This is a genomic window from Halobellus sp. GM3 (genome assembly GCF_052545375.1).
In genome coordinates, this window is sequence record NZ_JBQWLT010000010.1 from 57,672 (window position 1) to 112,532 (window position 54,861).

At 66.8% G+C, this 54,861-nt stretch carries 58 protein-coding genes (1 of these 58 cut by a window edge); 35 read left to right on the plus strand and 23 right to left on the minus strand.

The window, feature by feature from the left end:
* Window positions 1-102 precede the first annotated feature (102 nt).
* Together ACT3HL_RS14625 and ACT3HL_RS14630 are read left to right on the plus strand one after the other, a co-directional pair.
* The gene (locus ACT3HL_RS14625; protein WP_445087514.1) at window positions 103-684 is read left to right on the plus strand and encodes an IMP cyclohydrolase; all 582 of its coding nucleotides are present in this window, start codon (window positions 103-105) and stop codon (window positions 682-684) included.
* A 58-nt stretch (window positions 685-742) separates the two neighbouring features.
* A complete protein-coding gene (locus tag ACT3HL_RS14630; RefSeq protein WP_445087515.1) occupies window positions 743-1,402 on the plus strand; it encodes a metallophosphoesterase family protein in 660 nt (219 codons plus the stop codon).
* A 52-nt stretch (window positions 1,403-1,454) separates the two neighbouring features.
* Here the strand turns inward: ACT3HL_RS14630 and ACT3HL_RS14635 are convergent, their stop codons facing one another.
* Both ACT3HL_RS14635 and ACT3HL_RS14640 read right to left on the minus strand, forming a co-directional pair.
* Window positions 1,455-1,697 (minus strand): hypothetical protein, encoded by a 243-nt coding sequence (locus ACT3HL_RS14635; RefSeq protein ID WP_445087516.1) that lies wholly within the window; start codon window positions 1,695-1,697, stop codon window positions 1,455-1,457.
* Between the two features lie 200 nt (window positions 1,698-1,897).
* Window positions 1,898-3,076 carry an aspartate kinase gene (locus ACT3HL_RS14640; RefSeq protein ID WP_445087517.1) on the minus strand — a complete coding sequence of 393 codons (1,179 nt, stop codon included), beginning with the start codon at window positions 3,074-3,076 and terminating at the stop codon, window positions 1,898-1,900.
* Window positions 3,077-3,237: 161 nt separating this feature from the next.
* On the opposite strand from ACT3HL_RS14640, the gene ACT3HL_RS14645 reads away from it, so the two are divergent.
* Window positions 3,238-3,813 carry a hypothetical protein gene (locus ACT3HL_RS14645; RefSeq protein ID WP_445087518.1) on the plus strand — a complete coding sequence of 192 codons (576 nt, stop codon included), beginning with the start codon at window positions 3,238-3,240 and terminating at the stop codon, window positions 3,811-3,813.
* Between the two features lie 19 nt (window positions 3,814-3,832).
* Here the strand turns inward: ACT3HL_RS14645 and ACT3HL_RS14650 are convergent, their stop codons facing one another.
* Window positions 3,833-5,578 (minus strand): DNA-directed DNA polymerase II small subunit, encoded by a 1,746-nt coding sequence (locus ACT3HL_RS14650; RefSeq protein WP_445087519.1) that lies wholly within the window; start codon window positions 5,576-5,578, stop codon window positions 3,833-3,835.
* A 122-nt stretch (window positions 5,579-5,700) separates the two neighbouring features.
* On the opposite strand from ACT3HL_RS14650, the gene ACT3HL_RS14655 reads away from it, so the two are divergent.
* Both ACT3HL_RS14655 and ACT3HL_RS14660 read left to right on the plus strand, forming a co-directional pair.
* The gene (locus ACT3HL_RS14655) at window positions 5,701-6,600 is read left to right on the plus strand and encodes a S26 family signal peptidase (RefSeq protein WP_445087520.1); all 900 of its coding nucleotides are present in this window, start codon (window positions 5,701-5,703) and stop codon (window positions 6,598-6,600) included.
* Window positions 6,601-6,763: 163 nt separating this feature from the next.
* Window positions 6,764-8,044: an RNA-guided endonuclease TnpB family protein gene (locus ACT3HL_RS14660; protein ID WP_445087521.1), complete on the plus strand. Its 1,281-nt coding sequence runs from the start codon at window positions 6,764-6,766 to the stop codon at window positions 8,042-8,044.
* Window positions 8,045-8,110: 66 nt separating this feature from the next.
* Here the strand turns inward: ACT3HL_RS14660 and ACT3HL_RS14665 are convergent, their stop codons facing one another.
* Window positions 8,111-8,785 carry an Sjogren's syndrome/scleroderma autoantigen 1 family protein gene (locus ACT3HL_RS14665; protein ID WP_445087522.1) on the minus strand — a complete coding sequence of 225 codons (675 nt, stop codon included), beginning with the start codon at window positions 8,783-8,785 and terminating at the stop codon, window positions 8,111-8,113.
* 113 nt (window positions 8,786-8,898) lie between these two features.
* Entirely contained in the window at window positions 8,899-9,423 is a 525-nt protein-coding gene (locus tag ACT3HL_RS14670) for a DedA family protein (protein WP_445087523.1), read from the minus strand.
* A gap of 104 nt (window positions 9,424-9,527) precedes the next feature.
* Here ACT3HL_RS14670 and hemB point away from each other — a divergent pair, with 104 nt between their 5' ends.
* The 14 genes from hemB (at window position 9,528) to ACT3HL_RS14740 (ending at window position 24,425) form a co-directional block, all read left to right on the plus strand.
* Entirely contained in the window at window positions 9,528-10,508 is a 981-nt protein-coding gene (gene hemB, locus ACT3HL_RS14675) for a porphobilinogen synthase (RefSeq protein ID WP_445087524.1), read from the plus strand.
* A gap of 387 nt (window positions 10,509-10,895) precedes the next feature.
* Window positions 10,896-12,314 carry an ammonium transporter gene (locus tag ACT3HL_RS14680; protein WP_445087525.1) on the plus strand — a complete coding sequence of 473 codons (1,419 nt, stop codon included), beginning with the start codon at window positions 10,896-10,898 and terminating at the stop codon, window positions 12,312-12,314.
* Window positions 12,307-12,660, plus strand: a complete 354-nt coding sequence (locus ACT3HL_RS14685) for a P-II family nitrogen regulator (RefSeq protein WP_445087526.1) — start codon at window positions 12,307-12,309, stop codon at window positions 12,658-12,660. Before ACT3HL_RS14680 ends, ACT3HL_RS14685 begins: the two co-directional genes overlap by 8 nt.
* A gap of 508 nt (window positions 12,661-13,168) precedes the next feature.
* A complete protein-coding gene (locus ACT3HL_RS14690; protein WP_445087527.1) occupies window positions 13,169-14,599 on the plus strand; it encodes an ammonium transporter in 1,431 nt (476 codons plus the stop codon).
* A complete protein-coding gene (locus ACT3HL_RS14695; RefSeq protein WP_445087528.1) occupies window positions 14,596-14,982 on the plus strand; it encodes a P-II family nitrogen regulator in 387 nt (128 codons plus the stop codon). The genes ACT3HL_RS14690 and ACT3HL_RS14695 overlap by 4 nt, the downstream gene beginning before the upstream one ends.
* A 194-nt stretch (window positions 14,983-15,176) precedes the next feature.
* Window positions 15,177-16,007, plus strand: coding sequence for a CPBP family glutamic-type intramembrane protease (locus ACT3HL_RS14700; protein WP_445087529.1), 831 nt, complete (start codon window positions 15,177-15,179; stop codon window positions 16,005-16,007).
* A 108-nt stretch (window positions 16,008-16,115) separates the two neighbouring features.
* Window positions 16,116-17,468 (plus strand): glutamate-1-semialdehyde 2,1-aminomutase, encoded by a 1,353-nt coding sequence (hemL, locus tag ACT3HL_RS14705; protein ID WP_445087530.1) that lies wholly within the window; start codon window positions 16,116-16,118, stop codon window positions 17,466-17,468.
* Window positions 17,469-17,534: 66 nt separating this feature from the next.
* Entirely contained in the window at window positions 17,535-18,215 is a 681-nt protein-coding gene (locus tag ACT3HL_RS14710) for a hypothetical protein (RefSeq protein WP_445087531.1), read from the plus strand.
* A 91-nt stretch (window positions 18,216-18,306) separates the two neighbouring features.
* Window positions 18,307-19,440, plus strand: a complete 1,134-nt coding sequence (gene hemC, locus ACT3HL_RS14715) for a hydroxymethylbilane synthase (protein WP_445087532.1) — start codon at window positions 18,307-18,309, stop codon at window positions 19,438-19,440.
* A 2-nt stretch (window positions 19,441-19,442) separates the two neighbouring features.
* Complete coding sequence (cobA, locus tag ACT3HL_RS14720; RefSeq protein ID WP_445087533.1) at window positions 19,443-20,291, plus strand: uroporphyrinogen-III C-methyltransferase; 849 nt, start codon at window positions 19,443-19,445, stop codon at window positions 20,289-20,291.
* A complete protein-coding gene (locus ACT3HL_RS14725) occupies window positions 20,288-21,091 on the plus strand; it encodes a uroporphyrinogen-III synthase (protein ID WP_445087534.1) in 804 nt (267 codons plus the stop codon). The genes cobA and ACT3HL_RS14725 overlap by 4 nt, the downstream gene beginning before the upstream one ends.
* A gap of 216 nt (window positions 21,092-21,307) precedes the next feature.
* The gene (locus ACT3HL_RS14730; protein WP_445087535.1) at window positions 21,308-22,636 is read left to right on the plus strand and encodes an AMP-binding protein; all 1,329 of its coding nucleotides are present in this window, start codon (window positions 21,308-21,310) and stop codon (window positions 22,634-22,636) included.
* Complete coding sequence (locus tag ACT3HL_RS14735; protein WP_445087536.1) at window positions 22,629-22,832, plus strand: hypothetical protein; 204 nt, start codon at window positions 22,629-22,631, stop codon at window positions 22,830-22,832. The genes ACT3HL_RS14730 and ACT3HL_RS14735 overlap by 8 nt, the downstream gene beginning before the upstream one ends.
* A gap of 138 nt (window positions 22,833-22,970) precedes the next feature.
* Window positions 22,971-24,425, plus strand: coding sequence for a DHHA1 domain-containing protein (locus ACT3HL_RS14740; RefSeq protein WP_445087537.1), 1,455 nt, complete (start codon window positions 22,971-22,973; stop codon window positions 24,423-24,425).
* Between the two features lie 87 nt (window positions 24,426-24,512).
* Here the strand turns inward: ACT3HL_RS14740 and ACT3HL_RS14745 are convergent, their stop codons facing one another.
* Together ACT3HL_RS14745 and ACT3HL_RS14750 are read right to left on the minus strand one after the other, a co-directional pair.
* The gene (locus tag ACT3HL_RS14745) at window positions 24,513-24,761 is read right to left on the minus strand and encodes a nickel-binding protein (RefSeq protein WP_445087538.1); all 249 of its coding nucleotides are present in this window, start codon (window positions 24,759-24,761) and stop codon (window positions 24,513-24,515) included.
* Between the two features lie 380 nt (window positions 24,762-25,141).
* Entirely contained in the window at window positions 25,142-25,405 is a 264-nt protein-coding gene (locus tag ACT3HL_RS14750) for a hypothetical protein (RefSeq protein WP_445087539.1), read from the minus strand.
* A 79-nt stretch (window positions 25,406-25,484) separates the two neighbouring features.
* Here ACT3HL_RS14750 and ACT3HL_RS14755 point away from each other — a divergent pair, with 79 nt between their 5' ends.
* Window positions 25,485-26,237 (plus strand): GNAT family N-acetyltransferase, encoded by a 753-nt coding sequence (locus tag ACT3HL_RS14755; RefSeq protein ID WP_445087540.1) that lies wholly within the window; start codon window positions 25,485-25,487, stop codon window positions 26,235-26,237.
* Window positions 26,238-26,265: 28 nt separating this feature from the next.
* Here ACT3HL_RS14755 and ACT3HL_RS14760 read toward each other — a convergent pair whose 3' ends face one another.
* The 6 genes from ACT3HL_RS14760 to ACT3HL_RS14785 form a co-directional block, all read right to left on the minus strand.
* A complete protein-coding gene (locus tag ACT3HL_RS14760) occupies window positions 26,266-26,913 on the minus strand; it encodes a hypothetical protein (RefSeq protein ID WP_445087541.1) in 648 nt (215 codons plus the stop codon).
* Window positions 26,910-27,596, minus strand: coding sequence for a hypothetical protein (locus ACT3HL_RS14765; protein ID WP_445087542.1), 687 nt, complete (start codon window positions 27,594-27,596; stop codon window positions 26,910-26,912). Before ACT3HL_RS14765 ends, ACT3HL_RS14760 begins: the two co-directional genes overlap by 4 nt.
* A gap of 141 nt (window positions 27,597-27,737) precedes the next feature.
* On the minus strand, window positions 27,738-28,988 hold the full coding sequence (locus tag ACT3HL_RS14770; protein ID WP_445087543.1) for an AI-2E family transporter: 1,251 nt from the start codon (window positions 28,986-28,988) through the stop codon (window positions 27,738-27,740).
* A 467-nt stretch (window positions 28,989-29,455) separates the two neighbouring features.
* Window positions 29,456-30,253, minus strand: a complete 798-nt coding sequence (locus tag ACT3HL_RS14775) for an endonuclease/exonuclease/phosphatase family protein (RefSeq protein ID WP_445087544.1) — start codon at window positions 30,251-30,253, stop codon at window positions 29,456-29,458.
* Window positions 30,254-30,329: 76 nt separating this feature from the next.
* Window positions 30,330-30,614, minus strand: a complete 285-nt coding sequence (locus ACT3HL_RS14780; protein WP_445087545.1) for a hypothetical protein — start codon at window positions 30,612-30,614, stop codon at window positions 30,330-30,332.
* A 39-nt stretch (window positions 30,615-30,653) separates the two neighbouring features.
* Window positions 30,654-31,397 (minus strand): mechanosensitive ion channel family protein, encoded by a 744-nt coding sequence (locus ACT3HL_RS14785; protein ID WP_445087546.1) that lies wholly within the window; start codon window positions 31,395-31,397, stop codon window positions 30,654-30,656.
* A gap of 234 nt (window positions 31,398-31,631) precedes the next feature.
* Here ACT3HL_RS14785 and ACT3HL_RS14790 point away from each other — a divergent pair, with 234 nt between their 5' ends.
* The 3 genes from ACT3HL_RS14790 (at window position 31,632) to otsB (ending at window position 34,460) form a co-directional block, all read left to right on the plus strand.
* Window positions 31,632-31,865, plus strand: coding sequence for a hypothetical protein (locus ACT3HL_RS14790; protein WP_445087547.1), 234 nt, complete (start codon window positions 31,632-31,634; stop codon window positions 31,863-31,865).
* Between the two features lie 286 nt (window positions 31,866-32,151).
* Window positions 32,152-33,663, plus strand: a complete 1,512-nt coding sequence (locus tag ACT3HL_RS14795; protein WP_445087548.1) for a trehalose-6-phosphate synthase — start codon at window positions 32,152-32,154, stop codon at window positions 33,661-33,663.
* Window positions 33,660-34,460: a trehalose-phosphatase gene (gene otsB / locus ACT3HL_RS14800; protein WP_445087549.1), complete on the plus strand. Its 801-nt coding sequence runs from the start codon at window positions 33,660-33,662 to the stop codon at window positions 34,458-34,460. The genes ACT3HL_RS14795 and otsB overlap by 4 nt, the downstream gene beginning before the upstream one ends.
* Before the next feature lie 38 nt (window positions 34,461-34,498).
* On the opposite strand, the gene ACT3HL_RS14805 is transcribed toward otsB, so the two are convergent.
* Together ACT3HL_RS14805 and ACT3HL_RS14810 are read right to left on the minus strand one after the other, a co-directional pair.
* Window positions 34,499-35,161, minus strand: a complete 663-nt coding sequence (locus ACT3HL_RS14805; protein ID WP_445087550.1) for a glycerophosphodiester phosphodiesterase family protein — start codon at window positions 35,159-35,161, stop codon at window positions 34,499-34,501.
* A gap of 335 nt (window positions 35,162-35,496) precedes the next feature.
* Window positions 35,497-35,856, minus strand: coding sequence for a hypothetical protein (locus tag ACT3HL_RS14810; RefSeq protein WP_445087551.1), 360 nt, complete (start codon window positions 35,854-35,856; stop codon window positions 35,497-35,499).
* Between the two features lie 221 nt (window positions 35,857-36,077).
* Between ACT3HL_RS14810 and ACT3HL_RS14815 the strand changes: the two genes are divergently transcribed.
* Window positions 36,078-36,548: an SPW repeat domain-containing protein gene (locus ACT3HL_RS14815; RefSeq protein WP_445087552.1), complete on the plus strand. Its 471-nt coding sequence runs from the start codon at window positions 36,078-36,080 to the stop codon at window positions 36,546-36,548.
* A gap of 25 nt (window positions 36,549-36,573) precedes the next feature.
* On the opposite strand, the gene ACT3HL_RS14820 is transcribed toward ACT3HL_RS14815, so the two are convergent.
* The gene (locus ACT3HL_RS14820) at window positions 36,574-36,834 is read right to left on the minus strand and encodes a hypothetical protein (protein WP_445087553.1); all 261 of its coding nucleotides are present in this window, start codon (window positions 36,832-36,834) and stop codon (window positions 36,574-36,576) included.
* Between the two features lie 293 nt (window positions 36,835-37,127).
* On the opposite strand from ACT3HL_RS14820, the gene ACT3HL_RS14825 reads away from it, so the two are divergent.
* Window positions 37,128-37,355, plus strand: coding sequence for a DUF1328 family protein (locus ACT3HL_RS14825; RefSeq protein ID WP_445087554.1), 228 nt, complete (start codon window positions 37,128-37,130; stop codon window positions 37,353-37,355).
* Between the two features lie 39 nt (window positions 37,356-37,394).
* Here the strand turns inward: ACT3HL_RS14825 and ACT3HL_RS14830 are convergent, their stop codons facing one another.
* Complete coding sequence (locus tag ACT3HL_RS14830) at window positions 37,395-38,111, minus strand: hypothetical protein (protein ID WP_445087555.1); 717 nt, start codon at window positions 38,109-38,111, stop codon at window positions 37,395-37,397.
* A gap of 267 nt (window positions 38,112-38,378) precedes the next feature.
* Here ACT3HL_RS14830 and ACT3HL_RS14835 point away from each other — a divergent pair, with 267 nt between their 5' ends.
* Window positions 38,379-38,711 (plus strand): HalOD1 output domain-containing protein, encoded by a 333-nt coding sequence (locus ACT3HL_RS14835; protein WP_445087556.1) that lies wholly within the window; start codon window positions 38,379-38,381, stop codon window positions 38,709-38,711.
* Window positions 38,712-38,846: 135 nt separating this feature from the next.
* Entirely contained in the window at window positions 38,847-39,086 is a 240-nt protein-coding gene (locus ACT3HL_RS14840) for a hypothetical protein (RefSeq protein ID WP_445087557.1), read from the plus strand.
* Window positions 39,087-39,217: 131 nt separating this feature from the next.
* On the opposite strand, the gene ACT3HL_RS14845 is transcribed toward ACT3HL_RS14840, so the two are convergent.
* Window positions 39,218-40,228: a Gfo/Idh/MocA family oxidoreductase gene (locus tag ACT3HL_RS14845; RefSeq protein WP_445087558.1), complete on the minus strand. Its 1,011-nt coding sequence runs from the start codon at window positions 40,226-40,228 to the stop codon at window positions 39,218-39,220.
* 152 nt (window positions 40,229-40,380) lie between these two features.
* Here ACT3HL_RS14845 and ACT3HL_RS14850 point away from each other — a divergent pair, with 152 nt between their 5' ends.
* Window positions 40,381-41,349 (plus strand): TIM barrel protein, encoded by a 969-nt coding sequence (locus ACT3HL_RS14850; protein ID WP_445087559.1) that lies wholly within the window; start codon window positions 40,381-40,383, stop codon window positions 41,347-41,349.
* A complete protein-coding gene (locus ACT3HL_RS14855) occupies window positions 41,346-42,524 on the plus strand; it encodes a Gfo/Idh/MocA family protein (RefSeq protein WP_445087560.1) in 1,179 nt (392 codons plus the stop codon). The genes ACT3HL_RS14850 and ACT3HL_RS14855 overlap by 4 nt, the downstream gene beginning before the upstream one ends.
* A 58-nt stretch (window positions 42,525-42,582) precedes the next feature.
* Here ACT3HL_RS14855 and ACT3HL_RS14860 read toward each other — a convergent pair whose 3' ends face one another.
* Window positions 42,583-42,771: a DUF7563 family protein gene (locus tag ACT3HL_RS14860; RefSeq protein ID WP_445087561.1), complete on the minus strand. Its 189-nt coding sequence runs from the start codon at window positions 42,769-42,771 to the stop codon at window positions 42,583-42,585.
* 542 nt (window positions 42,772-43,313) lie between these two features.
* On the opposite strand from ACT3HL_RS14860, the gene ACT3HL_RS14865 reads away from it, so the two are divergent.
* Together ACT3HL_RS14865 and ACT3HL_RS14870 are read left to right on the plus strand one after the other, a co-directional pair.
* Window positions 43,314-46,838, plus strand: a complete 3,525-nt coding sequence (locus ACT3HL_RS14865; protein WP_445087562.1) for a PAS domain-containing protein — start codon at window positions 43,314-43,316, stop codon at window positions 46,836-46,838.
* A 109-nt stretch (window positions 46,839-46,947) separates the two neighbouring features.
* Complete coding sequence (locus tag ACT3HL_RS14870; protein ID WP_445087563.1) at window positions 46,948-48,000, plus strand: pentapeptide repeat-containing protein; 1,053 nt, start codon at window positions 46,948-46,950, stop codon at window positions 47,998-48,000.
* A gap of 86 nt (window positions 48,001-48,086) precedes the next feature.
* Here ACT3HL_RS14870 and ACT3HL_RS14875 read toward each other — a convergent pair whose 3' ends face one another.
* Complete coding sequence (locus tag ACT3HL_RS14875; RefSeq protein ID WP_445087564.1) at window positions 48,087-48,386, minus strand: DUF7344 domain-containing protein; 300 nt, start codon at window positions 48,384-48,386, stop codon at window positions 48,087-48,089.
* Window positions 48,387-48,866: 480 nt separating this feature from the next.
* Between ACT3HL_RS14875 and ACT3HL_RS14880 the strand changes: the two genes are divergently transcribed.
* Window positions 48,867-50,174: a TIGR00341 family protein gene (locus ACT3HL_RS14880; RefSeq protein WP_445087565.1), complete on the plus strand. Its 1,308-nt coding sequence runs from the start codon at window positions 48,867-48,869 to the stop codon at window positions 50,172-50,174.
* Between the two features lie 75 nt (window positions 50,175-50,249).
* Here the strand turns inward: ACT3HL_RS14880 and ACT3HL_RS14885 are convergent, their stop codons facing one another.
* Window positions 50,250-50,918 (minus strand): DUF7343 domain-containing protein, encoded by a 669-nt coding sequence (locus tag ACT3HL_RS14885; protein WP_445087566.1) that lies wholly within the window; start codon window positions 50,916-50,918, stop codon window positions 50,250-50,252.
* A gap of 366 nt (window positions 50,919-51,284) precedes the next feature.
* On the opposite strand from ACT3HL_RS14885, the gene ACT3HL_RS14890 reads away from it, so the two are divergent.
* Window positions 51,285-52,400 carry a CBS domain-containing protein gene (locus tag ACT3HL_RS14890; protein WP_445087567.1) on the plus strand — a complete coding sequence of 372 codons (1,116 nt, stop codon included), beginning with the start codon at window positions 51,285-51,287 and terminating at the stop codon, window positions 52,398-52,400.
* 464 nt (window positions 52,401-52,864) lie between these two features.
* Here the strand turns inward: ACT3HL_RS14890 and ACT3HL_RS14895 are convergent, their stop codons facing one another.
* Complete coding sequence (locus tag ACT3HL_RS14895; protein WP_445087568.1) at window positions 52,865-53,230, minus strand: hypothetical protein; 366 nt, start codon at window positions 53,228-53,230, stop codon at window positions 52,865-52,867.
* Between the two features lie 107 nt (window positions 53,231-53,337).
* On the opposite strand from ACT3HL_RS14895, the gene ACT3HL_RS14900 reads away from it, so the two are divergent.
* Both ACT3HL_RS14900 and ACT3HL_RS14905 read left to right on the plus strand, forming a co-directional pair.
* A complete protein-coding gene (locus tag ACT3HL_RS14900) occupies window positions 53,338-53,586 on the plus strand; it encodes a PRC-barrel domain containing protein (RefSeq protein ID WP_445087569.1) in 249 nt (82 codons plus the stop codon).
* 1 nt (window position 53,587) lies between these two features.
* On the plus strand, window positions 53,588-54,136 hold the full coding sequence (locus ACT3HL_RS14905; RefSeq protein ID WP_445087570.1) for a four-helix bundle copper-binding protein: 549 nt from the start codon (window positions 53,588-53,590) through the stop codon (window positions 54,134-54,136).
* A gap of 602 nt (window positions 54,137-54,738) precedes the next feature.
* On the opposite strand, the gene ACT3HL_RS14910 is transcribed toward ACT3HL_RS14905, so the two are convergent.
* On the minus strand, window positions 54,739-54,861 hold the end of the coding sequence (locus tag ACT3HL_RS14910; RefSeq protein WP_445087571.1) for a hypothetical protein. It continues 354 nt past the right edge of the window; only the last 123 of its 477 coding nucleotides appear in the window; its start codon lies beyond the right edge, outside the window — the gene reads right to left on this strand; its stop codon occupies window positions 54,739-54,741.

A 54,861-nucleotide genomic window follows, 5' to 3' on the forward strand; every position in this document is an offset into this window, starting at 1 on the left:
CGCTATCCAATCGGAGACGACACCCCGCTTGCCGCTCTCTCGGCATCCCGCTATCGTGTACAATCCATCACCTATTTATTCCGTTCTTGGCCACGTTCGTGTATGTACATCGGCCGATTCGTGATCGTCGCGCCCGACTTCGGCGCGTACCGCGTCTCCTCTCGATCGTTTCCGAACCGACAGATCGTCGACCGAGACGGGACGCTGACGGTCGCTCCGACGCCCGACGCGCCCGAGAACGACAATCCCTACGTCTCCTACAACTGCGTCCGCGAGGGCGGCGAGGCCGTCGTCGTCGGGAACGGCTCCCACGTCGACCCGATCGCCGAGAAACTCGACCTCGGCTACCCGGCGCGCGACGCCCTCGCGTCGTCGCTTCTGGCGCTCGATTACGAGAAAGACGATTACGACACCCCGCGCGTCGCGGGCGTCGTCGGCGAGGAGTCGTTCGTCGGTATCGTCCGCCGGGACGCGCTCTTGGTCGAGTCCGTCGAGGCGCCCACGCTCGTCGCCACCTACGAGGAGAACGCGCCCACCGGCATCGACTTCGACGGCGGCGCGGCGGACGACCCCGCGGACATCGCACAGCGCGCCTACGACCTGTCGTACGAGCACGCGGTCTGCGCCGCGGGCGTCACCTACGACGGCGGGGACGTCGCGGTCGGCTGCTACAACGGCGAGTAGCGACACCCCCCGGAGTCCGGAACTGAGCCTTTTGTCTCCGGCGCTCGTACCGTCGGGTATGCGGGTCGCCGTCATCTCCGACGTCCACTCGAACCGGGTCGCACTCGACGCCGTCTTCGCGGACCTGCCCCCCGTCGACGCCATCGTCTGCGCCGGCGACGTGGTCGGCTACAACCCATGGCCGGCCGAGTGCGTCGCGGCCGTCCGCGAGCGGGAGATCCCGACCGTGATGGGCAATCACGACCGCGCGACCGCGTCGGAAACGCCGTTCCGCTTCAACTCGATGGCCGCCGCCGGCGTCGAGCACGCTCGGGCGGCACTCGACGACGACGCCCTCGCGTGGCTGGCGGCGCTCCCCGACAACCGAACCGCCCTCGGCGGCCGCGTGAAACTGGTCCACGGCCACCCCGACGATCCGGACCGCTACACGTACCCCGCGGAGTTCTCCCCGGAGATGCTCGGCGAGGAGGCGGTGCTCGTGATGGGTCACACGCACGTGCAGGGGCACGAGGTCTTCGCGGACGGCATCGTGATGAACCCCGGCAGCGTCGGGCAACCGCGGGACGGCGATCCCCGGGCGGCGTACGCGCTGGTCGACATCGACGACCGAACGGTCGAGGAGCGGCGCGTCGAGTACGACGTCGACGCCGTCGCGGACGCCGTGCGCGAGGCTGGACTTCCCGATCGTATCGGCGAGCGACTGTACGAGGGACGGTGAGAACGCGTCGCTGTCTGCCCGTCGGGACGCTGTGACGTCCCTCGCTATCGGATTACCGCGAGTCGGCGAAGCCGCTCAGCCCGGTCATCGGCGACGCGCCGGCGACGATCGCACCGGTCGCCAGCAGCGCCGCAGACAGTACCACGAAGTCGCCGCTGGGTGAGTAGCCCGCTAGCCCCGCGCCGACCTGCACGATGAACACCGTGACGAAGAAGCTGAGGATGGCGAACACGAGCATCACGAGCGCCGCGATTACACTACTGACTAACGCACCGAATGAATCGAGAAATCCCATTTGTTATCTCCGTTCTACGGACGGGGCGTTGGCCATTAATCACTTGGGGCTCGGCAACCGCTGACCACACGACCTGCAGGAGCGCTCCGAAACTGCGCTTCGAGAGCGGGTATAGTAGCGTTTGCAAGTCATTGCACACTTAATCGCACGCAGTCGTGCGATCGGATGCGCAAACCGTTGCAAACGCTACTATATTCGCCTCAGAACTCGTCTTGAACGATCTCGAGGGTCTCCTCGCGGTCGTCCCACGCGACGAAGATGGCGACCGAGGTCGCGGAGGTGATGACGTCGTGGATGTTGATCCCGGCTTCCGCGATCGGCTGGACGATGTCGAGGATGACGCCGGGGCGGTTCGGTAGCTCGCCGCCGGTGACGCGGACCACCGCGATGTCGTCGTCGACGGTGACAGACGACAGCGTCTGGTCGTTGACGACCTGCTCGTGCAGGAGGTTCTCGGCCTCTTCGGCCCGGTCCTCGCCGACGTAGAACGTCACCGAGTCCATCCCGGAGGCGACGGCGTCGATGTTGATGTCGGCCTCCCGAAGCGCCTGCGAGAGGTCGGCGAGGATCCCCGGGCTGTTCCGGATCGAGCGCCCGGCGACCGTGACGCAGACGAGCGGGTCCTCCTGCATATCGATGAGGTTCTCGAACTCGCCCTCGATGAGCGTCCCGCCGGTCAGCAGGTCGCCGTGCTGATAGTGGACGACGCGGACGTCGAGATCGCCGTCTTTGTACGAGAGCGCGGAGGGGGCGACGACTTCCGCACCGCGGAACGAGAGGTTCCGGAGCTCGTCGACGGTGATCCGGCCGACGTTGCGCGCGCCCTCGACGACGCGGGGGTCCCCGGTCATGACACCCTCGACGTCCGTGACGATGACGACCTCGTCGGCGTCGACGTACCGACCGAGCATCACGGCGGTGGTGTCGGAGCCGCCGCGACCCAGCGTCGTGATCTCGCCGTCGAGGTTCTGTGCGAGGAACCCGGTGATCACCGGCACGACCGCGTCCATCTCCTCGGCCAGCTTGGCCGCGCGGCGCTTGGTCTCCTCGACGTTGACCTCGCCGAGGTCGTTCGCGATCACCGGCCAGTCGTCGCTGCCGGGCTCGACGAACATTGCGTCGACGCCGCGGGCGGCGAGTGCGGCTTTGAGCATCCGGACGCTGGTCCGTTCGCCCATCGAAACGATCTCCGCGCGGTCGCGGTCGTCGGCGTCGAACTCGATCTCCTCGAGGAGCGCGTCCGTCGTGTTCCCCATCGCGCTCGCGACGACGGCGATCTCGTGGCCCTGTTCGACGGCCGCGGCGATCGAGTCGGCGGCGCGGTTGATCCGGTCCCCGCTTCCGAGCGAGGTGCCGCCGAATTTCGCGACTACGCGCATCGGGAGTCCTCCTGTCGACAGACGGGACAGAACTGCGAGTGGTGCTCTGGCATAGCCGATCTTTGCCGGGGGGAGTGTAAAATCTTGTCTCCCGTCTCAACGGTTGCCGAGTTCTTCCCGCCGCGCCCGTCGTTTAAGTCGCTCCGCGAGAATAGGGACATATGAGCGTGACCGTCCGAGACGCCGTCGAGGCGGACGCGGAGACGCTCGGCGCTATCGTCGACCTCCCCGCGGACGCGCTCCGCAACGTCGTTCACGACCGAACGGTCCGTCTCGCGGTCGAACGCTCGACCGATCCCGGGCCGTTCGCCGACGTCGCCGGCCACGACCCGTCCGATCCCGACGAGGGGCCCGAATCCGACGCCCGAACCGAACCCGACGCCCAGACTGGACGTGACGCTCGAACTGAACGCGACGCCGACCCCGGGGACAGTGCGTCCGCCGATTCGTCGGCCGATGACGCCACCGAGTCGGTTCTCGGCTTCGTCGCGTTCGACGTCCGGGGCGGTCGTGTGCACGTCACGCAGCTCGCGGGCGACGCGGCGGTGGCCGAGCGCCTCCTCGCGGAGCCGATACGCTTCGCCGTGAGCGAGGGGCTCGAGGTGGAGTTCGTCGTTCCCGACGTGGACGACAGCGCCGCTTCCGCCGCGGAGGCGGCCGGCTTCGAGACCGTCGGCGCGGGCCCGTCGTTCGAGGGCGAGCCGACGACTCGGTACCGGTTCCGACCGGGAGCGTAGGCGAATATCCGATCGGGACCTAGATGAACTTCCGAACGGTCATATCGAGGGTGTCGAGATCGAGGATGGGAGCGTGGGCGACGTCGGGGTCGATGTTGACGGACTTCTGGAAGTCGGTCTGCGCCTGCCAACACCCGGAGTTGACCGCGAGGACGTTGTGGTACTTCCCCCAGCCGAGTTTGTGGACGTGACCGGTGTGGAACACGTCCGGGACCTCCTCCATCACGAGGTAGTCCTTCTCCTCGGGCGCGAGCCGCGTCTTCCCGCCGAACTGCGGCGCGACGTGTCGCTTCTTCAGGAGCTGATACATCGCCTTGTGCGGGTCCTCGTAGCTCGCCTTCTCCGGCGGTAACTCCGCGATGACCTCGTCGAGGGAGACGCCGTGGTACATCAGTATCTTCACGCCCTCGACGGTCACGAGCGAGGGATTGCCCGTGATCCGCGCGTCGTGTGCCGACATGATCTCTCGAAGCTCCTCGTCGAACCCGGGCTGTGGCTCCGCGAGGCGGACGGCGTCGTGGTTGCCCGGGATCATCAGAATCTCCATATCCCCCGGAACGTCTTTGAGGTGCTCGGAGAACGCCTCGTACTGCTCGTAGATGTCGACGATGTCGAGTTCCTCGTCCTGATTGGGGTAGACTCCGACGCCCTCGACCATGTCGCCCGCGATGAGGAGGTACTCGACGCGCTCGGCGTCCTCGGTGTGGAGCCAGTCGGCGAACCGGTCCCACGCGTCGGCGACGAACTCCCGGCTCCCGACGTGGACGTCGGAGATGAGCGCCGCCTGCACGGGTCTGTCGGCGGTGTTCGGCGAGTACGTGCGCGGCACGTCCGGGAAGTACATCGAGTCGACGAACATGATTCCCGCGTCGTCCGCGAGTGTCCCCTCGACGGCGATGCACTCGTCGAGCAGCAGTTCGTCCACGAGCCCGGCGAACTCGCGGTCTTTCATCACGAGACAGGGGAACGTCCCCGTGGTGTCTTCGAGTTCGACGAGCCAGTGGCCGCTCTTCGTCGAGCGGATGTCGTTGACGAGGCCGATCATCGCCGCGTCGGTCCCGCCGCTCATCGACTGGATGGCGTCCGCCGGCCGGTGGTTCACGCGGCCGCGAAGCTGCTTTGCGAGCTTCTCGTAGCGGTCTCTGAACACCTTCACGAAGTCCCCGTACTCGCCCGTTCCGGTGCTCTGTCCGGTCACGTCGCCCTCGACCTCGAGCGATCGGAGCGTCGGGTCAACGGTTCGAGCGGCCGCGCTGTCGGCGATCCCCGACGCGTCTCCGGCGGTCGCCGTCGTCTCGTCGGCGGGAGTCGCGGTACCGGTCTCGGATGGGTCGGAAGTCGTTCCATCGGCCGCTTCCGCTGTTTCCGCTCCATCTGCTGCTTCCGCCGTTTCCGCTGCATCCGCTCCCTCCACCGCTTCCGCCGTTTCCGCTGTTTCGGACCCGCCCTCTGTTTCGACTGGAGACGACCCACCGGAAGAAGTGGACGCCTGATCGGATGTTATATCGTCATTTCCAGTGGAAACAGGGGGGTCTGGATTGGAATCTCCGGCAGCCGCACCGCGATCCGGCTGCGCTCGTTCGAGGACCGCTCGAACGTCCGCGGTGGTGATCCGGAGCGCGTCCTCCTCGGCGTGCTCGACGACTCGCTCGAGCGCGCTCGCGGGGTCGTCGGCACCCGCGAGGAGCGTCACCGCCTCGCGTTCGGCGTTGTAGCCGCGCTCGGCGAGTTCGGACACGATGCGCACCGGCGTCTCCAGAGGCACACCGGCCGAACGGGACAGTGAAAGAAAAGCGTACTGAACGCGGCACCGCCTCCCCGACCCGACACGGGAGATGCGGGAGAAGCCCAGAAGGTTAAAACGCGGCCACGGAGAACGTCGGGTAGATGACGGACGAAGAGGGTGACGCGGGCGCGCCCGGTCGTCGCGAGGAGGCGACGACCCCGAACGATCGCGACGAGCGCGACGAGCGCGGCTACAACGCCGAACGCGACCACCGCGACGCGGGACGTGCGGACGCTGACGCGGGACACGGCGATACCGACCCGACCGATGGTCCATCCGACGACGACGCCGCGGACCCCGAGATCCCCGCCGGTGTCGCGGCGTCGCGTCGGTCCAAGCGGCGACCGCGGCCCGAACCCCGCTCTCGGGCCGCCGGCTCGAACGCCGGGCTCATCACCCGCTTTCGGACCGCACAGAGCGGTCCGCTTCTGTACATTCGAGAGACGCTCTACAGCGCTCTCGCGGTCGTCGCCGTCGGCCTCCTCCTCTTTGCGATCAGCGGCGTCTGGCCCCCGATGGTCGCCGTCGAGAGCGGCAGTATGGAGCCGGAGATGCAGCGGGGGGATCTCATCTTCGTGACCGAGGAGCACCGATTCACGCCCGACTACGCCTACGGTGACACCGGTATCGTTACCGTCGAAATCGGCACTGAGGAGGGCTACAGGAGCTTCGGCGGCAACGGCTCGGTGGTGATCTACGACCCGCCGACCCGCGTCGGGTCGCCGATCATCCACCGCGCGCACTTCCACGTCGAGGAGGGAGAGAACTGGTACGACCGCGCGAACCCGTCTCACGTCCGCGCGAACAGCTGTGAGCAACTCCCGAACTGCCCCGCGCCGCACGACGGGTTCATCACGAAGGGGGACGCGAACGCGCAGTACGACCAGGCGAGCGATCTGGCCGGCCCCGTCAGACCGGAGTGGATCCGCGGATCCGCACGCGTTCGGGTGCCGTATCTCGGCCACGTCAGGCTTCAGTTAGCCGGCCTGCTGGCGGCCTGAGGCCGACAGAAGCGGTTACGGAGAATCGAGGAGAAAGCCTCGCGCTTTAGCGCGGGGATGAATCCGACACTACCCTTCACGGTCCACCGTTCGATGGCACGGCTGGATATTCCACGCTGCTCCAATACACACATTCAAGTAATATATTCTACATAGGTTACGTATGGCGAAACAGGTCGTCACTCGCACCTACACTGCTTCCATACGGAACCAGTCGCGGGTGCAAGACGACCTTGATTCGCTCGGGTTCGCAGCCTCGAAACTCTGGAACATCGGACGGTGGACGTGTAGTCGGATCTGGGATGAAATCGATCACATCCCGAACCACAACGAACTCACCACGTACCTCAAAACCCACGAACGCTATGATGACCTGCATTCTCAGTCAAGTCAGCGAGTCCTTCAAGAACTCGCTGAGGCGTTCAACAGCTGGTACGGCAATCGACACAACGGAGACACGAAAGCGAACCCGCCCGGCTACCGCAAACACGGCGACAACCACCCGCGTTCCACGGTCACATTCAAGCAGAAAGGCTTCAAACTCGACACGCAGTACGACCGAGTTCGACTCTCAAAAGGATCGAACCTGAAGGAGTACTGGTCGGATTTCATCCTGTGTACGTACCAAACTCGCCCCGAAGTTGACCTCTCCGCCGTGGAGAACGTCCAACAAGTCAAGATTGTCTGGACGGGCGACGAGTGGGAACTACACTTCGTCTGTAAGGTTGAAATCGACGTGGCTGACGGCCCCGGTGAGAAGACTGTGGGTGTTGATCTCGGTATCACCCACTTCGCGGCACTCGCCTATGAAGACGGTCACAGCGAGCTATACCCGCTGAACTGCTTGAAACAGGACGACTACTACTTCAGCAAGCGAATCGCTCGGTGTGATGACTCGAACTCCGAGCAGGCCACCCGACTGAACCAGAAGAAGTCGTCCCGCCGCACTCACTACTTCCATACGCTCTCCAAGCATATCGTCCAACGGTGTGTTGAGGAAGAAATTGGAACTATCGTGGTGGGCGATCTCTCCGGCATCCGTGAGGATGAGGAGAACGGCGAGTCAAAGAACTGGGGTACACACGGGAATCTCGACTTACACTCGTGGGCGTTTGACCGCTTCACCGACCTTCTCGAATACAAGGCCGAGATGGAAGGCATCACGGTTGAGTCCGTATCTGAGCGGGATACCTCGAAGTCGTGTTCGTGCTGTGGTCGGGAACGAAAGGCGAACCGTGTTGAACGCGGGCTGTATGTCTGCGATGAGTGCGGTACAGTGGCGAACGCGGATGTGAACGGCGCTGAGAACATTCGGCAGAAAGGATCTCCGAGTTCGCCGACTCTCTCGGTGAATAGGAGTAACGGCTGGTTGGCACAGCCATCGACGTTTTTGTTTGACAAGGAAACTGGTGCGTTCGCACCTCAAGAACAAGTCACGTCGTAAACCACAATATCCCAACCCAGCGGTACAGTGCCGTGGGAATCCTCGCGCTTCAGCGCGGGGAGGATGTCAATCGAGCGCCTCGAGCGCCTCAGCGGCCTCGCGGGCCGCAGCGAGGTGGTCGCGCGCCCGCCGTGGTTCGTCCGTCTCTTCCGCGAAGCGCGCGTGACGCGTCAGCGCCCGAAGCAGCGATTCGCGAGCGGCCCGCGTGCTCGGAGCCGCTGTCTGCCCCTCCGTGTGCGACGCCGACGCAGCCGTGCCGGTCGGCCGTGCGGCGTCGCGTTCGAAGTTCGCGCCCGCGGTCGGTCGTGCCGCATCGCCCTCGGCGTTCGCGCCCCCGGCGTCGACCGCCCGCCGCTCGTCGCTCGCGCGGTCGCCCCCCGCGTCGACGTCCACCGACTGGTCCTCCGAGCGCCCGTCGGGCGGCGTCGCCGCCCCGCTCGCCTGGCTCGCATCACCGGAAGCCGACGACGGCTGTGAGGCCGCCGAGGACTGCGAGGTCGCCGCCGGCTGGGAGTCCCCCGTTGGCTGGGAGTCCCCGACCGTCCGCTGACAGCTCGGGCAGAACTCCTGGCCCTGATAGCGGAAGATGGGGGAGCCACACTCGTCGCAGTGGCGGTTCGTCATCGTCGCTCCCTTCAGCAGCAGCTCGCTCATCTGCTGGGTCTCCTTGCGCCGCTCCTCGTCTTTCTCGTACTTTTCGCGGAGTCGCTTCCGCTCTGCTTCCTCGTCGAAGTCGCTCACGTCTCGTTCGCACGTGTCGTACGTCGAAAAATCCTCCGGGGACGTTCCTCTCGCGGCCCCGCTCTTCCTCGGCGGCCGCGAGCGCTCCGCTACAGCGGCGTTCTGTCGTGTGGTCACAGCAGCGTTCCGGCGTAAAGATACAGTCCGGCGAGCGCGACCTCGAAGGCGAGCGTGCCGGCCGCAGACAGCGCGACGAACTGCCGGTCGTCCATCTCCGCGAACCCGGCGGGGACGGTGAGCATCCCGCGCGTGAAGAGCAGCGCGTTGCTCACGGGGACGACGACCGGTCCCCACCGCTCGAACCACCCGTCGAAGCGGTCCAGCTTCGACTCGTCGACGCGGAACCACGACTTCCCGAGCAGGTACTCCCGACCGCCGCGCTGTGCGATCTTGAACAGGGCGTACTGGCCGACCGTGGCGCCGAGCACCGCGATACCGAGGATTGGGAGCAGCGAGTCGCTGCCGAGCAGGAGCAACGATCCGGGGACGATGAGCTCGCTCGGCATGAAGTACATCAGCATCGCTCCCTCGAGGACGAAGACGCCGAAGAGCGCGACGTAGGCCCACTCGGATTCCAGGAGCGCCAGCAAGCGCGGTGGCATCGCGTCGACTTGGAGGGCGATCACCGAGGGCTGCATTGGGTGTTCTTTCGGCCGAGCGCCACAAACCCGTTTCGTTCCGACGAGGCGGCCGTCCCGGCCACTCCGATGCGATTTTTTCCGCCGGGCGCGAACGGTCGCGTATGGACCTCACCGACCGCCCGCGACGACTCCGGCGGGACGGCATCAGACCGCTCGTCAGCGAGACGCGACTGGACGCGCGCGACCTCGTCGCACCGATCTTCGTCGACGCCACCACCGACGAGCGCGTGCCGATCGAGTCGATGCCGGGACAAGAGCGCGTCCCGGTCGAGCAGGCGGTCGAACGCGTCGAGGACGTGCTCGCGACGGGCGTCGAGGCGGTGATGGTGTTCGGGATCCCCGAGTCGAAGGACGAACGCGGGACGCGCGCGTGGGCCGAAGACGGCGTCGTCCAGCGGGCCGTCCGCGACATCACCGCGGAGACGGACGCGTACGTGATCACGGACGTCTGCCTCTGTGAGTACACCAGCCACGGGCACTGCGGCGTGCTCGAACCCGACGCGGCCGAGCGCCCGACGCTGACCGTTCGGAACGACGAGACGCTCGACCTGCTCGCGGAGACGGCGGTGTCACACGCCGAGGCGGGCGCCGATATGGTCGCGCCGAGTTCGATGACCGACGGGATGGTCGGCGCGATCCGGGAGGGACTCGACCGCGCGGGTTACTCGTCGGTACCGATCCTGTCCTACGCCGCGAAGTACGAGAGCGCATTCTACGGCCCGTTCCGCGACGCCGCCGACGGCGCACCGGCCTTCGGCGACCGGCGGCACTACCAGATGGACCCCGCGAACGGCCGCGAGGCGCTTCGAGAGGTCCGTCTCGACGTCGAACAGGGCGCGGACGTGCTGATGGTCAAGCCCGCGCTGGCGTATCTCGACGTCGTTTCGGCCGTCCGCCGTGAGTTCGACCGCCCCGTCGCGGCGTACAACGTCTCCGGCGAGTACGCGATGTTGCACGCCGCCGCGGAGAACGGGTGGCTGGACCTCGAGGAGGCCGCTCAGGAGTCGCTGCTCTCGATGAAACGGGCGGGCGCTGACCTCATCGTCACGTACTTCGCCGAGGACGTCGCCGAGCACCTCTGATACGGGGGCCTCCGAACCCGCGCACTTCCTCCCGCGGGGGCGACGGTCGAAGCGGCCCGTGCGTCTATCGGCGCCGGCGGCGCGAGTCGGTACCGAACGCCGTCCCGCCGTGCGCGAGCGCTGAACCGGGCACGCTGGCAGGAATTGCCTGAACGTTCGTCCAGAGATTCATCGGATCCCTCCGTTATTCCGTCCATCCCACCACCTTATACACCTTATATTTTACACCAAATCATACGATTGTCTATTCACACATAGGTATTTTTGGGATATTCAACTCCAAGATTTATATACTGTCTTCTCTTGAGGGTATCTCGTGAGATACACTGTGAATCACGTTGGATTCGGAGCACAGGTGGACAAACGTTCGCTAAAAGAGGTGCACATATGAATTCCATATTACAGGTGGACCCGACGACCGTCGCGAACGGGATCAACAACGTCTGGGTACTGGTGGTCACGTTCCTGATCTTCTTCATGCAGCCGGGCTTCGCGCTCCTCGAATCCGGGCAGGTCCGCGCGAAGAACGTCGGCAACGTGCTGATGAAGAACATGACCGACTGGATCCTCGGGACGCTCGTCTACTTCGTCGTGGGCGCCGCCGTGGCGGTGATGATCGGCGGTCTCACCTCCGGCGGCGACATCGCCGGCGCGTTCGGCCACATCGGCGACTCGAACGCGTGGATCGGCTGGCTCTTCGGCGCGGTCTTCGCGATGACCGCGGCGACGATCGTCTCCGGGGCCGTCGCCGAACGGATGAACTTCGACGCGTACGTGCTGTTCACGATCGTGGTGGTCGCACTGATCTACCCGGTCGTCGTCGGCTTCACGTGGAGCGGCGGGCTCCTCTCGGCCAACGGCTTCATCGGGAGCGCACTCGGCGCGGGCTACCTCGACTTCGCCGGCGCGACGGTCGTCCACATGTGCGGCGGCATCGCCGGTCTGGTCGCGGCCAAGATGGTCGGCGCGCGCAAGGGCCGCTACGATGAGAACGGCAACAGCCAACCCATCCCGGGGCACTCGATGCTGCTCGCCGTCCTCGGCACGTTCATCCTCGCGTTCGGCTGGTACGGCTTCAACGTGGGCACGCAGGCGACGATCCTCGCCGTCGGCGACGACGGGACGCTCACGTTCATGGGTTCGGCGCTCGGTCGCGTCGCGCTCGTGACGACGCTCGGCATGGCCGCCGGCGGCGCGATGGCGATGCTCACTTCCTCGCGCTACCAGGGCAAGCCCGATCCGCTCTGGACCGCGAACGGCATCCTCGCCGGCCTCGTGGCCGTCACGGGCGCGGTCCCGCACGTCACGTGGTGGGGCGGCGCGCTGCTCGGCGGGCTCGGCGGCTTCCTCGTCCTGCCGGCGTTCCACTTCACCGTCGATAGGCTGAAGATCGACGACGTCTGCGGCGTCTTCGCCGTCCACGGCGTCGCCGGCGCGGTCGGCACGGCGCTGATCCCGATCTTCGCGGTCGGCGGCTTCTCGGCCAACCAGTTCGCGCTCCAGATCGTCGGCGTCGTCGTCATCGCGCTGTGGACCATCGTCGCCTCGGCGGTCATCCTGGCCGTGATCGACGCGCTCGTCGGCCTGCGCGTGAGCGAGGAAGAGGAGACCGAAGGGCTCGACGAGGGCGAACACGGCGTCTCCGTCTACCCCGAGTTCGTTCCCAACGAGCGCCGCGACAGCACCGTCGCCACCGACGGCGGCGCGGAGCTCCGCACGGATGGAGGGAGTTCCCCCGCCAACGGCGGAGCGCTCCCCGCTGACGACCCGACCGCCGCGGACGCGGGGGTGAGCGACGATGAGTGAATCGGAGATTCAGATGGTGATGGCGTACATCCGCCCCGACAAGCTCTCGGACGTGAAACAGTCGCTCGCGGAGGCGGGCGCGCCGTCGCTGACGGTGACGAACGTTTCCGGGCGCGGCTCTCAGCCCGCGAAGAAGGGGCAGTGGCGCGGCGAGGAGTACACGGTCGACCTCCATCAGAAGGTGAAGATCGAGTGCGTCGTCGCCGACACCCCCGCAGAGGACGTCGTCGAAGCGATTCAAGACGGCGCGCAGACCGGTGAACCGGGCGACGGGAAGATCTTCGTCCTCCCGGTCGAGTCGGCCTGTCAGATCCGGACGGGAGCGACCGGCCCCGACGCGGTCTGAGCGCCGTCGCTCTCCCACCGGCGCCGTTTCACGTCTGCCTTTTCACCCGCTGTTCCACTTTTTTTGCTGTTCTGCTGTTCCGCTTTTCGGCTGTTCCGCTTTTCGAGGCCGCGGCCCGCTTTTCCGTCTGTCTGTGCGTCGACCGTCGGTTGTTCGTCGTCCGCTCGGCGAACCAGAACACTTCCGCTTGGCGGACGAGAGCCCTTCCGCTCGGCGCGCGAGAGGGTTTCGCGGGTACCTATCCGAAATTATATACTATGTCCGTCAAGAATCCCGGCAACATTTGTCCTCTCTCTTGCGATATCACTACCTTATATTCCTATTATCCCATAGTAATTTTGACGCACGTCTGAATATCGTAGAGAAATTTTACAATAAAAAGCTAAATGTTTTAATACTCTATGTAGTTAGGATCTATCGAGATTCGGAAAACGAATCTGACCAAAGCTGACCAAATGATGTACGTTCGTCCAAACCAATTCGGTGCACCAACCACGAGAGGTATCGTATGCTGAGCGCGGCGCTCCAATCCGATCTGTCCGCGGTCGTCGAGGGGGTGAACATGATGTGGGTCCTGACGGTCACGTTCCTGATCTTCTTCATGCACGCCGGGTTCGCGATGCTCGAAGCGGGGCAGGTCCGCTCGAAGAACGTCGCGAACCAGCTGACGAAGAACCTCCTGACGTGGAGCGTCGGCGTGATCGTGTTCTTCCTCGTCGGCGCGGCGATCTCGACGATCGTCGGCGGCGCGACCGGCGGCGGCTCCTACTCCGTCGTCGGCGCGTTCACCGACCTGTACTCGCCCGCGGCGGATTCGGCGGGCGTCTGGGTCGATTGGCTCTTCGGCGCGGTGTTCGCGATGACGGCCGCGACGATCGTCTCCGGCGCGGTCGCGGGGCGCGCGCGGCTCCGCGCGTACGTCGGATACACGATCCTCCTGGCAGCGGTCATCTACCCGGTCGTCGTGGGCTTCACGTGGGGAGGCGGCTTCCTCGACGCGCTCGGCTTCTACGACTTCGCGGGCGGCGTGATCGTCCACGCGATGGGCGGCATCGCCGGGCTCACCGCCGCGTGGATCATCGGCCCGCGTGTGAACCGCTTCAACGACGACGGCTCCGTGAACGTCATCCCGGGCCACTCGATGACGTTCGCCGTCCTCGGGACGCTCATCCTCGCGTTCGGCTGGTACGGCTTTAACGTCGGAACCTCCGCGTCGCCGCTCGCACTCGCGGAGTCCGGCGAGGTCGTCCTCGGCTCCTTCGAGACCGTCGGCCGCGTCGCGCTCGTGACGACGCTCGGCATGGCCGCCGGCGCGATCGGGGCCGCCGCGGTCGCGACGTACAAGACCGGGAAAGTCGACACGCTGTACGTCGCCAACGGCCTGCTTGCCGGCCTCGTCGGCGTCACCTCCGTCACCGACGTCATCGTCTGGCCCGGCGCGCTCGTCATCGGTCTGCTCGCCGGCGCCCAGCTCCCGATCGTCTTCGAGTTCGTCGAGAAACGCCTGCACATCGACGACGTCTGCGCCGTTTTCCCGGTCCACGGCTCGGCGGGCATCCTCGGCGCGCTCGCGTACCCGTTCTTCGCCACGTCGGTCTGGGGCGGTGGCGCCTCGTTCGTCTCGGTCGCGATCCCCCAGGTCGTCGGCGTCGTCGTCATCGCCTTCTGGACGTTCGCCGCGACGGCGCTGGTCTTCGGCGCGTTCCGCGCCGCCGGACAGGCGCGCGTCTCCCACGAACACGAAATCGAGGGGCTCGACTCCTCGGAACACGGCGTCGACACCTACCCCGAGTTCGGCCGCCCCGACGACGCCGGCGCCCGCGTCGACGGCGGGATGATTCGCCCCGACGGCGGCGTGGTCCGCCGCGGTACCGACGCGGCCGCCGGCAACACGGCTGCCGAAACTGATTCGGGAACGGACGCGGAGACTGAACTATGAGCGATACGCAATCGACGGACGACGCGAGCGGTACCGACACGCCGATCAAGATGGTGATGGCGTACATCCGCCCGGACAAGCTCTCGGACGTGAAACAGGCGCTCGCGGAGGCGGGCGCGCCGTCGCTAACGGTGACGAACGTCTCGGGACGGGGTTCTCAGCCCGCGAAGAAGAGCCAGTGGCGCGGCGAGGAGTACACGGTCGACCTCCACCAGAAGGTGAAGATCGAGTGCGTCGTCGCCGATACCCCCGCGGAGGACGTCGTCGAGGCCATCGCTGCGGGGGCTCGCACGGGTGAGAAGGGAGACGGCAAGGTGTTCGTCCTGCCCGTCGAATCGGCCCGGCAGATCCGCACGGGGAAGCGCGGTCCCGACGCCGTGTGAGTCCGGCAGGCCCGGACGGGAAGACTGTCCCCCGACGCGGTGACCCCGGTCGAAGCGCTCTCGAACGCGGACGATTCGGAGGTGGACGGACCGCCGCGACGCGAGCGCTCGACTGCGCCGACCTCGACTGACACCCCTGCCTGTGACCTCCGCGGACAGAAAGAGCAAAGATCCACGCTCTCGCCACGTCGGATGTGGCACTGACGCCGGTCACCACCGTCGGCTTGGTCATCGCGCTCACCGGGTTCGCGCTCCTCGATCGGACGCGACGGGCCCTCGCTGGGCCCGCTCCCTCGGCTTCGGGGGGCCCCGGACCGACGGACCTCCGCGAGCACGCGTGGAAGTGGGCGATCCCGGCCTGTCTCCTCGTCGTCGTCGCCGCCGAGGGCAACTCCCTCGCGTCGATCGGCTGGCGCGTCGCGCCGCCGGCGGTGTTCGCCGGGCAGGTCGGGATCGGCTTTCTCCTCCTCGCGGGGCTGAACCTCCTGTCGGCCCCGCTGTGGGCGCGCGTCGGCGACGGCGGCGACAGCCTCGCGGCGGGGATCGGCTCGTTCGCGTCGCTGTCGCTCCCCGAGCGCCTGTTCGTCGCGTTCACCGCGGGCGCGACAGAGGAGACCGCCTTTCACGGCTACGCCGTCGAACGCCTGCTCGCGCTCACCGGGAGCGCGCCCGTCGCCGGCGGCATCGCCTTTCTCGCGTTCACGGTCGGCCACGGGGGCAGCACGTGGGACCGTCACGCCGTCCTCCGGATCTCCCAGCCCGCGCTCGTGATGACGCTTCTGTACCTCTGGTTCCGGTCGCTCCCGGTCCTGATCGCCATCCACGCGCTGAACGACGCCGCGGGGCTCGCGCTGGCGGAGCGCTTCGCCGGCTCGGTCGAGCAGACACCGGACGCCGACCGCGACGAGGCGACCGCCGACGGACGCGGGGAACCGAACGGGGGACACGCGAGCGGCGAGGACGTACGCGGCTCTCCCGCGAGTGACGACGAGGCCGCCGCGCTGGAGTGGCTTCGAAGCGAGTGACCCGCCGTCTGCGATCGCGGTCTGCCGTCCGCGAGTGCCGTCTGTCGTCTGCGATCGCCGTCGGCCGAAGCGACAAGGATTTTGAACGCGCCGGGCGAACCGGCGCGTATGAGACACGACGAGTCGCGGGCGCTGTACGATCGGGCGCTGTCGGTGATCCCCGGCGGGGTAAACTCCTCAGTCCGGGCGACCCGCCCGTACCCGTTCTTCATCGAGCGCGGCGACGGCGCCCACGTCGTCGACGCCGACGGAAACCGGTACATCGACTACGTGATGGGCTACGGCCCGTTGCTGTACGGCCACGACCTCCCGGAACCGGTCAGCGCCGCGGTCCAATCGCACGCCTCGGCGGGGCCGATGTACGGCGCGCCGACCGAGATCGAAGTCGAACTCGCGGAGTTCGTCGCTCGCCACGTCCCCTCGGTGGAGATGACGCGCTTCGTCAACTCCGGGACCGAGGCGACCGTCTCGGCGGTTCGGCTCGCCCGCGGCTACACCGGCCGCGACAAGATCGTCGTGATGCAGGGCGGCTACCACGGCGCCCAAGAGTCGACGCTCGTCGAGGGCGGCCCCGAGAGCGCGACGCCGAGTTCGCCCGGGATCCCGTCGTCGTTCGCCGAGCACACGATCCCGGTCCCCTTCAACGACGCTGACGCCGTCGAGCGCGTCTTCGAAGAGCACGGCGCGGAGATTGCGGCGGTGCTGACGGAGCCGATCCTCGCCAACACGGGGATCGTCCTGCCCGTCGACGGCTACCTCGATCACCTCCGGGATCTCACCGACGACCACGGCGCGCTGTTGATCTTCGACGAGGTCATCACCGGCTTCCGCGTCGGCGGCCTCCAGTGCGCGCAGGGGAAGTTCGGCGTCACGCCCGACGTGACGACGTTCGGCAAGATCGTCGGCGGCGGCTTTCCGGTCGGCGCGATCGGCGGGCGCGCGGAGATCCTCGAGGAGTTCACGCCCGCGGGCGACGTCTTCCAGTCGGGCACCTTCTCGGGCCATCCGGTGACGATGGCCGCGGGCTATGAGTACCTCACGTACGCCGCCGAAAACGACGTCTACGAGCACGTCGACCGCCTCGGGCGGCGGCTCCGAGAGGGAATCACGGACATCGTCGAGGACCAAGCCCCCTCCTACACCGTCGTCGGCACCGACTCGATGTTCAAGACGATCTTCACGCGGGGATCGACGCCCGCCGGCGACGGCGACGACGACCGCACAGTCTGCGGCGGGGGATGCCGACAGCGCGAGTCGTGCGCGCGGTACGACCGCTGTCCCAAGACGGGTGCGGACGTCGCCGACGCCGAGACCGAGCGCTGGGAGCGGATCTTCTGGCAGGAGATGAAAGACCGCGGGATCTTCCTCACCGCCAACCAGTTCGAATCGCAGTTCGTCTCCTACGCTCACACCGACGAAGACATCGAGGAGACGCTGGAAGCGTACAAAGAAGCGCTCTGACCGCTGTTCCGGGACGATCCGCGGTCTCACCCCGGATTTTTGTACGATACCGACGAACAGCGGCGTATGGACCGCCCTCCACGCGACGAACCGACGGACGATAGCACCGACTCCGTCGACGATACCGACGGGACTGACGAGAGCGACGTGTCGTCGCCGAGACACGACCCCGGCATTGGACGCCGCGAGACTCGCGACTCCGGCGCGTCGAGCCCGGTCCGCGAGGACACCAGACCGGGACCTCGCGGCGACGACACGTGGACCGGCGCCGACGGTGACGAATCCGCGACCGCCACCGGCGCGGCGTCGTCGCGGGCGAGCGCCCCGCGCGAGGACTTCGACGACCCGATCGGCGGGCTGCTGCCCCGCGCGAGCGTCGATTCGCGCTGGTGGTACTGGATCGCGGCGATCCCGCTGTACGTGGTACTCGGCGGCCTACTCGCCGTCTTGTTCGTCGGCGCGTTCCTGTTCGACCTGTTTCTCACCGGCGGGATCGCGACCGTCTTCGGCGTGTTCATCGTCGTCCCCGCTTTGGGGCTGTTCGGTCTCGTGCTGTCGGTGATGTACCCGATCGCGACGTACGTCGACGCGCGGGCGATCGCCGAGTCCGACGCGTCGTGGACGCCGGACCCGCTCGTCTGGGGGCTCGCCGCGCTCGCGACCGAGGTCCTCAGCGCGTTCACCCTGAGCGTCGTCCTCGCGCTGTATTATCTCTACAAGCGCCACGTCGCTGTCGGGACGCCCTGACCGGCGGATCGGCGGCCGTTCGGCCCCTCTCGTCGATAGCTCCGCGACGGAAGTGGTGGCCTTTTCACCCGTGGTCACCGATGACTCGGCAATGACGACACGCGGAACACTCCGGCTGGCGACGCGGGGCTCGGACCTGGCGCTCCGACAGGCGACGAGCGTCAGAGACGCGCTCGCCGGGCGCCGACTCGACGTCGAACTCGTCGAGGTCGAGACGCGCGGCGACCAGATCAGAGACGAACTCATCCACCGGCTCGGAAAGACGGGCGCGTTCGTCCGCGCGCTCGACGAGAAGGTGCTCGACGGCGACGTCGACGCCGCGGTGCACTCGATGAAGGACATGCCGACGGAGGGGCTCACAGAGCTCGTCGTCGCCGGCGTTCCCGAGCGTGAGTCGGCGGCGGATCTGCTGTTGACGCCCGAGGGAACGGAGCTGAAGAACCTCCCCAGCGGCTCGGTCGTCGGGACCTCGTCGCTCCGGCGGAAGGCGCAACTCCTCGCCGCGCGCCCGGACCTGACGGTCGAACCCCTGCGCGGAAACGTCGACACGCGCATCGAGAAGCTGCTGGCGCCGACCCTACAGGCCGAACACGAGCGCCGAGTCGACGCCAACCGCGACGAGAAGGGCGAGGCCGCGGTGCCGTCGACTAAGGGCGAGGAGTTCGAGAGTGGCGACGGGGACGACCCCGAGTTCGACGAGTCCATCGAGGAGTGGTTCGACGGGCTCGCAGAGATCGAGCGCCGGGCGCTCGAGCGCGACCTCGACACCGAGTACGACGCGATCGTCCTCGCGGAGGCCGGACTGCGCCGCGCCGGTCTGCTGCACCACGTCGAGTACGCGCGGCTCGACCCCGCGGAGTTCGTCCCCGCCCCCGGACAGGGGGCCATCGCGGTCACCGCCCGCGTCGACGGCGACGCCACAGAGCGGATCCGGTCCGCGGTCGACCACCCGCGGACGCGCGTCGCGACGACCGTCGAGCGGACCGTGCTGGCCGAGCTCGGCGGCGGCTGTATCGCCCCGATCGGCGTCCACGCGAAACTGCAGGGCGAGCACGTCCACGTGACCGCGCGCGTCCTCTCGGCCGACGGCGAGAGAGAGGTGGCGGCGAACCGCGACCTCCCGGCCACCGATCACGCGAACGCGGCCGCCGAGTTCGCGGCGTCGCTCGCCGAACGCGGCGCCGACGACCTGATTGCCGAGGCGCGCGAGGGCGCGGAGGAGTGACGATGGGCGAGCGAACCACCGAGGCGACGGACACTCGCGGCGACGAGCGCGGCGAACCCGGCACGGTTTACCTCGTCGGGAGCGGCCCCGGCGATCCGGAGCTGCTGACGGTGAAGGCGCGCAGGCTCCTCGCGGAGGCCGACGTCGTCCTGCACGACAAACTCCCCGGCCCGGAGATCATCGACTCGATCCCCGCGGACAAGCGCGAGGACGTCGGCAAGCGCGCCGGCGGCGAGTGGACGCCGCAGGAGTACACGAACCGCCGGCTGGTCGAGCTCGCCCGCGAGGGGGAGACCGTCGTCCGGCTGAAGGGCGGCGACCCGTTCGTCTTCGGCCGCGGCGGCGAGGAGATGGAGCACCTCGCCGAGCACGCGATCCCCTTCGAGGTCGTCCCGGGGATCACCTCCGCGATCGCCGGCCCGGCGACGGCGGGCATCCCCGTCACCCACCGCGATCACGCCTCCTCGGTCTCGTTCGTCACCGGGCACGAGGACCCCACGAAAGACGAGTCTGCGGTGGACTGGGAGGCGCTCGCGGCGACCGGGGGGACGCTCGTCGTCCTGATGGGCGTCGGAAAGCTCCCGCAGTACACGGCCGCGCTGCGGGACGCCGGGATGGACCCCGAGACGCCGGTCGCGCTCGTCGAACGCGCGACGTGGCCGGAGATGCGCGTGGCGACCGGGACGCTCGCGGACATCGTCGACGTTCGCGACGCCGAGGGAATCGAACCGCCCGCGATCACCGTGATCGGGGAGGTGGCGGCCACGCGGGAGCGCGTCGTCGACTTCCTGCGGGACTCGGGGACGGCCTCACCCAGCGCCGTCGACCACGGGGAGGTGTCGGAGAAGTGACCCGCGAGTGCCGTGTCGCGGTCTTCCGTCCCGACGACGAGCGGACGGTCGAAGCCGTCGAACTGCTCGAATCGCTCGGCGCGACGCCCGTTCCGGACCCGATGCTCGCGGTCGAACCGACGGGGGCGCTCCCGGGAGCGGACGACGACGCCGCTCCCGACGTCGTCGTCCTGACGAGCAAGACGGGCGTCGAGCTCCTCGCCGAGGCGGGCTGGACGCCGGGCGACGCCGCGCTCGCCTGCATCGGTCCCCTGACCGCGGACGCGGCCCGCGAGGCGGGCTGGACGGTCGACCTCGTCCCCGGCGAGTACACCTCCTCGGGGCTCGTCGCGGAACTCGACGGCGAGGCCGAGCGCGAGCCGAACGTGCGAACCGATTCGTTCCCCCCGGACGTGGGCGACCGACGCGTCGAGGTCGCCCGCAGCGACCACGGCAGCGACGTCCTCCTCGATGGGCTCTGCGAGGCGGGCGCGGCAGTCAGCGAGACGGTCCTGTATCGGCTCGTTCGCCCGGAGGGGTCGGGACAGTCCAGCGTGATGGCCGCCGGCGGCGAACTCGACGCCGCCTGCTTCACCTCTTCGCTCACCGTGGAGAACTTTCTGGCGGCCGCCGACGAGCGCGGTGTCAGGTCGGAGGCGATCGCCGGACTGAACCGCGCCGTCGTCGGCGCCATCGGCGAACCGACGCGGGAGACCGCGGCGGCACACGGTATCCGCGTCGATGTCGTCCCGGAGAACGCCACCTTCGAGGCGCTCGCGACGGCGGTCGTCGAGGAGGCGGCCCCGACGTACCACGAGTGAGCAACCCGAGATAGCGGGCGTCGAGGTGCCCCTCCTTGACGCACGTCGGAACGACCACGTCGCCCGACAGCCGCCTGCGGCGCTCTCGATCAGCGGACCACGGACCTTCATCTTTTAAAACAGGACTTATTTAGTTGGCCTCACAAGCGAACGGTGTAGCATTATGGTACCGTGGACCACACAGTGGCGGCGAGCCGTCGAGGGCTGTTCGAGGCAATGAGCACGATGTGGAACCCGGGACTGGAGCAGTTGGACCGGGAGACGCTCCGTTCGCTCCAGGTCCGGAAATTCCGTGAGCAGTGTGCGTACGTGTACGAGCACTCCCCGTTTTACCGCGAGAAGCTCGACGAGGCGGGAGTCGACCCCGACGACATCGAGACCCTCGAGGACGTCCGGCGCGTGCCGACGACGGAGAAGTCGGAGCTCCGCGAGGCGCAACAGACCGAGCCGTTCCCGTACGGCGACCTGCTGACGGTCGACCCCGAGGAAGTGACCGAGTACCACCAGACGTCCGGGACGACCGGTCAGCCGCTCAGGCAGGCGGACTCGTGGGCCGACTGGGAGTGGTGGAGCGACTGCTGGGCGACGGTGCTTTGGGCCCAGGGCATCCGCCCCGACGACCGCGTGTTCTTCCCGTTCTCCTACAACGTCTTCGTGGCGTTCTGGGCGGGTCACTACGCGTGCGAGAAGATCGGCGCCGAGGTGGTGCCCGGTGGCAACCTCTCGTCGAGCCAGCGCGTTCGCAAGATGGACGAACTGGACGTGACGGCGTTCATGTCGACGCCGACCTACGCGCTCCGACTGGCCGAAGTCGCCGAGGAGGAGGGCTTCGATCCGACGGAGATGGCCGTCGAGCGAATCGTCTGCGCGGGTGAACCCGGAGCCAGCATCCCCGGGACGAAACAGCGGATCGAAACGCTGTGGGACGCGGACGTGTTCGATCACGCGGGCGCGACCGAAGGCGGCGCGTGGGGGTTCAGCTGCGAGGGCGACAGCCTCGGGCTGCACTTCAACGAGGCGATGTTCCTCGTCGAGGTGCTCGACGAAGACGACGAGCCGGTCGGTCCCGGCGGCGAGGGCCGGCTCGTCGTCACTCCCCTCGACCGCGAGGCGCAGCCCTACCTGCGATTCGAGCTCCGCGATAAGGTCCGCCTCGCGAGCCACGAGACCTGCGATTGCGGGCGCACCTTCCACTTGGCCGAGGGCGGCCTTCGGGGGCGTATCGACGAGCTGACGAAGGTCAACGGCGTCCTGCTCTCGCCCATCGCGATCGAGGACACCGTCCGGGCCTTCGACGACGTCGCCGACGAATACCGCGTCGTGATCAAAGAGCACGAGGACAAAGACATCAGCGTGATCGAGCTGACCGCCGAGGCCGATCCGAGCGCCGACCGCGACGAGGAGGCGATACGGCGGAGCCTCCGCGAGGAGCTCAAGCAGGCGACGAGCATTATGTTCCGCGTCAACGTCGTCGAACACGGCACGCTCGAGCGGGCCGAGTTGAAGGCGGACCGACTGACCGACGAGCGTGATACCTATGAGTGACAGCCCGGACTACGAGACGATCGCAGCGCTCATCGACGACCTCGACGCCGCGAGCGCCGAGCTGCGCGAGCGGGCCGCCGAGGACGACATCCCGGCCGTCGAGCGGAACGCCAAACGCGTCGCGGCGGCGGTCGGCGTCCTCCGACAGAACGTGCCCCCGGAGCTCGTCGACGGCCAGTCGGACGACTCAGAGTAGGGACCCGCGACGGCCGATCTCCGATTACCCGACCCCGACTGCCACTGTCTCACGTCTGACCGCCACCGTCTCACTTCCGGCGTCCGACTTCGGCACGCCGAGCGTGGGTTTAAATCCGAGAACGACACAGGAACGCGTATGAGCGCGGACACGACGCCGGACGCCGCGGGGCCGGTCCCCGAACTGCGAGCGCGGGCGGTCGCCTGCGCGGAGCGACTGCGCGACGCCGAGCGGGTCCTCCTCGCGTCGCACATCGACGCCGACGGGCTGACGAGCGCGGCGATCGCTTCCACCGCACTCGAACGCGCGGAGATCCCCTTCGAGACCGTGTTCGCGAAACAGCTCGACGAACGGGAGGTCGAGCGTATCGCCGCGACCGACTACGAGACGGTGCTTTTCACCGACTTCGGCAGCGGCCAACTCGACGTCATCGCGCCCTACGCGGCCGCCGGCGAGTTCACGCCGGTCGTGGCCGATCACCACCGACCCGCGGAACTCCCCGACGGACTCGACGAGCCGGAACACCACCTCAACCCGCTGCTCTTCGGTCTCGACGGCGCGTCGGAGCTCTCCGGCGCGGGCGCGAGCTACACGCTCGCACGCGCGCTCGAACCGCCGGGCGGCGACAACCGCGATCTCGCCGCGCTCGCGGTCGTCGGAGCCATCGGCGATATGCAGGGCGCCGACGGCGGTCTCTCGGGAGCGAACCAGGGCATCGTCGAGGAGGGCGTCGCCGTCGGCGCCGTCGAGGAGGCGACGGACTTACTCGTCTACGGCCGACAGACGCGGCCGCTCCCGAAGTTCCTCGAGTACGCGAGCGACGTTCGGATCCCCGGTATCACGAACGACGCGAACGGGGCGATCGAGTTCCTCGCCGAACTGGATCTGGATCTGCGAGACGACGACGGCGAGTGGCGCCGGTGGGTGGACCTCACGATGGACGAGCGACAGACGCTCGTCAGCGGCCTGCTGCGGCGCGCCATCGCCTCGGGCGTCCCCGCAGACCGGATCGAAGCGCTCGTCGGTACGACCTACACGCTCCCCGGAGAGGAGCGCGGGACGGAGCTCAGAGACGTCAGCGAGTTCTCGACGCTCCTGAACGCGACCGCCCGATACGAGCGCGCTGACGTCGGTCTCGCGGTCTGTCTCGGAGACCGCGCCGAGGCGCTCGACCGCGCGAGAGCGCTCCTCAGAAACCACCGTCGGAACCTCTCGGAGGGGCTCCAGTGGGTCAAACGCGAGGGTACGACGGTCGAAGACAACGTCCAGTGGTTCGACGCCGGCACGCGGATCCGCGAGACGATCGTCGGCATCGTCGCCGGGATGGCCGTCGGCGCCGCCGGGATCCGTGGCGACGTGCCGATCCTCGCGTTCGCCGAGAAGTCCGACGAGGAGGTGAAAGTGAGCGCCCGCGGCTCTCACGCGCTCGTCCGGCAGGGACTGGATCTCTCGGGGGTGATGCGCGAGGCGTCGCGCGCCGTCGGTGGTGACGGCGGCGGCCACGACGTCGCCGCCGGGGCGACAATCCCGACCGGATCGCGCGCGGAGTTCGTCGCGGAGGCGGATCGAATCGTCGGCGAACAGCTTTCGTGACCGGTGTCGAGGGCCGGATCCGAGGCGAGGGGTCTACGCGGTATCCCCTCCGGAGTTCGAAGGCGACTGTGAAGCGCGTTGCTCAGTTCACTCGCCCTGTTCGACCTCGAAGATCTCGTCTGCGGTAAGCCCGTGGGCCTCGCGGTGAACCCTCTCGCCCGCTTCTTTGCTCGGCCCTTCGAACAAGCAGAAGACGGCGCCCTCGTCCTCGTCTACCCAGTAGTTCAGGTAGTTCACACCGTGTTTTTCTTGGGTTTCGACGTCCTTCTTGTGCGCTTCCACGACGTCTTCGACACTGGCGTCGACGTCCCGATGAACGTCCATATAGAGTGGCATAGTACGTACGACACTGGATGCAGCCACGGTTAGTAATTGAGTGCCACTCTCTCGGTAGGACACAATTATCTCAGTTCGGGCGGTTGTAATTGCCTCATAGGCCACCGACACACAATCTACCATTCTATAATAAAATAACTATTTAAAATAGTTAATATATTCAAAATTTATTATTCTCTCCATATTCAAATAACAGTATAAGATTATATAAATATCATCCCGATATTTACTATCTAATTTCTATCTGATATTTTTGATATCCTATTTGAGTAAATACATATCATATTCATGTCTTGCTATCGCGTATCGGTAGCCACCCGTTTGAGCAGTGCCCAGCCGCTGGGCAGTATTGAGCATACCCGGACGTACGATACTCACAATTACTCAGTCCAGACGAGTTCGAGCGAAAGCTTGGCCGTGCATTCGGTTCCCTGTAGCTGCGTATCGTCGCTCTCGACTTCAGTCTCGTCGGCGTCGAGAACGCCGGAACAGTGGCCCTCTTCGATGACCTGTGCCATTGATACCGACGCCCCGCACGCCGGGCAGTCGAGGTAGAAGCCGCGTTCTCCCTCGTGAAGCGTGTCGGCGTCGAGCTCCATCCGGGCGCTGTGCTGCTGATTGGTCTCTGTCTCGTTGTCTGCCATCGTGTGAGTGGAACAACGGCTGCGACGGCGAAAAAACACCGGGGTCGAACTTTAGGTCCTGTACGCCGAACAGTGGCGTATGAATATTCGCGAAGCCCACGCCGAGGACCAATCGGAGATCGCCACCGTCGCTCGGGCGTCACTGTCTGAATCGTACGGCCACTTTCTCTCTCAGGAAACGATCGTCGAGGTCGTCGAGGAGTGGTACTCGCCCGAGCGGATCGAACGGCTCCTCGAAGACGACGCCGAGCGCTTTTACGTCGCCGAGGCGGACGATATCGTGGGGTTCGTCCAACTCGTCGTCGTCGAGGCCGACCCGTTAACCGCCGAGCTCCACTGGCTCCACGTCTCCCCGAACTTCCGGGGCGAGGAGATCGGACTCAGGCTCCTCGGACGGGCGCAGGACGCCGCAGAATCGGCCGAAGCGGCGGTTCTCAAGGGTTTCGTCCTCGAACAGAACGAGACCGGCGTGAGATTCTACGAGGCCAACGGCTTCGAACGGGCGGGAGCCCGAACGGTCGACATCGGCGAGGAGACCTACGAGGAGGTGATCTTCGAGAAGTCCCTCGACGGGTCGCCGCGCGAGCGGGTGGTCGAACCGGTCGCCGGCCCCGACGGCGCGGACCTCTTCGTCGACTTCAGTGACGCCGAACACGCCGACAAGGCCTCGTTTTACGCGGTCTATGAGGACCGCGACTTCCGCGAGCGATACGGCTTCCAGTGCGGCAACTGCGACTCCCTCAGTGTGGCGATGGACTCTATGGGTCGGATCGTCTGCAACCGCTGCGGTAACAAGCGCAAGGCAACCCGCTGGGACGCCTCCTACCTCTAACCCCCGGTCCTCGAGCGATCCCGACTGATTACCCGTCGGGCGGTCGCGAAGTACCGAGTCGCCGGCGGAAGAAGCCGGCGAGTTTGGCGAAGTGCTCCGTCCCCGCGGCGGCGACGATCACGGCGCCGATCGTATTGAAGATCATGTCGGTGACGATGTCGTCAATACCGTACACCGAAAGCGGGGGGTCCGCGCCGACCGCGTCGGCCAACAGGACCGAGGCGAACTCGAGCAGTTCCCAGACGACTGACGCCGCGAGGACGAACACGACGACGAACACGAATCGAAAGCGTGATCCGACGTCTAGCGCCGCCGAGTGGCGCTCGAAGGCCCGGAATGCCGCGTATCCGAATCCGGCGATGATGGTCGCCGAGAGCGTGTGCGTGATCTCGTCGTACCACGAGAACCAGCTGTACGGTCCGAGGGCGCCGACGCTGTGGAGGAAGACCGCCGCCGTGATCCAGAGGACGAGCCCCGGGTTCATAACGTAGCCGTACTCCCGACGGAGGGCGGCCGGCAGGAGCGTCAGTCCGAGAGCGAACGCGCCGTTGGCGACCATTCCCAGCTTGAAAGTGACCACCCCGATACCCATCATCCCGGCCAGAATCGACTGCAGGAACCGTGTGAGTACTCGCTCGTGCCCGTCGGAGACGCTGAAGTAATCGCCAAGCGTCATGAGTCGTCAGGGACGATGGGGTGTCTGTGCGTTCCCACGTGATCGAACTGCTCGAGGTACCACTGGAAGAATCCCCCGGCGAGAACGGCGACGACCGTGACGGCTACGAAGTCCCACTGGAGCTCGGTCTGCGTGGTCAGAAACTGCGTGTCGAACCACCGGTCGGAGTAGAACTGTGCGACAGTCCACCACGTCTGCAGCGCCATCGTGGTCAGCACGGCGAAGAAGACCGCGAAGCTTCGACTCATCTCGACCAGCGTCGTCGCCTCCATCTCGACGACGACCACGAGCGCGAGTCCCGAGACCGCAGCGTATCCGGCGATATCGGGGTACAGACCGACGCGTCGGGTCAGCACCGCCGCGGTCACGAGCGCGACCAGCGGCCAGGGGACCATCGCCGACCAGTCCCGCGTCGCGCCCGCCGGAGTGGCGGCCGTAATCGCGATTAGCGCTGCGAACGCCCCCCAGAGGACCGATCCGTCCCGGACCATATCGACTGCGACATACCCGGCGACTAGAAGCAGTCCCCAGCCGATGACAGCGTTCGTCCGCTCGCCGCGGACGAGCAGTTTGACGACGGCCGCGCTCCGACCGCGCTCCGGCGGCGTCTCCGATCCGACTCCCTCCTGACGACTTCGGGAACCCGCAGCCGGCCGGTCGTCGCTCGACGGCGGCGGTGTCATCTGAGCGGCTGATCTCGACGTGCTCTTGTGTTCATCACGTGTCCCCAAACGCCCTCAGTGGCGGAATGAGCCCGGCCTGCATTCGCCGGCGACTTAGGACGCCGACCGCCGCTGTCAGTCGGTTTCTGTCGGGGCGTCCGATCATCCGCCGTTCGTCGATCTCTCTTCGTTATCCGATGTCTCACCGTGAGTCGATGCCTCCTCGTGAGCCGATCTCCCGCCGTTGGTCGATCCGTCCGCTGTGGCTTCGCGTCCGCTGCGGGGATCTGTCCCGATCGAGTCCCCCATCGACGCCGCCGGCGTGAGCGCTTCGCCGTGCAGGAGTTGGGGGAGCACGATGCGGACGGCTTCGAGCATCACGACGAACAGGATCGGGAGCAAGAAGAAGCCGTACCAACCGAACAGGACCGGGCCGAGGATGTAGCCGAACATCAGCAGCATCATATCGAGGCGCTGCCCCGAGAGATACGGTTGCAGGAACGTCTGCGGCAGGATGTCGAGAACCAGAACGTACGCCACGAGGACGAGAGCGACGAACGTGAGAGAGGCCCCGTCGGTACTGATCGCCTGTACCGCCAGATAGCCGACGACGGGCAGGTAGACGATCTTTCCGACGATGATGGGGATCAGGCTGGCGACGCCCGTGAGGAACGCGAGCACGAACACCATCGGAACCCGCAGTCCCTCAGGCGCGAGCAGGTTCGTTCCACCGTACACGACGATCGAGAGGCCGGCCATCGCGATCACGAACAGAAGGTTCCCGAAGAATACGGATTCGAGATCGCCGTCGACCGCCGTGGCGTACGCGTACGCCGCGGTGTCGCGGCCGCCGAACAGGCCTCCCAGTGCCGCGGCGATATCGTCGTCGTTCGCCAGAAGGAAGAATGAGAGCGAGACCGCGAGTCCGAGAAACAGCGCCGTGCCAGCTACTGCCGAGAACGCGGCGAGTCCGACGTCGACGAGTCCGTTGAGACCGGTGGCGGGATCGAGCGCTTGGCCGGGGTTCGAGAGCGTTTGGAGCAGGGCCTCCCGCTGCTCCGCCGGTACCGCGTCGAGATCGACGTACGGCCGTATGATCTCCACCACCCCGCCGCTGTCGTCGAGTTCCCGCTGGACCGTCTGCGCAATTCGAACCCCGACGTAGAGCGCGAGACCGATGATGGGGAGCAACACGACCACGACGGTCACGCCCGCCGCGAGCGAATCCGAGTCGGTCACCCGAGCGAACGTCCGACAGATCGGCCGGGTCGCGTAGTATCCGAAGGCCGCGAGCGAGAGCAGTCCGACGAACTGGGCCACGATGTACGCGGCGGCGAGACCGAGCAGCGCCACGAACAGCCACCAGCCGAGCCGGTTCCGATCCGACGCCGGGGGAATGGGAGATTCACTCATAAGCGGCTCCGCGGGATCCGTCTCCGAAACGGGCCCGCTATAGGAGCGTTTGCAACTGATTGCACACCCGACCGCACGCAGTCGTGCGGTCGAGTGTGTACAGACTTGCAAACGCTATTATAGGTCATTCGGCCTCCCACGCCGGGGCGGTCGCGAGCGCACCGCCTCGACGGGTCGTCGCTGCGCTCTGATGACCGGCGGGCGGTTCGATTCGGCACGGCGGGTCACTCGCTCCCCGTCTCGATCTTCGCGTCCCCGAACTCGCCGTTTCTCGCGTCGCTCGGCCGCCGTTCGACTGCTCGGCTCATGTGACCGAATCGAACCGCGTCGTCGGTAAACGTTTAGCTGGCAACGGCAGGGGTCGCCGGCGCTCGATGCGTCCCGACGGATTCCTCGGGGTCGCTGTGAGTGCTCGTAGTTTTCGCCGCTCCGTCTGGAGAGTCTATGAACAGGTGCGATGATCCCTATCACCGTTCTTCCGACCTCCGGAGCGGGAGGAGCACGTGAGCCACGATCGGGAGGTGATCCGACGGGAACAGCCCCTCGCCGTCGGTGTCGGCACAGGCCCCGTGCAAGAGCACCTCGACGTCCTCGGTCACGAGCACGTAGTCGATCTTCTTGTCCGGAACGAGCCGGTGAAAGTCCGTCATCGTCGTCTCCGGGCCGTGATGCGGATAGCTCGCCGCGTGGCGGGCATCGAGCAGGGTCCGCCGCTGCCGACGCCGCGTCAGCCGTCGGTAGGCCCGGTTCGACTCGCGGGTGTTGAAATCTCCAGTCACGATGACCGGCAGGTCGTCCGTCATCGCGTCGATCCGATTGCGGAGGAGCGCGGCGCTCTGTATCCGCGACGTCTCGCCGACGTGATCGAAGTGCGTGTTGAAGTGATAAAACTGGATTCCCGTCTCGTACTCCCTGAACCGCGCGTACCTGACGAGGCGCGGCTGCCGCGCGTCCCACCCGACGGACCCGGTCGCCGAGGGATCCTCCGAGAGCCAGAACGTCGAGTCGGCTTCCAGATTGAACCGTCCGCGGTCGAAGCCCATCGCCGCGTACTCGCCGACGGTTTTCCCCCCTCGACGGCCGGCGCTCAGCCACTCGTACTTCGGCAGTCGCCGTCGGAGGTCCCGCAGCTGGTCGTGAAGCGCCTCCTGCAACCCCACGATGTCGGGATCGTGGAACCGAATGTTGCTCGTCACTCCCTCCCGCCGGTGCCGCCAGACGTACTTCTGATCGTTCGGGTTGTCGTACCGGATGTTGTAGGACATTACGCGGATCCGCGATGGCATCGGTCTAGTGAGTGAGATGTGGCAGTATTGGTGAATCAATCAGCGCGGATCTCGTCTAGGCGTACAGTTCGGCGGCGATCTCGTCGCTGTGATCCCGCACGACGGCCGCGATCGCCTCGATCTTGTCGGCCGATAGATTGGGGTTGCCGGTGGTAACGCCGCAGATCACGGACATCTGCGCCGTCAGGTACCCATGTACCCACGCCTCGCCGAGGGCGGATAGCCCATCGTCGGCGTCGAGCATCTCGTGCTCGTTCTTGCCCTCCCGAAGTCCCTGTCCGATCCGCGTCGAGAAGTTCTCTATCAGCGTCTCGAGGATCCACCGCTCGTGTTCGTTCATGCGCTCGCTCCGTTATGGCGTCCCGGCCGACGTGTCGGCTCACTGATCACCTGACTCCTCTCCGATCCCCGATCCGTCGGCTTGGGCGGATTCCCGCGGTGACGGGGCCGCGGTCGATGCGGTTCCCGCCCAGCGGTCGATGTTCTCCGCGACGTAGGTGTGAGCGCCCCATCCGAGGGCGATACCGGCTCCGAGGGCGATCGCGGCGGCGACGCCCCACGCGACGGCGTTGGCGAAGACGTACAGGATCTGGACGTCGATACCCATCGTGTCGAGTCCGATCACGATCGCGGTGAAGTACAGGAACATCCGCGTCCCCGCGGCGAACCACGCGGTGTACTCGGTCTGTGTGGCCGCTCGCGTCCGCATGATCGCGTCTCCGACGAAATCGGCGACGATGAATCCGAGGAGGATGACCGCGAGGCCGGCGACGAACGCCGGCAGATACGAGACCACGGTCTGAATCCATTCGGAGAGCAGCGCGATCGCGAGGACGTTCGCGGCCGCGAGGATCGCGATCGCGTACACGAACCACTTTGCGATGACGCCGAACGTGCGGCTGACCGCCCGCTCGGAGCGGCCCATCATCCTTCCCAGCGGCGTTTCGAGGACTTTCTTATCGATCTCGGTGCGATCGATGAGGGACCGCACGACTCTCCCCACGAGGACCCCGACAACCCACCCGATCAGCAGGATGACGACCGCACCCAGCAGTCGCGGGAGGAAGCCGATGAACGCGGCGAGTGTCTGTTCGAGTGACGTCGGAAGGTCTACTTGGAGCACTGGTGAAGTTATCTCGGAAATCATCTTATCCACCTTACAGTTCTCCGTTCTCGGACAAAAATCAGGACCCTGCAAGTGCAAGCGGGGTACGGCTGCGGGCCCGATGCCGCGTTGTGGACCCGGAAACGTCGAGGGGGTCGTGTCTCGATCACCGATAAGTCACGGGTGCGGTGAGAACCTACACCTTTCGGGTGAACAGTAAAGAGGCTCCGCGTCATCCTAGCGTGTGAAGCTATGCCAATCTGTCCCGGCTGTGAGCGCGTCGTATCGTACGAGCAGTTGCCGACCCACGAGCAGTACTGTGACGGGCTCAGCGAGGGCTCCCACGAGCAGGCAGAGCGCTTAGAGGCCCTCGCAAGCGAGATGTCACAGACGAGCGACAGTCTCTCGCGACGCGTGCGCTCTCTGGAAGCCAGACTCGAAGCGCAGCTCGCGGAGGTCGACCGTCGGGAGCAGTACCGGCGATAGAGCCAAGCCGTCGGCTCCCTCGGGGCCCCTTCTGACTGCCTTTTCGGTCCCTGAGCCGCTCGTGGCTTCGCCCAGTTTTCGCGTCCCCCTGACCACTCTATCGTAGCGTGTGCGAGTGAGTACGCATCAATCGAACACTGTCGTGCGATCGCGTGAAGACGTGCAAACGCCCCTCTCGGTGTCCGACGCACTTCCCCCGAAATCGGTCCTATCACCCCCGTAATATGCGGCTTGGATACGCCGGGAACGGGCGTTTACCCGGAACCGGGCAACCTCCCCTGAGGAAATGACACGCCACTTGGAGTCGGCAGTATCCGAGGACGACCGCGCGGCACCGGCATCGATCGACGACCTCGTGCTGGTCTCGAACCGCGAACCGTACCGCCACCGATACGACGACGACGGCGACGGCGTCTCCGTGGACACACCGGCCGGGGGGCTGGCGACGGGTCTCGACCCGGTGATGCAGCGGCTCGACGGCACGTGGATCGCGTGGGGCGACGGTGACGCCGACTTCGACAGTGCCGACGGCGACGGGCAGGTCGATGTCCCGCCGTCCGCTCCGGCGTACACGCTCCAGCGACTTCGCCTCTCCGAGGCGGAGGTCAGCGAGTACTACTACGGGTACGCCAACCAGGCGCTGTGGCCGCTCTGTCACTCGATGCCCAGCAAGGCGAACTTCGAGGCCGACCACTACCGACGCTACCGCGAGGTCAACGAACGCTTCGCCGACGCCGTGCTGTCCCACGACCCCGCGGGAAAGCCGGTCTGGTTTCAGGATTACCACTTCGCGCTCGCGCCGAAGCTCCTCAGGGAGCGAGAGCCCGACGCGTTCCTGATGCACTTCGTTCACGTCCCGTGGCCCGCGCCCGACGTGTTCCGCGTCTGCCCGCAGGCGACGGCGCTGCTCGAGGGACTCCTCGGAAACGACCTCCTCGGTTTTCACCTCCCTCGATACGGCGCGCAGTTCCTGCAGTGCGCCGAGCAACTGCTCGCGGGCGCGACCGTCGACTGGGCGGCCGGGAGCGTCGCCTACGAGGGGCACACGACGCGCGTCGACGCCTTTCCGTTCAGCGTCGACGCCGACGACATCCGCCGGACGGTGACGGAAGCGGACGACCGCTTCTGGACCCGATTCAGAGCCGAACACGACCTCGATGAGGACACCGCTGTCGCCGTCGGCGTCGAGCGGCTCGATTACACCAAGGGCGTCCCGGAGCGACTCGACGCGCTCGAACGCTTCTTCGAGACTCGACCGGAGCGCCGCGGCGACCTCACGTACGTCCAGAAGGGGTGTGCGACCCGCGAGGAGATCCCCGCCTATCAGCGACTGCGCGAAACCGTCGAATCGAAGGTGCGGGCGCTCAACGAGCGGTTCGGAACCGACGAGTGGTCGCCGGTCGTGTACACGACCGAGATGTACGACCGCGCGGATCTGCTGTCGCTGTACCGACACGCGGACATCGGGCTGGTCGGCCCGCTGCGCGACGGGATGAACCTCGTCGCGAAGGAGTACGTGGCCGCGCAGACCGAGAACGACGGCGTCCTCCTCCTCAGCCCGCTCGCCGGCGCCGGCGAACAGCTGAGTGAATCCGCCGTCGAGTTCGACCCTTACGACACGGAGGCGGCCGCCGCGTCGATCGAGCGGGCGATGGAGATGGGGCTCCCCGAACGGCACTTGCGGATGCGCTCGCTGCGTCGTGGGGTACACGCGGCGGACCTCTCCGCGTGGCTCGACGACGTGCTCGGGGCGGCCGCGGCGATCCGCGATGGCGAATCCCCCGGAGTGTCGTTGTGACCGACGCGGCGAACTTGGGAACGCCGCCGCTCGACGACGCGTGGCTCCGAACGCTGGGCGAGCGGCTCACCGAGGCGGACGGGCTCTTGGCGTGTTTCGACTTCGACGGCACGCTCGCACCGATCGTCGAGGACCCGTCGCAGGCGGCCATCCGGCCGGCGATCCGGACGGCGCTCCGATGCTTGGCCGACCGCTCGGACGCTGCGGTCGCGGTCGTGAGCGGGCGCTCGCTCTCGGACCTCCGCGAGCGGGTCGGCGTCGACGGCGTCCACTACGCCGGCAACCACGGGCTCGAGTGGGACGACGGGAGCGGCCGATCGGTGCTGCCGTCGGCGCGCCCGTCGCGCTCGTCCGTCGGAGCGGCCGTGGAGTCGCTCCGCGACGAACTCGACGGCGTCGACGGGGCGACCGTCGAGGACAAATCGCTCACGGCGACCGTCCACTACCGGCGGACGCCGCCCGGCCGCGTCCCCGACGTGATCGAGACGACCGCGGACGTTGTCGAATCCGTCGACGACGTGCGGCTCACGCGCGGGAAACAGATCGTCGAACTCAGGCCGGACGTCCCCGCCGGCAAGGGCCTCGCGGTCGAGCGACTCCGCGAGCGCCACCCGAACGCCCTCCCGCTTTTCGTCGGCGACGACCGCACCGACGAAGACGGCTTCCGCGCGGTCGCCGCCGACGGGTACGGCGTGCTGGTCGGTGACCGGACCGACTCGGCCGCGGCCGTTCGGGTCCCCGACGTCGACGGCGTGGCGACGCTGCTCGAGTGGCTCTGTTCCCGCACTGCGCCCTGACGGTCGCAGCGGCCGAACGCCCCGGAGGCGGCCGAGCGCTACGCGATGTCCCAGCGGTCGGCCGTGACCGCGTCGACGCCGACCGATTCGAGGACGCGCACCTCCTCGGCCGTTCGAGCGGCTTTCCACGCGACGACCCGGAGACCGGCGTCGTGCGCCGACTCGACCACGCCCGAGGAGAGACAGAGGTCGTAGTGCGGGTGGACGACCGCACACGAGAGCTCGAGCGCCGTTTCGAGCCCCGCGTCGGGCTCCGACTCGAAGAGATAGCCCGTCGGGACCGTCCAGCCGCTGGCGTTGACCTCCTCGATCGCCCCCGGGAGGAACGACGAGACGGTCACGTCGTGACCCGTCCCCGCTACCGCCGCTCGGACGTCAGCCGCGAGCCCGGTCTCTTTCAGCTCGATCTGGAGGTCGACCGTCTCGGGGACGGCGTCGAGGACGCCGGAGAGCCGGGGCACCGTCTCACCTGATTCGAGCACCTCGTACTCGCTGAGGGTCTCCCACGGGAGTTCTGCGACCCGCCCCGTCCCCTCCGTCAGTCGATCGACCGTCTCGTCGTGGAAGACGACCAGTTCGCCCGTCGCACACCGGCGGACGTCGACCTCGACGGCGCCGACGTACTGGGCGGCCTTCGAGACGGCGCCGACGGTATTTTCCGGATACTGCATCGCACAGCCGCGATGTCCGATCAGTTCCATTTACCATATGCAGGTGTAAGCCGGTCTTAACTCCTTCGAGGTAGTATCGCCCGCGACGGGAGAAGGGGCTATCCGGGCGCTACCGCTCGAACGGTCGCCTTACTGAGAATCCGGCGGACGCGAGCTGTCGGTGCGGCGTCGGGCGCTCATCGCGACGCCCTCGACGGTCGAAATTACAGTAGCGTTTGCAACTGATTGCACATCCGACCGCACGACGGCGTGCGGTCGAGTGTGTACAGACTTGCAAACGCTACTATAGGTATGACAGACCGATCGGTGTCGTCGACCGTGGAGCGGCTATTCCGCGAGAAGCGTTCCTCGTTCCGCCGAGCGATTCAGGCGCCGGGGACGCCGACCGCGTCGAACGCGGTGATGCCGGCGACGGCGAGCGCGTAGAGCACGACGAGGGACGCGATCCACGCGATCAGCGCGATACCGATCGCGGCTCCCCAACCGCCGGGATACCGGTATTTAATCACGCCGAGGTACACGACGAGCGCGAGCACGGGGCCGAGAAGCGGGATCCAGCCGAGCAGCGCCGTCACGATCACCCAGATCACGGACGCGATCAGCGCGGTGACGATCGCGTACGTGTAGTCTTCAACGTCGGTGATGATCCGCGCGCCGAGATAGATGCCCAGCGCTCCGATCAGCAGGCTGATCACGAACACGAGAAGCGAGTCGACGAGGGCCATACTGTGGCTTTTCTGCGGGTGAACGCTTTGTTATGTCACAATTACGGCTCAGGTGACCGCAGAACGCAGGTCCATCGGACGTTCGAGAGGGGGCGACGTTTAGACTGTGTATGTCGCCGGAGCGGCCCTCTCGAGTCCGTTCATCGCTGTCTCTTCGGTGTCCCCTGCGATCGCAACCCGCGCGTACTTCCCGCTCAGGGGTCAATCCCCGCCGAGGAACTATGAGTGACCGAGACGTGGGACAGCGGTCCCCGAGAGACGACGCGACCCGACGGGAAAGCGGCACCGAGCGCGACCGGAACCCCACCGAGCGCGGGAAGTGGATCTCGGCGCTGATCGCGCTCGTCGGCCTGTGGATGATCGCGGAGGGCTTCCTGTTCGACCTGACGGCGGCGCAACTGTGGAACGATGCCGTCATCGGGCTGTTGCTCCTCGCAGTCGGCGGGTACAACTACTACCGACAGGCGAACGAGCGGTTCGGCAGCGTCGGCGCCGCGTCGATCGCCGCGCTGATCGGCCTCTGGATCATCGTGACGCCGTTCGTGTTCGGCGACGGGTTCGCCGCGGGAGCGACCGGGGCCGCCTTCGGCGCGTGGAACGACCTCCTCGCCGGGCTGATCACGTTCGCGCTCGGCGCGTACAGCGCCTACAAGTTCCGAAACTGGCAGGAGACGCCGCGGGCGGCGGCCTGATCGGTCGACTTCGTTCTCGGGACAGTCAGGCGAACCGCCCGGTGACGCCGCGACGCCGATACACGGCTAACTGATACCGCGTGAGGTGGACCGAGAACGCCACCGTCAACAGCGCCAGCGCACCGAGGAGCGCGAGCGAGCCCTCGTTGACGTATCCGTTCACGACCTGCGCGAGCGCGAAGATCGGTAGGCCGAACGTGAAAATCAGCGTGCGAACGGGGAACTCCCGGGCCATCTGCACGAACAGCTCCCGTTCGCTCGCCGACGCATCGAACGAGTGAGTCATCGATTACGCGTAGCTTTCCGAGCAAACGCTTAGAGGCTTCGAAAAACCCCTCCGTCCCGAATGTCGGCGCTTACGCGGCGCTGCGGCGGTAGGACTGTGATATTTCGCCGCCAGAGAGCGGCGAGAGTCCGCTAGCCGCGTCCGCCCGCCGCACGTGATCGTTTCTTGGGTGCGTCGTCTCACCCTCTGTGCTCGCCGTCCCACACCGTCAGTCAGACCGCCGTTCGATCGATCGCTCTCGGCGGTATGTCCCGTATTACGAAGGCTCGCTGACGACACCTATCGATCGTCGGATGATCCCCCAGTTCACGAGCGTCCTGCAGCCGATTGGATCGACCGCTGGCCCCGTCCCGCTTCAGTTCTTCAGCGGCGAGTTTCTCACGCTGGCGATCGTCTTCGTCGTGCTCGCCCTCGTCGCCGCGCTGGTCGGCGCCCGCGGCGTCGCCGGGATAAGTATGCGCGTCGCGAAGTGGTTCGTGATCATCTTTGTCGTCCTCGCGATCGTTTCGTTTATCCTGTGACCCGCTGTGCACCATCTGCACGCCCCCGGTCGCTGCCGCTCACTCGCCGCCGAGCGCCTCGGCTAGCGGGTCGAGGTGGCCGATGCCGACGACGGCGGTGACTGCCCCCTCTCCCCGGAGCCGGTGGATTCGATCGGCCATATGCGCTTCTCTCGCCGACCGTCGGACGGCGCTCGCGCCCGACGTCTGGAACGCGTTCAGTATCGTCTTCGACTGGCGGACCTGCGCTCTCTCGTCGGCGGCCTGTACCGACGGGTCGTCCGCTATCGTACTCTCGTGAGCGATCGGCCTGTCGACCTCCACCCGGAACCCGGCCGACCGCGAACAGACCGCGGCGGCCCGGCAGACGGCGGCGTGCGCCGTGGCGGACCAGAGACCGGAGAGGACCGACCGAACGACATCGGCCGGGGGCCGTTCGGTCGCGACCCGAGCGAGCAGCCGGCGAGCGAATCCGACCGACGGACCGTCGATCCCGACGACGCGCTCGGTCTCCGCCGCCCGAATCGCCGTACTCATCTCGCCGCCGAACGACGGCGGCGAATCGCCGTCCCGCGCGTACTCGACGAACAGCGGCACCGCGAGCGATGGCAGTTCGAGCGCGAGGACATCCGGTGCTGCCTCGGAGACGATTCGACGCGTGCGGTACGTGCTCGCGGGGTGGTCGTGGACGACGCCAACGAGCGTCACTGGGCCGCCGTCGGAGGTCGCCGGAAGGCGGCGGACGAACTCCCCGGTCAGCCGTGGATCCTCAGACATCGTGCGTAGGCGTGTCTATCACTGGGCCGAGTGGTAGCATAACCGTTTCGCTCGCCGACGGCGTTTTGCCGTCGGCTACTCACCGCTCTCACTAACCGGGCATCGACCGTCTAGGCCACCGTCCGGACTTCAAGCGACCGTCTCCGCAGTCACTCGTTGGCCCGTTCCGAGCGCCGCTGCGCGACGCGATCCGACTCGGTACTGTATTCGAAACTGAACGTTAGACAAGGCTTTTACGCTCCCAGTAGCTACCTTCGGCCGAATTCGATGACCCGGAACGCGACAGAAACCCAGTTCGAGATGCGGGGTCAGTACGCCAGACCGGACACGTACTACGCTCAGCACGACTTCGACGGCCCGGCGAAACTCTCGACCACGGTCGTCCACACGATCTCGGAGGTCGCCAACGCCGATATCACCCGCGCGGAGTCCGCCCTGTTCCAGCACGTCAACCCGGAGGCGCTCGACGCCCTCTTCACGCCCGCCGGTTCGGACGCTCCCCGGACGTCGAGTCACGTGAACCTCCACATCTGGGGCTACGGCGTGACGGTCTACAGCAACGGACAGATCGTGATCTCTGCTCCCGAGCGGCGACACTGATCGCGATACTCGATCCGACGGGCGACCGAGTCCGCCCGGTCGGCCGGTTTCGCCGCTGCCGCCGGCGAGACCGCTTGTGGGAAGCCTATCTCTTTCGGCGCACGATTCATCCCTCTCGGCGTGGACGGTTGTGATATGTCCGACAACGAGCGGCCGTCCTCACGGCCGGAGGCGGGGGTATCGATAAAGACGGACTCGGAGGCGGCGGACGCATCCAAACCGGGTGGAAAGCGCTTCTTGGTGGCGTGTGAGCACTGCCCGCTGTCACACGAGGTCGAGAGCCGAGACGTCGCTCGGCGCATCGGCGCCGCCCACCAGCGCGCGACCGGACACGACGTCGTCGCCGTGGAGTGGCCGTGGTCGTCGCCCAGCTGATCGGGGGTATCGTCCGGGAGATCGGGGGTGTCGTCGGGGGAATCGAGGCGTACCGTCCGACCGGGCCGGGAGTTCCGTCGATCGAGAGGGTCACACCGGCCCGTCCGGTCCGTTCGCTGCGCGACTCCACCTCAGATCAGCGACTGCACCGAGACCTCGGTACCGCTCTCTGCGGCGCTGTACACCGCTTCCGTGACGGCGGTCACGGTCAGCCCGACTTCCCCCGGGACTGCGGGCTCGGCGGTGCCTTCGATGGAGGCCGCGAAGTGCTGCAGTTTCCGCCGGTTGAGCGCCGTGAACTCCGAGCCGCCCTCGAACTCCGTCTGGAACGACGTCCCGTCTCGGCGCTCGACGTGGATGACGCCGTCGGTGTACCTGAGCCTCCCTTCCGTCCCGAAGAACATGTATCCCTCCTCGGGGTCGACTTCGACGCCGTCTCCCGAGATGCCGACGCTCGCGGTGATCGGACGACCGTCCCGACGGAGCCTGAGCGTGAACGCGCTGTTCACGTCGACCCCCGGGTCGGCGTACTGCACGCTCGCAGTCACCGAGAGCGGCTCGGCCTCGGTCACCCACAGCAGCGCGTCGATGAGGTGCGATCCCGTGTCGTACAGTTGCCCGCCACCGGACAGCGCGGGATCGACCCGCCACGTCCCTTGGTTGTTGTGTATCCAGTCCTGTCCGATGTAGCCGGTGATCGTGTGGAGGGACCCGATCCGGCCGCTCGCGAGCAGCCGGTGGAGCTCTTGGAACACGGGATCGAACCGCCGCTGATAGCCCACCTGCAGGATCAGGTTCCGCTCGGCAGCGGCGTCGATCAACTCTTTCGCCTGCTCGATGTCCGTCACCATCGGTTTCTCGACGAGGACGTGGAGGCCGCGTTCGAGACACGCCATCGACTGCTCGTAGTGGAGGGTGTGCGGCGTCACGACCGTGACCGCGTCCAGTTCGTCGCCGTGGTGCTGGAGCATCGTCTCGTACTCGGTGTACACCGGGCGATCGAACTCGCGCTGAAAGAGCTCTTGGGCCTCCTGTGCGATGTCCGCGCCGGCGACGATCGTGACCTCGTCCATCGCCGAATACGCCTCCGTCTGGAGATAGCCGAGGCCACCGATCCCGATGATACCCAGAGCGATTGCCATTATACAAACACGCGGCGGTGAAAACCATAACTCTATCCCCGGATGACGCTTCGCGGCCCGCACTGTACCTCCCCCGACGCTCACACCGCCTCGATCGGCGCCGGCCCACCCGCGCCCCCGAAGTATTTGTCGCGAGCGTCCGTACCGTTCGTATGGACGTTGGCGTGCTTACCGTTCCGTTAGGCGAGTGGCCGCTCGACCGGGCGCTCGAGTACCTGGACGAGCTGGGCGTGGACGCGGTCGAACTGGGGGCGGGCGGTCACCCCGGAACCGACCACCTCTCACCGCGGGCCCTCCTCGACGACGCGGACGAGCGGGCCGCCCTCAGGGAGGCGCTCGACGCGCACGAGATGACGGTCAGCGCGCTGGCGACACACAACAACCCGCTGCACCCCGACAGCGAGCGGGCCGCCGACGCCGACGCGGATCTCCGCCGCGCGATCGAGCTGGCGGATCTGCTCGACGTCGACACGGTGACGTGCTTCTCGGGGCTCCCGGCCGGCGCTCCGGGGGACGAGACGCCCAACTGGATCACCGCACCGTGGCCGCCGGAGCACCGCGAGGCGCTCGCCTACCAGTGGGACGTCGCGATCGAGTACTGGCGGGACGTCGCCTCGCACGCTGAGCGGCACGGCGTCGACGTCGCCGTCGAGATGCACCCGAATATGCTGGTCCACGAACCGCACGGGCTCGTTCGCCTCCGGGAGGCGACGGGCGCGCGCATCGGCGCGAACGTCGATCCCTCGCACCTCTACTGGCAGCGGATCGAGCCGACCGCCGCGATCCGATACCTCGGCCGACACGACGCCGTCCACCACGTTCACGCCAAAGACACCGAGATCTACGAGGCGAACGTCCGGACGCGCGGCGTCCTCGACGCCCAGTCCTACGGGGACGAGCGCGACCGCTCGTGGCTGTTTCGGACGGTCGGCTACGGGCACGGGGCGCACCACTGGCGGACGCTCGTGAGCGCGCTCAGGCTCGTCGGCTACGACGGGGCGCTGAGCATCGAGCACGAGGACGCGCTGATGAGCTCGCGGGAGGGGCTCGAGAAGGCCGTCGAGTTGCTCGATCGGGTCGTCGTCGAGACGCGGCCGGGGGAGGCGTTCTGGACCCGATGACGCTCCGAATCGGAATGCTCGGCTACCGGTTTATGGGCCGCGCACACGCGAACGCCCTGGCGCGCCTGCCGATGTTCTTCCCCGACGCCCCCGACGTCGAGCGGGCGGTCCTGATCGGCCGCGACGAGGCGGCGCTCGCCGCCGCCGTCGACACGCTCGGGTTCGATCGCGGCGCGACCGACTGGCGCGACGCGCTCGGGGAGATCGACGTGCTGTACAACCTCGGGCCGAACCACCTCCACCCGGAGCCGTCTATCGCGGCGCTCGACCGCGGCGTCCACGTCTTCTGTGAGAAACCGCTGGCGCACGAGCTGGACCTGGCCGAGCGGATGGCGACGGCGGCGCGCGACAGCGACGCCGTCGCGGCGATCGGCTTCAACTACCGGTTCGTGCCGGCGATCGCGCTCGCGAAGCGGCTGATCGCGGCCGGCGAGCTCGGCGAGATCCGCCAGTTCCGCGGGCGGTACCTCCAAGACTGGCTCTGTGACCCGGCCGAGCCGTGGTCGTGGCGGCTGGACGAGTCGCTGGCCGGGAGCGGCGCGCTCGGTGATCTTGGCGCGCACACGCTCGACCTCGCGAGGTATCTCGTGGGGGACGTCGACGCCGTCTCCGGCCACCTGCGGACCTTCGTGGAGGAGCGTCCCGACCCGCGCGGCGAGGGGACGCGGCCGGTGACCGTGGACGACGCCTTCTCCGCGCAGCTCGCGTTCGAGGGCGGCGCCGTCGGAACGGTCGAGGCCTCCCGCGTCGCCGACGGGCACGCGAACGACCACGCGATCGCGGTCCACGGGACCGAGGGCAGCCTCCGGTTCTCGCTGGAGCGGCTCAACGAACTGGCGGTGAAGCGCCGGGGCGGTCGGGGGTACGAGCGGGTCCTCGTCACCGACGAGTCGGATCCCTACGTCGACCACTGGTGGCCCCCGGGGCACGTCCTCGGATGGGAGCACACCTTCGTCCACGAGGACTACGAGTTCCTCACGGCGGTCGCGTCGGCTCGGAGAGGTGAGTCGACTCGACAGAGTGAGTCGGTCCGGGAGGCCGAGTCGGCTCAGCGGTTCCGCCCCGACTTCCGAGATGGGCTGGTTGTGCAGCGGACGCTCGACGCGACCGAACGCAGCCACCGGGACGGAGAGTGGATTCCCCTCGACGCCGAACTGCCCCCGTCGGCGAACTGATCCCGGGGAGACGATTCGTGGGGGGAGGGATCGCCCGCGGAACCGTCTGCGGCGGTCGTCAGTCCGGATGCACGCCGTCACCGGCGCGGAGCGCTCCCATCGTCGTGCATTCGAGACATGCGTACAGGTCGTTCTCGTTATCGCCGAACACGCGGACGAACCCCTCAGTGACGTAGCTGCCGCAGGTGAGACACCGCGTCTGTCCGGACGACTGATCGTCGTGTACGATCGCTAACTTCGTTGGCATGGTGCGATTGTCCTCTGGCGGGTATGCACTATTATTATATTTCTGCTACCGCTGGCCGGTCGTTCGGCGGCGATTTAAGCCGGTCGTACGTCGACCCGCGGCGGCCGTCCCCGATCACCCCCTCCGTCCGGCCGCTCTACCGCGCTCGGCGTGCGGTCGTTGGCCGCGGGTAACGCTCGGTCGCTATCGGCGACGCCGCGGGTAAGATCCGCGTAGTCGACAGACTCTCCCGGTCACCACTGTCGATGCCGATCGATACCGGCTGCGACTGGCGATCGGATTCGGGCACCGCTCCCCGGTCGACACACGATGTGACATAGCATACCTACTCCCGGGAACGCCCTCCGTTGCCGACGCTATCGTCGCGTTACTCGCTCTCGTGGGTTCACATCCGACCCCGGATTTCGCTGGCGCCCACGTGGTTCCATATCCCTTCGTTTGCTCGCACGTGGCAGTGTCATCCGTTCGGATAGTGAGGGTTGCGTGAGGCTCGAATCCGTCACCGACGCGCTCATATAACCCGCTCTGCACTAGCCGGTGTAATGAGCCGTCGCTCGCTGACGGAAGCCCTTCAGGAGACGCTCCTCGCCTTCGATCGCTGCGGCGAACCGATGGCGACACGCGAGGTAGCCGACCGGCTCGACCTCGGCCGCCGAAGCACCTACGAACGCCTGACTCGACTCGTCGAACGGGAGCGGCTCGAGACGAAGAAAGTCGGCGCGAACGCGCGCGTGTGGTGGCGACCTGTCGACTCGTCCCTGTCCGAGGCAGTTGGTCCGTCCGAGCAAACCGGTCCGTCGGAGGCGGCCGGTGAGGGGCCCCTCGCCGCGGCGACGCGATCGACGCGTCAGTCCCTGCGAGCGGAGCTGTTCGAGGCGTTCGTGACGGCCGCCGAGGAGTACGCCGTGATCCTCCTCGATCGCAACGGCCGCGTTCGCTCTTGGAACGCCGGCGCCGAACGACTCCTCGGATACGAGGACCGTTCGGTTCTCGGCGAACACGTCTCGACGCTCTACGACGACCGCGAAGCGGATGTCACCGACCGCTCGACGGACGCGGAGCGACGGCTGATCCGATCGGACGGATCGCGGTTCTGGGCCGCCGTTCGGACCAGCGAGATCCGCGAGGCGGACGGCGACCTGATCGGCTACGCGACCGTCGTCCGCGATCTGTCCGCCCGCCGGGAACAGGAGCGACAGCTCCGACGGGAGCGGGACCTCATCGACCGGATTCTCGAGACCGCCCCGGTCGGGCTCTCCATCTACGAGCCCGACGGCTCGATCGACCGCATCAACACGCGGGTGCGAGAGAAACTCGGCATCGGGGACCCCGACGACTTGGGACGGGCACTGAAGCAGCGCCGCCTCTACGACGACGAGGGGAACCCACTCGACGCGTCGGCGTATCCGGTGCAGCGAGTCATCGACTCCGGGGAGTCGGTCTCGGAGCTGGTCCTCCAACACGACGGGCCGGACGGCGAGCTGCTGTGGGTCTCGATCACCGCCTCGCCCGTGTTCGACGACGACGGGCGCCTCGAACGGGTCGTCGTCGCGGGCAAGGACGTCACGGAACTGAAGCGGTCCCAGCGGCAGCTCGAACGGCAGCGCGACGAGATCGAGAACGAACTGCTCCGGGCGTACGAACGCGGCGACGAGGCGTTCTTCGCCCTCGACGATGACTGGACCGTCGTCCACCTCAACGAGCGAGCGTCGACCGTCCTCGATCGGTCCGCCGACGACGTCGTGGGACAGAACTTCTGGGAGTCGTTTCCGGAGATACGCGGGACCACGTTCCAAGAGCGGTACGAGCGCGCGCTCGACACGCAGGAGTCGGTCACGTTCGAGGAGTACTTCGCGCCGATGGACCGGTGGTTCGAGGTGGCCGCCTACCCCGACGAAAACGGGCTGTCGGTGTACTTCCGCGACGTGACCGAGCGCAAAGACCGCGAGCGCCAACTCGAGGAGTCGAGACGGCGGCTCCGGACGATCGTGGATCACTTCCCGAACGGGGCGATCGCCCTCGTCGACGATGACCTCCGGTACGTCGCCTTCGGCGGGACGACGGTCGATCAGGAGGCCTCCGCCTACGACGAATTCGAGGGACGTCACGTTCGGGAGGCGGTGCCGTCGGAACTGGCCGACCGGGTGGTCACGCACTACCGGAACGCGCTGGACGGCGAGGTCAGTTCCTTCGAGGCGACGGTCGGCACCCGTACCTACAAGTTCCGGACGGTGCCGGTCCGTGACCGCGACGGCGACGATGTCCTCGCCGCGATCGGGATGTCACAGGACGTCACCGAACAGCGGATCCGGCAGCGGGAACTCGAACAGCGGATCAGCCAGCAGGAGACCGTCGCGGATCTCAGCCAGTACGCGCTCGATCACGCGGACATCGACACGCTCCTTTCGGACGCCGCGGCGCGAGTCGCGTCGACACTCGAGACCGACTACTGCCGGGTGCTCGAACTCGACTCGTCGGCGGAGACGCTCCGTCTCCGCGAGGGCGTCGGCTGGGACGAGGAGGTCCTCGAACGAGCGAGCGTCTCGCCCATCGAGGACGGGTCACAGGCCGCTCACACGCTCCGGTCGGCGGAACCCATCGTCGTGACGGACTTCGAGACGGAGCGTCGATTCGGCCGTCCGGACTTCCTCGCGGCGCACGACGTACGGAGCGGCATCTGTACGCTCATCGGCCCCCCGGACGACCCGTGGGGAATCCTCTGTACGCATCACACCGACGCGCGGGAGTTCAGCGACCACGACGTCAACTTCGTGCAGTCGGCGGCGGCGATCCTCGCGGCCGCGCTCGGCCGACACGAGGACGAGCGAGCGCTGCGTCGCCAGCGCGAGCAGTTGGCCGCGCTGAACAACCTCAACGCCGTCGTCCAGGAGATCACCGAGGCGGTCATCAACCGACCCACCCGCGAGGAGATCGAATCGACCGTCTGTAACTATCTCGCGGGCTCGGGTTCGTACCGGTTCGCGTGGATCAGCGATGTCGACGTGACCACACAGACCGTGGACGTGCGGGCCGAGGCGGGTGTCGAGGGGATCCTCGACGACGTCGTCATCTCGGTCGACCCCGACGATGAGCGGAGCACCGGACCGATCAGCAGGGCCTTCCGGACGGGCGAGATGCAGGTCTCACATCGCTCCGACGGCGACTTGGGAGCGGAGCCGTGGCACGAATGGGCGGACGGCTCCGATGTGTGGTCGGCCGCGGCGGTCCCGATCGTTCACGAGGGGACGATATACGGCGTCTTGAACCTCTATGCGGATCGACCCGACGCCTTCGAGGGGCAGCAGCGTTCGGTCATCGAGCGACTCGGCGAGGTCGTCGGACACGCCATCGCCGCGACGGAGCGGAAGCGCGCGCTGATGTCGGATGAGGTCGTCGAACTCGACTTCCGAATTCGGGACGTCTTCGGGCCCCTCGACGGTGTCGAGGGGACGACGGGAACCATCGCGTTCGAGCACATCGTGCCGCTCGGGGACGAGGAGTTCCTCGCCTACGGCACGGTGACGCCCGACGCGGTGGCGGGGCTCCGCGCGCTCTCGGAGGCGATGCCCCACGGGGACGGCGTCGTCGTCCGCGAAAACGGAGATGAGGCGAAGTTCGAGCTGCGTCTCTCCGAACCGCCCGTCCTCTCGGCGGCCGCGTCGCTCGGCGCGTCCGTCGAACGGGCCGTCATCGAGGACGGCGACTACTGTATGACGTTTCACCTCTCCCCGAGCGCAGACGTGCGGCGTCTCATCGACGCTGTCAGAGAGACGTACCCCACGGCCCGGCTCCTCAAGCGACAACAGATCTCTCGGGCTCTGGACGCCCCCGATCGCGGCAGGCCAGACGCCACGGCAGACCTGACTGACCGCCAGCGAACCGCGCTGGAGGTGGCCTACCACGCCGGCTTCTTCGAGTGGCCGCGCTCGGCGACCGGCGAGGACGTCGCCGAGGCGATGGGGATCTCGTCTCCGACGTTCCATCAGCACCTCCGGAAGGCCGAGCGTAAGGTCCTCGAAAGCGTCCTCTCGCCCTCGATCATTCCGCCCGGAACTACGCCGGCGTAACCGGTCACCGATCGTTCGGGTCCGTTCAACCCCGGTCGGTGTCGTTCCGGGACCGATCGTCACCGCCCGCGTCAGAAGTACCTTGAGGGCGTGCTGCGTAGGAACCGGTATGTCCCCGACGACCGACGAGCGGTGCGGATTTCGGCTTCACATCGGACTGGACAGTCAGGCGTCCGCCGCCGACCCGTGCGAGCGCCCCGTCTGGGAGGATCACGACCGATGCGTCTGGCACGCGACCGTCGACGGCAAGACGGCGGCGACGTTCGATGATCGGCGCGCGGACGTCGAGAACAGTCTCGACGGGGCGTATCTCCGAGACGCCGAACTGGTCGATCTCGACTGGCTCCGGGGAGCGTCGCTCGTCGGGGCGGACCTCACCGGCGCGCGTCTCAACGGCTCGGACCTCTCGGGCGCCAACCTGATGCTCTCCTCGTTGAAGGACGTGAGCGCGCTCAACACCGACCTCCGCGGGGTGAATCTCGAAGGGGCGATCCTCACGAACGGCGACCTCCGCCGCGCCACGCTCGAGAACGCCCACCTCAACGACGCGGTCCTGAAGGACGTTCACATCGACGGGACCACGACGTTCGGTGAGCTGTCGGTCTACGAGCGCGAGCGGGCGGATCCGGTTCTCGGGGCGAAACATCCGCTCTTGGCCGCCGCGTGGGCGTACCGACAGCTCCAGCAGGTCTACCGCGGCAACAGCCTCCCGGACCTTGCCCGGCGGAGCTACAACCGGGAGAAAGACGCCCGCCGGAAGCTCGCGTGGAGCACGCGGGACTACCCGAAGGCCATCGCGCTGGAGCTCTCCCGGTGGGTGATGCGCTACGGAAACAGCCCGTACCGGATTTTCATCGCTTCGCTGGGGGTGATCACGGTGTCCGCGCTGCTGTTCCCGCTGACCGGCGGGATCCAAGAGACGCAGGGAGAGCAGGTGATCACGTACGCGATCGACGATCCCACGGAGGCGCCGCAGTGGTGGCTCGTTCAGGTCCTGTTCAAGAGTATGTATTTCAGCGTCGTGACCTTCGCGACGCTCGGGTACGGGGATATCCAGCCGATCGGGACGTGGGCGCGGCTGCTCGCGACCGTGGAAACGACGCTCGGGACGCTGCTCTCGGCCCTGCTAGTGTTCGTACTCGCCCGGCTCGTGACGTGGTGAACGCCGCGCTCGCTCCCCTCGCGACTGACACAGAAGAAGTGGTCGGCGACGTGGACGCTCTTGGTTCGCGGCGATGGCGCGGTGGATCACCAGATCCGTTCGATCCGGTGTGACTCCGCATTGTAGTCGAGTACGCCGGCGTCGTCCATCTTGGGAAGGTGCGCGTGGTGCAGCGAAATCGCCACTCGATCGACGGCTTCGTCGCGTTCTTCCCGCGCCGAGATCGCCGCCGCGAGGGCGTCGAGATCGACCGGAGCGATCCGTTCTGTGAGGATCTCAATGGCCAGTCTGCGACGGTCGGACGCGAGCAGCTGGTGCCGCTGGCTCTCTGTCAGATTGACTGTCCCCCCGCGCTTGCTCGTGAATTCGCTGGTAGTGTTAGACATTCTCTTTCTCCGGGTTCTCCGTGAGTACCCTCCGTCCGCAGCGCTCGCTCGACTCACGCGGCCGCGAACGCCGGCGAACAGCGTACGAATACTCACTTTCTGTCTCCCCGTACGTCGTAGAGACCCCGTTCGGCCGTAAGTGTGCCCTAGAACTGATTAGGCTCTGCCCGGTTCGCCCCGGCGTCCGAGTCGTCGCTCTCGCTGCACCGGCTCGCGCGGAGGGCTATAGCAGCGTCTGCAAGTCTTCACTCACCCGATCGCCCGACAGCGTGCGATCGGATGCGCAATCAGTTGCAAACGCTACTAGGCCGACTGGCTGCCGCAGCCGACTAACTGCCACCGAGTCGTTCAGCGCTGGGGTACGCTTCCGTCGACGGATGGGCGTCCGGATCATCCTCGCAGCGACCGGCCGTGCGAGGGAGAACGGCCGTCAGCGGTTGGTGGCGACTAACTTTTCGGGTACAACGGCAGTTCATCTGTATGCGACTCATCCAGATCGCGGTCCCCCGCGGGCAGCGAGACGTCGTCATCGACGTGCTCCGCGAGGAGCAGTTCGGGTACACCGTTCTCGACGGGGCGAGCGCACAGGATGGCTCCGCCGTCATCACGTTCGTGGCTCCCGCAGACGCGGTCGAACACGTACTGGAGGACCTCGAGGCAGCGGGGGTAGACAGGAGTACATTCACCGTCTCGGTCGAAGCCGAGTTCGCTGACTACGACCACGTCGAGGAGGTGCAGAACCGGTGGGCGAAATCGCCGAACCGTCTCGCTCCGAGAGCGCTCCGATCAAAGGCCAAGGATATGCGTCTCAACACGCGCTCGTACCTCTGGATGATGGTACTCAGTGCGATCGTGGCGACAGCCGGATTACTCGCGAGCTCGCCGGCGGTCGTCGTCGGCGCGATGGTCATCGCGCCGATCGTCAGCCCGGCCATCACCGCGAGTGTCGGCGCCGTTCGGGACGACCGCGAGATGGTCGTCGATAGCGTCCATATGCAGGCGCTCGGCCTCGGTACCGCCATCGGGACCGCGACCGCCGTCGGCTGGCTGGCCCGAGCGTTGCACGTCGTGCCCGCGACTCTGGCCGTCGATCAGTTAGCGCTCGTGGCGCTTCGCCTCTCCCCGGGGATGGTCCCGCTGACGGTCGCCGTCGCGGCGGGTGCCGCGGGCGCGTACGGGCTGGCGACGAAGGGACAGACGACCATCGTCGGCGTGATGATCGCGGCCGCGCTCATCCCGACCGCATCGGCCGTCGGTATCGGCGTCGCCTGGGGGAATTCACTCCTCGCGGTCGGTGCGCTCTTTCTCCTGTTGCTCTCGCTCATCGGCGTCAACGTCGGCGGGGCCGCGATACTGTATTACCTCGACTACCGGCCGGACGAGGTGGACGACGGTGTCCTTACCCGAGCGTCCTCGAAACAGGCGGTCGTCGCCCTCGTTACGGTGCTGTTCGTGATTGCTACGGTGGGCGTCGTCGGCGTGGCGTTCGTACAGCAGAGCGCCTTCGAGCGCACGGTCAACGACGCGACGACGGACGTGTTGAGCAGGGGCCTATACGAGGGACTGGATGTCCGCGCGACGACGGTTGAATACGCTTCGCCCGGCCTCTCGGAGCGAGCGACGATCTCTCTCACGCTCGTGCGGTCCGCGGACCGGTCGTACCCCGCTCTGCCGCAGGAACTCGACGCCACCATCACCGAACGAACGGACCGCCCGGTGACCGTTCAGGTGCAGTTCGTCGACTATCACCGGTCGGATTCGGAGCCGACGAACGCTCTCTCCGGGTGACTGCGACGCTCTCCGTCGAAACCGACCCGTCAGTGACTCAGGCTGATCGACGGGCGCCCCATCGAACGCCGTGGTCTATCTGTCGTGCGACTTGGCGATCGACGGCTCCCGACCGTCGAGGTAGATGATGTTCTGCCGACCGACCGAGACCTTGACGATCTCGCCGTCGTCCGCCATGGCTCCGAGGAGGCGACTCACTTTCGCCTTCGACCACTCCGTCTCCTCGACGATCGCCGACTGTCGCAGCTGTCCGTCGTGCCGCTCGAGGAGCCGACGAACGACCTCCTCGTCGGAACGGGCGTCCTCACGCCGGGACTCCAACGCGCCGGGACGCTGAGGCGCGGTGGTGCCGGTCGATCGATCTCCTCGGGACGTCCCCCCGGAGCGGAACAGCGACGGCGACCGCACGCCGAGGACCGCGAGCAGTACCGTCGCGAGCACCACGCCGGCGAACGCGAGGAGCGTCTTCTCTCGAAACGACGCGTCGGCGACGTCCGCACCGGGGAGGCGGGTGCGACCGTCGGTTCGTTCCGTCGGGCCCGGCTCGTCGATCGAGACGAGGCTGTCGCCTCTCCCGTTTTTGTCGACGGCGTCGGCAGGTCCGGTCCGATCGGCGGCGGCCTGCCCCACGACCAGCAGCACGGCGACGAAGCAGACGAGCGTCAGTGCGGCGAGTCTCCTCAGCGACCGTCGGATTTCGGCAGCGTGTCGCGTTCGGCTGTCTCGATGAGCCTTCTGTGTCATCTGCTGCTATCACCGGGTGGTGGCTCGCTCACGCTCTGCAGTATCCGTGGACGTGAGCGGAGTCGCCGCCCCCGGTCGGTTTTCGGTTCGCGCTCTCGTACGGTGGTGCTCGGTCTGCGGCAATAAACGGTGTTACGAATTACCTCGATTTGCGTCCGGTTCGGTATCAATCGGCCTCCGCGTGCAAGCAGCACGTTTAGTGCGCCGACCGACGTACGTCAACGTGGCTGGCGGCGTCTCAGTACGTGTAATATGTAGTGTGTGTAACTGCTACAATCGCTCTGAGACGCCGCGTAGCGCGGCGGGCCGCGCTCGTTTCCGAGATCCAATACCCGCTGTCCGCCGCGACAGCCAGTAGCTATCCCTATGATCGACCGATACGGAACCACCGAAACACGGGGCGAACAGTACCAGCAGCAACAGACGCCGACACAGCAGAGTGGCGAACAAAGCGCCACGCAGTCGGACCTCGGAGCCACGCCGTCGACTCGTACCCAATCGCAACCGCCGACACAGCAGCCATCGCAACCGCCGACACAGCAGCCATCGCAACCGCCGACACAGCAGTCACCCGCGGCCGTCTCGCCGTCACCGCCGCAGCAATCGGCTATCGAGCAGTCCCCCCAGCGGCTTTCGCAGGGGGCATCCCAGCAGTTCGCCCACGGGCAACAACCGTACCAGAACCCCCAAGCACAACCCGGACAGCCGGCTCCGCAGGCGCCGCAGCCGGCCTCATCCGTCCAGCAGCCTCCCGCTGCCCAGTCGCCGATGGACCCGCAGCGACAGCAGTTCTCGGGACAGATCGAGACGGCCGGAACTGCGCACCAGCCGGCCGGTCGGCCGCCTCAGACGGCTGAACAGCAGGCGAATCAGCCATCGCAGATGCCGGGACAGCCGGCACAGCAGCCATCACAGACGCCCGCCCAGCAGGCGCACCAGCCACCGCAGATGGCGGGCCAGCAGATGCAGCCGACGCGATCGATGGGAGTTCCGGGGACCTTCGTCAGCGGCACGGGCGCGCAGATCCAATCCGGGATGCAACAGCCGCAACTCCGGTCTGCGACGGTCGAGCAGCTCCTGCAGACCGACGTTGTGACCGTCGAAGAGGACACCCCGGTCGCGACGGCCGTCGCGAAGATGAACGCAGAAGACGTCGGTTCGGTCGTCGTGGTCGACGCCGATCGACGGCCGCGGGGCATTCTCACGGACCGGAGGGTGGCGCTCTCGCTGGAATCGATGCCGGACATCGGCGAGCGAACAGTGGCGGAACTCACGGGCGATGAGTTGATCACGGCGTCCATCGACATGACCGTTTTCGACGCCATCCAGCGGCTGAGCGACGGCGAGATCCGTCGGCTACCCATCGTCGACGAGTCCGGAACGCTCGAGGGGATCGTCACCCTCGACGACATCACCGTGTTCCTCGCCGGCGAACTCAACACCGTGGCGGATGTCATCAAAGCGCAGTCCCCGCGGTTCTGAGCCGCGGAAGCGCCCGTTCGCTATCGTAGCGACTGCGACTGATCGCGCATCTGACCGCACGCTGTCGTTCGGTCCGAGTGCGTGAAGGCCTCACCCGCTGCGATCGGTGAACAGCCGCTGTTCTCCGAGGCGGGCACGTGTGCGGCGCGAGCGTCCGACGACCGCACTCGGGCCCGCTCGCGGGTTCGCTGGACGTCTCGTATCGCTACCATACCGTATTGATAGCGTTCGGTCCATTTTCCACGGCGTCCGGAAACCCGACACTGTCGGACACTACTGCGCCGTTACGCCTCGGTGTATGATCGATATGATGAGGATACAAACAGCCGGTAGGACGCCTAACAAACCCAGATTCGGCGCAGTACGGATAGGTAGTTTATTACAATGCGGTCGGCGTGGCTCCCCACGTGTGGCGGGCGTCGACGGATCGCCGCTCGCCGAAAATATCTATGAGACGATACGGATTACGACAGTCGAATCGACAGCAGTCGCACAGCCAGCAGGAACCGGGCAGTCAACGGGAGGTGACAGACCAACAGCCCCGTCAGTACGGGCAGTCGGGGCAGCAGTCTACGCTCGGTCAGTACGAACCGGGTCAACAGAGCCAGCCGGTCACCCAGCAGCGGGGCCAGCAGAGCCCGGGGGGCCAGCACGGCCAGCAGCCGCCGCACACCCGGAGCCAACAGCGGCAGCACGGGCAGAACCCACAACCGCGATTCGAGCCGCAAGGCACGTCCGCTCGCGCACAGCCTCAGCACGGGCAACAGCAGACACCGCCCGAACAGCAGGCACCGCCCGAACAGCGGACGCAACCGGGGCAGCGCGGCCAACCGGAGGCCTCCGGCCAGGCTACTCAAGAGCTCCGCCACTCCCAAGGGCTCCAGCAGTTGCCCCAATCCGAGGACCGACCGACCGCCAGGAGGACTACCGATAACCAATGAGTCAGCGAACGACGTTCACCGACGACGACGAGGGGAAACGAGTCATCAACGCCGCGGGCGACGAGATCGGGATCGTCTCGGAGATCAAAGGGGGGACCGCCCACGTCGATCCGGACCCCGGACTCACCGATCAGATTCGAGCGAAACTCGGGTGGGGGACATCAGACGCGGACTCATACGCCCTCTCGGCCGATTCGGTCCAGCACATCACGGACGACGAGGTCCACCTTCGGAGTGATCTGTGAGATGTCCGCCCCGACACAGCAGTACGTCTCCGATCCCTCTGCGGCACAGTACCAAGCGACCGGTCAGAGCCAGCAGGGGACCGGGGCACAACACGCCGTCCAGCAACCCCCCGCATCACAGGCCTCGGGAACGGCGGGAACGCTTCGCCACTCGCTGTCTCCGTCGATGGAGCACGCCCTACAACAGTTCTTCGAGGCATCGAACGCCTGCGAGTGGTGCGCCGAGCGGTGCGTCGACGAGGGTCCGGAGATGGCGGAGTGTCTCAGGCTCTGTCGGGACGTGAGCGAGCTGGCGTCGCTGAACGCCCGCTTCATCGCCCGCGATTCGGTGTTCGGACCCGACCTCGCCCAGTTGTTCGTTACGGCGGCGCAGGAGTGCGCACAGGAGTGTTCGAAACACCAGCACGCTCATTGCCAAGCGTGTGCGCAGACGCTCGAACAGGCGATCCAAGCGACACAGCAGTTGCTCCAGTCGCTCGGGTCCGAAAGCGCGCTGCACGGCGGACACGCGCAGACGACGGGTGGGGCCGTCACGTCTCAGCGGATGTAACCGCTGAGGGCACTACGGAGCCGACGCGGTCCGTTCCCGCGGTCGCCCCCTGATCACGCGGGATCGGCCGCGATCGAGTGATCGGAGTCGTCGTCACTGCTCATAGATTCTTGTCGCCCCGTTTTGGCGAGAATCCCTGCGGGCGTACGAGCCTCCGGCGAACACGACGTCGCCCCCGACTCGATTGCCACCCGATCCGCCTCACATCGGTCGGGAGGCGACGTCGGATTCCCGCTGTGTCCCGACGCGCAGTGTCGACTTCGGGGGGTACGCGGCGCGGTCACTCGGTAATCCGACTCTACTGTGCCGAAGGGCGGCGGTTCGGTTCCGTTACTCACTCCACGAGATTCCGCGGTGTCCGCTCGCGTTCTGCCGCCGCACGACGCAATCGCGTTACAGAACTAGGTATGTAATCCATTGTGGTCCACTAGGATACCGCTCGTCCGCGGTATGCGATTCCTACTCCGGTGAACCGCCGATACAAATCGGGCAGCGGTCGTCGGGTCCGTCGAACCCGATGATCACGCGGGCGACACCCCGGCTTTGTCCCGCGTACGCCTCCATGCGTCCCGTCGTCGAGAAAAGCGGTTTGCGAACCACACTCAGCTCTGAACGGTCCGTTCGTCGTCCGTAATCCGCGCGCTCGTCCGCTCGTCGACGACTGTCGTATCGTGTGGTGCGGTTCTGTCTGTCGCTGTCCCGGTGCCACCGCGATCGCGGAGCGA

Excerpts from the sequence above, each read along its gene's own strand:
- ACT3HL_RS14865 (WP_445087562.1), top strand. The coding sequence starts at position 43,314 with ATGAGCCGTCGCTCGCTGACGGAAGCCCTTCAGGAGACGCTCCTCGCC.
- ACT3HL_RS14860 (WP_445087561.1), bottom strand. The coding sequence starts at position 42,771 with ATGCCAACGAAGTTAGCGATCGTACACGACGATCAGTCGTCCGGACAG.
- ACT3HL_RS14735 (WP_445087536.1), top strand. The coding sequence starts at position 22,629 with ATGAGTGACAGCCCGGACTACGAGACGATCGCAGCGCTCATCGACGAC.
- cobA (WP_445087533.1), top strand. The coding sequence starts at position 19,443 with ATGGGCGAGCGAACCACCGAGGCGACGGACACTCGCGGCGACGAGCGC.
- ACT3HL_RS14790 (WP_445087547.1), top strand. The coding sequence starts at position 31,632 with ATGCCAATCTGTCCCGGCTGTGAGCGCGTCGTATCGTACGAGCAGTTG.
- ACT3HL_RS14655 (WP_445087520.1), top strand. The coding sequence starts at position 5,701 with ATGACGGACGAAGAGGGTGACGCGGGCGCGCCCGGTCGTCGCGAGGAG.
- ACT3HL_RS14680 (WP_445087525.1), top strand. The coding sequence starts at position 10,896 with ATGAATTCCATATTACAGGTGGACCCGACGACCGTCGCGAACGGGATC.
- ACT3HL_RS14780 (WP_445087545.1), bottom strand. The coding sequence starts at position 30,614 with ATGAACGAACACGAGCGGTGGATCCTCGAGACGCTGATAGAGAACTTC.
- ACT3HL_RS14875 (WP_445087564.1), bottom strand. The coding sequence starts at position 48,386 with ATGTCTAACACTACCAGCGAATTCACGAGCAAGCGCGGGGGGACAGTC.
- ACT3HL_RS14850 (WP_445087559.1), top strand. The coding sequence starts at position 40,381 with ATGGACGTTGGCGTGCTTACCGTTCCGTTAGGCGAGTGGCCGCTCGAC.
- ACT3HL_RS14710 (WP_445087531.1), top strand. The coding sequence starts at position 17,535 with ATGGACCGCCCTCCACGCGACGAACCGACGGACGATAGCACCGACTCC.
- hemB (WP_445087524.1), top strand. The coding sequence starts at position 9,528 with ATGGACCTCACCGACCGCCCGCGACGACTCCGGCGGGACGGCATCAGA.
- ACT3HL_RS14630 (WP_445087515.1), top strand. The coding sequence starts at position 743 with ATGCGGGTCGCCGTCATCTCCGACGTCCACTCGAACCGGGTCGCACTC.
- ACT3HL_RS14660 (WP_445087521.1), top strand. The coding sequence starts at position 6,764 with ATGGCGAAACAGGTCGTCACTCGCACCTACACTGCTTCCATACGGAAC.
- ACT3HL_RS14690 (WP_445087527.1), top strand. The coding sequence starts at position 13,169 with ATGCTGAGCGCGGCGCTCCAATCCGATCTGTCCGCGGTCGTCGAGGGG.
- ACT3HL_RS14845 (WP_445087558.1), bottom strand. The coding sequence starts at position 40,228 with ATGGCAATCGCTCTGGGTATCATCGGGATCGGTGGCCTCGGCTATCTC.
- ACT3HL_RS14885 (WP_445087566.1), bottom strand. The coding sequence starts at position 50,918 with ATGACACAGAAGGCTCATCGAGACAGCCGAACGCGACACGCTGCCGAA.
- ACT3HL_RS14905 (WP_445087570.1), top strand. The coding sequence starts at position 53,588 with ATGTCCGCCCCGACACAGCAGTACGTCTCCGATCCCTCTGCGGCACAG.
- ACT3HL_RS14830 (WP_445087555.1), bottom strand. The coding sequence starts at position 38,111 with ATGTCTGAGGATCCACGGCTGACCGGGGAGTTCGTCCGCCGCCTTCCG.
- ACT3HL_RS14730 (WP_445087535.1), top strand. The coding sequence starts at position 21,308 with ATGAGCACGATGTGGAACCCGGGACTGGAGCAGTTGGACCGGGAGACG.
- ACT3HL_RS14900 (WP_445087569.1), top strand. The coding sequence starts at position 53,338 with ATGAGTCAGCGAACGACGTTCACCGACGACGACGAGGGGAAACGAGTC.
- ACT3HL_RS14645 (WP_445087518.1), top strand. The coding sequence starts at position 3,238 with ATGAGCGTGACCGTCCGAGACGCCGTCGAGGCGGACGCGGAGACGCTC.
- ACT3HL_RS14750 (WP_445087539.1), bottom strand. The coding sequence starts at position 25,405 with ATGGCAGACAACGAGACAGAGACCAATCAGCAGCACAGCGCCCGGATG.
- ACT3HL_RS14670 (WP_445087523.1), bottom strand. The coding sequence starts at position 9,423 with ATGCAGCCCTCGGTGATCGCCCTCCAAGTCGACGCGATGCCACCGCGC.
- ACT3HL_RS14770 (WP_445087543.1), bottom strand. The coding sequence starts at position 28,988 with ATGAGTGAATCTCCCATTCCCCCGGCGTCGGATCGGAACCGGCTCGGC.
- ACT3HL_RS14740 (WP_445087537.1), top strand. The coding sequence starts at position 22,971 with ATGAGCGCGGACACGACGCCGGACGCCGCGGGGCCGGTCCCCGAACTG.
- ACT3HL_RS14805 (WP_445087550.1), bottom strand. The coding sequence starts at position 35,161 with ATGGAACTGATCGGACATCGCGGCTGTGCGATGCAGTATCCGGAAAAT.
- ACT3HL_RS14810 (WP_445087551.1), bottom strand. The coding sequence starts at position 35,856 with ATGGCCCTCGTCGACTCGCTTCTCGTGTTCGTGATCAGCCTGCTGATC.
- ACT3HL_RS14640 (WP_445087517.1), bottom strand. The coding sequence starts at position 3,076 with ATGCGCGTAGTCGCGAAATTCGGCGGCACCTCGCTCGGAAGCGGGGAC.
- ACT3HL_RS14815 (WP_445087552.1), top strand. The coding sequence starts at position 36,078 with ATGAGTGACCGAGACGTGGGACAGCGGTCCCCGAGAGACGACGCGACC.
- ACT3HL_RS14765 (WP_445087542.1), bottom strand. The coding sequence starts at position 27,596 with ATGACACCGCCGCCGTCGAGCGACGACCGGCCGGCTGCGGGTTCCCGA.
- ACT3HL_RS14775 (WP_445087544.1), bottom strand. The coding sequence starts at position 30,253 with ATGTCCTACAACATCCGGTACGACAACCCGAACGATCAGAAGTACGTC.
- ACT3HL_RS14695 (WP_445087528.1), top strand. The coding sequence starts at position 14,596 with ATGAGCGATACGCAATCGACGGACGACGCGAGCGGTACCGACACGCCG.
- ACT3HL_RS14755 (WP_445087540.1), top strand. The coding sequence starts at position 25,485 with ATGAATATTCGCGAAGCCCACGCCGAGGACCAATCGGAGATCGCCACC.
- ACT3HL_RS14685 (WP_445087526.1), top strand. The coding sequence starts at position 12,307 with ATGAGTGAATCGGAGATTCAGATGGTGATGGCGTACATCCGCCCCGAC.
- ACT3HL_RS14825 (WP_445087554.1), top strand. The coding sequence starts at position 37,128 with ATGATCCCCCAGTTCACGAGCGTCCTGCAGCCGATTGGATCGACCGCT.
- ACT3HL_RS14880 (WP_445087565.1), top strand. The coding sequence starts at position 48,867 with ATGCGACTCATCCAGATCGCGGTCCCCCGCGGGCAGCGAGACGTCGTC.
- ACT3HL_RS14760 (WP_445087541.1), bottom strand. The coding sequence starts at position 26,913 with ATGACGCTTGGCGATTACTTCAGCGTCTCCGACGGGCACGAGCGAGTA.
- ACT3HL_RS14625 (WP_445087514.1), top strand. The coding sequence starts at position 103 with ATGTACATCGGCCGATTCGTGATCGTCGCGCCCGACTTCGGCGCGTAC.
- hemC (WP_445087532.1), top strand. The coding sequence starts at position 18,307 with ATGACGACACGCGGAACACTCCGGCTGGCGACGCGGGGCTCGGACCTG.
- ACT3HL_RS14840 (WP_445087557.1), top strand. The coding sequence starts at position 38,847 with ATGTCCGACAACGAGCGGCCGTCCTCACGGCCGGAGGCGGGGGTATCG.
- ACT3HL_RS14870 (WP_445087563.1), top strand. The coding sequence starts at position 46,948 with ATGTCCCCGACGACCGACGAGCGGTGCGGATTTCGGCTTCACATCGGA.
- ACT3HL_RS14795 (WP_445087548.1), top strand. The coding sequence starts at position 32,152 with ATGACACGCCACTTGGAGTCGGCAGTATCCGAGGACGACCGCGCGGCA.
- ACT3HL_RS14890 (WP_445087567.1), top strand. The coding sequence starts at position 51,285 with ATGATCGACCGATACGGAACCACCGAAACACGGGGCGAACAGTACCAG.
- ACT3HL_RS14820 (WP_445087553.1), bottom strand. The coding sequence starts at position 36,834 with ATGACTCACTCGTTCGATGCGTCGGCGAGCGAACGGGAGCTGTTCGTG.
- ACT3HL_RS14635 (WP_445087516.1), bottom strand. The coding sequence starts at position 1,697 with ATGGGATTTCTCGATTCATTCGGTGCGTTAGTCAGTAGTGTAATCGCG.
- ACT3HL_RS14745 (WP_445087538.1), bottom strand. The coding sequence starts at position 24,761 with ATGCCACTCTATATGGACGTTCATCGGGACGTCGACGCCAGTGTCGAA.
- ACT3HL_RS14835 (WP_445087556.1), top strand. The coding sequence starts at position 38,379 with ATGACCCGGAACGCGACAGAAACCCAGTTCGAGATGCGGGGTCAGTAC.
- ACT3HL_RS14855 (WP_445087560.1), top strand. The coding sequence starts at position 41,346 with ATGACGCTCCGAATCGGAATGCTCGGCTACCGGTTTATGGGCCGCGCA.
- hemL (WP_445087530.1), top strand. The coding sequence starts at position 16,116 with ATGAGACACGACGAGTCGCGGGCGCTGTACGATCGGGCGCTGTCGGTG.